Source organism: Pseudomonas protegens (assembly GCF_013407925.2).
Lineage (GTDB): Bacteria > Pseudomonadota > Gammaproteobacteria > Pseudomonadales > Pseudomonadaceae > Aquipseudomonas > Aquipseudomonas fluorescens_AP.
In genome coordinates this window covers 3,443,323-3,498,432 of the sequence record NZ_CP060201.1, presented here as the reverse complement: position 1 = coordinate 3,498,432, position 55,110 = coordinate 3,443,323, and the positions used below count along the sequence as shown (strand labels likewise).

At 63.1% G+C, this 55,110-nt stretch carries 57 protein-coding genes and 1 pseudogene (2 of these 58 cut by a window edge); 29 read left to right on the top strand and 29 right to left on the bottom strand.

Annotated elements, in window-relative coordinates; genetic code table 11:
- The 3 genes from rnk to cyaY all read right to left on the bottom strand — a co-directional run.
- A protein-coding gene (gene rnk, locus GGI48_RS16140; RefSeq protein WP_011064182.1) for a nucleoside diphosphate kinase regulator crosses the window boundary here: on the bottom strand, window positions 1-60 show its start. It extends 354 nt beyond the left edge of the window; only the first 60 of its 414 coding nucleotides appear in the window; its start codon is at window positions 58-60; its stop codon lies off the left edge, out of view.
- Between the two features lie 142 nt (window positions 61-202).
- Entirely contained in the window at window positions 203-436 is a 234-nt protein-coding gene (locus GGI48_RS16135) for a DUF1289 domain-containing protein (protein WP_016966946.1), read from the bottom strand.
- Between the two features lie 4 nt (window positions 437-440).
- Window positions 441-773: an iron donor protein CyaY gene (gene cyaY / locus GGI48_RS16130; protein ID WP_016966947.1), complete on the bottom strand. Its 333-nt coding sequence runs from the start codon at window positions 771-773 to the stop codon at window positions 441-443.
- Window positions 774-1,012: 239 nt separating this feature from the next.
- On the opposite strand from cyaY, the gene lptM reads away from it, so the two are divergent.
- The 6 genes from lptM to GGI48_RS16100 are packed head-to-tail and all read left to right on the top strand — an operon-like array spanning window position 1,013 to window position 5,599.
- Window positions 1,013-1,165: an LPS translocon maturation chaperone LptM gene (gene lptM / locus GGI48_RS16125; RefSeq protein ID WP_016966948.1), complete on the top strand. Its 153-nt coding sequence runs from the start codon at window positions 1,013-1,015 to the stop codon at window positions 1,163-1,165.
- A gap of 9 nt (window positions 1,166-1,174) precedes the next feature.
- On the top strand, window positions 1,175-2,422 hold the full coding sequence (lysA, locus tag GGI48_RS16120; RefSeq protein WP_179599135.1) for a diaminopimelate decarboxylase: 1,248 nt from the start codon (window positions 1,175-1,177) through the stop codon (window positions 2,420-2,422).
- A gap of 4 nt (window positions 2,423-2,426) precedes the next feature.
- Window positions 2,427-3,257 carry a diaminopimelate epimerase gene (dapF, locus tag GGI48_RS16115; protein ID WP_179599133.1) on the top strand — a complete coding sequence of 277 codons (831 nt, stop codon included), beginning with the start codon at window positions 2,427-2,429 and terminating at the stop codon, window positions 3,255-3,257.
- Window positions 3,258-3,270: 13 nt separating this feature from the next.
- The gene (locus GGI48_RS16110; protein WP_016965452.1) at window positions 3,271-3,996 is read left to right on the top strand and encodes a DUF484 family protein; all 726 of its coding nucleotides are present in this window, start codon (window positions 3,271-3,273) and stop codon (window positions 3,994-3,996) included.
- Window positions 3,997-3,998: 2 nt separating this feature from the next.
- Window positions 3,999-4,895 carry a tyrosine recombinase XerC gene (gene xerC / locus GGI48_RS16105; protein WP_060841686.1) on the top strand — a complete coding sequence of 299 codons (897 nt, stop codon included), beginning with the start codon at window positions 3,999-4,001 and terminating at the stop codon, window positions 4,893-4,895.
- Window positions 4,895-5,599: an HAD family hydrolase gene (locus GGI48_RS16100; protein WP_179599131.1), complete on the top strand. Its 705-nt coding sequence runs from the start codon at window positions 4,895-4,897 to the stop codon at window positions 5,597-5,599. The genes xerC and GGI48_RS16100 overlap by 1 nt, the downstream gene beginning before the upstream one ends.
- 127 nt (window positions 5,600-5,726) lie before the next feature.
- Here the strand turns inward: GGI48_RS16100 and sutA are convergent, their stop codons facing one another.
- From sutA to glnK, 4 genes are all read right to left on the bottom strand, one after another.
- Window positions 5,727-6,050: a transcriptional regulator SutA gene (gene sutA / locus GGI48_RS16095; protein ID WP_016965454.1), complete on the bottom strand. Its 324-nt coding sequence runs from the start codon at window positions 6,048-6,050 to the stop codon at window positions 5,727-5,729.
- Window positions 6,051-6,152: 102 nt separating this feature from the next.
- A complete protein-coding gene (locus tag GGI48_RS16090; RefSeq protein WP_047306598.1) occupies window positions 6,153-6,578 on the bottom strand; it encodes a secondary thiamine-phosphate synthase enzyme YjbQ in 426 nt (141 codons plus the stop codon).
- A gap of 209 nt (window positions 6,579-6,787) precedes the next feature.
- Window positions 6,788-8,125: an ammonium transporter gene (locus tag GGI48_RS16085; protein ID WP_047306599.1), complete on the bottom strand. Its 1,338-nt coding sequence runs from the start codon at window positions 8,123-8,125 to the stop codon at window positions 6,788-6,790.
- A gap of 33 nt (window positions 8,126-8,158) precedes the next feature.
- Entirely contained in the window at window positions 8,159-8,497 is a 339-nt protein-coding gene (gene glnK, locus GGI48_RS16080; protein WP_002555808.1) for a P-II family nitrogen regulator, read from the bottom strand.
- 416 nt (window positions 8,498-8,913) lie between these two features.
- Here glnK and GGI48_RS16075 point away from each other — a divergent pair, with 416 nt between their 5' ends.
- Entirely contained in the window at window positions 8,914-9,174 is a 261-nt protein-coding gene (locus GGI48_RS16075; RefSeq protein WP_016965457.1) for an accessory factor UbiK family protein, read from the top strand.
- 189 nt (window positions 9,175-9,363) lie between these two features.
- Complete coding sequence (locus GGI48_RS16070) at window positions 9,364-10,857, top strand: YifB family Mg chelatase-like AAA ATPase (protein ID WP_047306600.1); 1,494 nt, start codon at window positions 9,364-9,366, stop codon at window positions 10,855-10,857.
- Window positions 10,858-10,861: 4 nt separating this feature from the next.
- Here the strand turns inward: GGI48_RS16070 and GGI48_RS16065 are convergent, their stop codons facing one another.
- A complete protein-coding gene (locus tag GGI48_RS16065) occupies window positions 10,862-12,076 on the bottom strand; it encodes an aldose 1-epimerase family protein (RefSeq protein WP_179599129.1) in 1,215 nt (404 codons plus the stop codon).
- A 111-nt stretch (window positions 12,077-12,187) separates the two neighbouring features.
- A complete protein-coding gene (locus GGI48_RS16060) occupies window positions 12,188-12,766 on the bottom strand; it encodes a TetR/AcrR family transcriptional regulator (RefSeq protein ID WP_179599127.1) in 579 nt (192 codons plus the stop codon).
- A gap of 26 nt (window positions 12,767-12,792) precedes the next feature.
- Between GGI48_RS16060 and GGI48_RS16055 the strand changes: the two genes are divergently transcribed.
- Window positions 12,793-13,806 carry an ABC transporter six-transmembrane domain-containing protein gene (locus GGI48_RS16055; protein ID WP_016967110.1) on the top strand — a complete coding sequence of 338 codons (1,014 nt, stop codon included), beginning with the start codon at window positions 12,793-12,795 and terminating at the stop codon, window positions 13,804-13,806.
- 26 nt (window positions 13,807-13,832) lie between these two features.
- Here the strand turns inward: GGI48_RS16055 and GGI48_RS16050 are convergent, their stop codons facing one another.
- Window positions 13,833-15,809 carry a methyl-accepting chemotaxis protein gene (locus GGI48_RS16050; RefSeq protein WP_179599125.1) on the bottom strand — a complete coding sequence of 659 codons (1,977 nt, stop codon included), beginning with the start codon at window positions 15,807-15,809 and terminating at the stop codon, window positions 13,833-13,835.
- 193 nt (window positions 15,810-16,002) lie between these two features.
- Entirely contained in the window at window positions 16,003-16,923 is a 921-nt protein-coding gene (locus GGI48_RS16045; protein WP_179599123.1) for a LysR substrate-binding domain-containing protein, read from the bottom strand.
- Window positions 16,924-17,082: 159 nt separating this feature from the next.
- On the opposite strand from GGI48_RS16045, the gene GGI48_RS16040 reads away from it, so the two are divergent.
- Window positions 17,083-18,483: a NorM family multidrug efflux MATE transporter gene (locus tag GGI48_RS16040; protein ID WP_179599122.1), complete on the top strand. Its 1,401-nt coding sequence runs from the start codon at window positions 17,083-17,085 to the stop codon at window positions 18,481-18,483.
- A gap of 53 nt (window positions 18,484-18,536) precedes the next feature.
- Here the strand turns inward: GGI48_RS16040 and GGI48_RS16035 are convergent, their stop codons facing one another.
- A complete protein-coding gene (locus tag GGI48_RS16035; RefSeq protein WP_179599120.1) occupies window positions 18,537-20,210 on the bottom strand; it encodes a bifunctional diguanylate cyclase/phosphodiesterase in 1,674 nt (557 codons plus the stop codon).
- A 267-nt stretch (window positions 20,211-20,477) separates the two neighbouring features.
- Between GGI48_RS16035 and rep the strand changes: the two genes are divergently transcribed.
- On the top strand, window positions 20,478-22,487 hold the full coding sequence (rep, locus tag GGI48_RS16030; RefSeq protein ID WP_179599118.1) for a DNA helicase Rep: 2,010 nt from the start codon (window positions 20,478-20,480) through the stop codon (window positions 22,485-22,487).
- 55 nt (window positions 22,488-22,542) lie between these two features.
- Window positions 22,543-23,115 (top strand): xanthine phosphoribosyltransferase, encoded by a 573-nt coding sequence (locus tag GGI48_RS16025; RefSeq protein WP_016968070.1) that lies wholly within the window; start codon window positions 22,543-22,545, stop codon window positions 23,113-23,115.
- A gap of 113 nt (window positions 23,116-23,228) precedes the next feature.
- Here the strand turns inward: GGI48_RS16025 and GGI48_RS16020 are convergent, their stop codons facing one another.
- From GGI48_RS16020 to dadA, 6 genes are all read right to left on the bottom strand, one after another.
- On the bottom strand, window positions 23,229-25,160 hold the full coding sequence (locus GGI48_RS16020; protein ID WP_179599116.1) for an acetyl-CoA hydrolase/transferase family protein: 1,932 nt from the start codon (window positions 25,158-25,160) through the stop codon (window positions 23,229-23,231).
- A gap of 136 nt (window positions 25,161-25,296) precedes the next feature.
- Window positions 25,297-25,713 (bottom strand): c-type cytochrome, encoded by a 417-nt coding sequence (locus tag GGI48_RS16015; RefSeq protein ID WP_085057543.1) that lies wholly within the window; start codon window positions 25,711-25,713, stop codon window positions 25,297-25,299.
- A gap of 181 nt (window positions 25,714-25,894) precedes the next feature.
- Complete coding sequence (locus tag GGI48_RS16010; RefSeq protein WP_015637462.1) at window positions 25,895-26,443, bottom strand: cupin domain-containing protein; 549 nt, start codon at window positions 26,441-26,443, stop codon at window positions 25,895-25,897.
- Between the two features lie 132 nt (window positions 26,444-26,575).
- Complete coding sequence (gene alr / locus GGI48_RS16005) at window positions 26,576-27,649, bottom strand: alanine racemase (protein WP_179599114.1); 1,074 nt, start codon at window positions 27,647-27,649, stop codon at window positions 26,576-26,578.
- A 92-nt stretch (window positions 27,650-27,741) separates the two neighbouring features.
- On the bottom strand, window positions 27,742-28,095 hold the full coding sequence (locus GGI48_RS16000) for a RidA family protein (RefSeq protein ID WP_179599112.1): 354 nt from the start codon (window positions 28,093-28,095) through the stop codon (window positions 27,742-27,744).
- Window positions 28,067-29,368: a D-amino acid dehydrogenase gene (gene dadA / locus GGI48_RS15995; RefSeq protein ID WP_016968066.1), complete on the bottom strand. Its 1,302-nt coding sequence runs from the start codon at window positions 29,366-29,368 to the stop codon at window positions 28,067-28,069. Before dadA ends, GGI48_RS16000 begins: the two co-directional genes overlap by 29 nt.
- Before the next feature lie 157 nt (window positions 29,369-29,525).
- Here dadA and GGI48_RS15990 point away from each other — a divergent pair, with 157 nt between their 5' ends.
- Window positions 29,526-30,014 carry an Lrp/AsnC ligand binding domain-containing protein gene (locus tag GGI48_RS15990; protein ID WP_011064210.1) on the top strand — a complete coding sequence of 163 codons (489 nt, stop codon included), beginning with the start codon at window positions 29,526-29,528 and terminating at the stop codon, window positions 30,012-30,014.
- 62 nt (window positions 30,015-30,076) lie between these two features.
- On the opposite strand, the gene GGI48_RS15985 is transcribed toward GGI48_RS15990, so the two are convergent.
- On the bottom strand, window positions 30,077-30,430 hold the full coding sequence (locus GGI48_RS15985; RefSeq protein WP_016968065.1) for a YkgJ family cysteine cluster protein: 354 nt from the start codon (window positions 30,428-30,430) through the stop codon (window positions 30,077-30,079).
- Window positions 30,431-30,578: 148 nt separating this feature from the next.
- On the opposite strand from GGI48_RS15985, the gene GGI48_RS15980 reads away from it, so the two are divergent.
- On the top strand, window positions 30,579-31,871 hold the full coding sequence (locus GGI48_RS15980; protein ID WP_179599110.1) for an FAD-binding oxidoreductase: 1,293 nt from the start codon (window positions 30,579-30,581) through the stop codon (window positions 31,869-31,871).
- Between the two features lie 27 nt (window positions 31,872-31,898).
- On the opposite strand, the gene GGI48_RS15975 is transcribed toward GGI48_RS15980, so the two are convergent.
- Complete coding sequence (locus tag GGI48_RS15975) at window positions 31,899-32,141, bottom strand: DUF1127 domain-containing protein (RefSeq protein ID WP_047306611.1); 243 nt, start codon at window positions 32,139-32,141, stop codon at window positions 31,899-31,901.
- Window positions 32,142-32,321: 180 nt separating this feature from the next.
- On the opposite strand from GGI48_RS15975, the gene GGI48_RS15970 reads away from it, so the two are divergent.
- Together GGI48_RS15970 and GGI48_RS15965 are read left to right on the top strand one after the other, a co-directional pair.
- Window positions 32,322-33,746 carry a PLP-dependent aminotransferase family protein gene (locus GGI48_RS15970; RefSeq protein ID WP_047306612.1) on the top strand — a complete coding sequence of 475 codons (1,425 nt, stop codon included), beginning with the start codon at window positions 32,322-32,324 and terminating at the stop codon, window positions 33,744-33,746.
- A gap of 61 nt (window positions 33,747-33,807) precedes the next feature.
- Window positions 33,808-35,373, top strand: a complete 1,566-nt coding sequence (locus GGI48_RS15965; protein WP_016968062.1) for a phospholipase D family protein — start codon at window positions 33,808-33,810, stop codon at window positions 35,371-35,373.
- Between the two features lie 3 nt (window positions 35,374-35,376).
- Here the strand turns inward: GGI48_RS15965 and GGI48_RS15960 are convergent, their stop codons facing one another.
- On the bottom strand, window positions 35,377-36,525 hold the full coding sequence (locus GGI48_RS15960; RefSeq protein WP_103741871.1) for an MFS transporter: 1,149 nt from the start codon (window positions 36,523-36,525) through the stop codon (window positions 35,377-35,379).
- Window positions 36,526-36,666: 141 nt separating this feature from the next.
- Window positions 36,667-38,160 (bottom strand): aldehyde dehydrogenase, encoded by a 1,494-nt coding sequence (locus tag GGI48_RS15955; protein ID WP_047306615.1) that lies wholly within the window; start codon window positions 38,158-38,160, stop codon window positions 36,667-36,669.
- Between the two features lie 238 nt (window positions 38,161-38,398).
- On the opposite strand from GGI48_RS15955, the gene GGI48_RS15950 reads away from it, so the two are divergent.
- Window positions 38,399-38,761, top strand: a complete 363-nt coding sequence (locus GGI48_RS15950; protein ID WP_016963403.1) for a cupin domain-containing protein — start codon at window positions 38,399-38,401, stop codon at window positions 38,759-38,761.
- A 58-nt stretch (window positions 38,762-38,819) separates the two neighbouring features.
- Here the strand turns inward: GGI48_RS15950 and rpmG are convergent, their stop codons facing one another.
- Both rpmG and rpmB read right to left on the bottom strand, forming a co-directional pair.
- Entirely contained in the window at window positions 38,820-38,975 is a 156-nt protein-coding gene (gene rpmG, locus GGI48_RS15945; protein WP_003177274.1) for a 50S ribosomal protein L33, read from the bottom strand.
- An 11-nt stretch (window positions 38,976-38,986) separates the two neighbouring features.
- Complete coding sequence (rpmB, locus tag GGI48_RS15940) at window positions 38,987-39,223, bottom strand: 50S ribosomal protein L28 (protein WP_011064219.1); 237 nt, start codon at window positions 39,221-39,223, stop codon at window positions 38,987-38,989.
- A gap of 476 nt (window positions 39,224-39,699) precedes the next feature.
- Here rpmB and GGI48_RS15935 point away from each other — a divergent pair, with 476 nt between their 5' ends.
- Window positions 39,700-41,283, top strand: a complete 1,584-nt coding sequence (locus tag GGI48_RS15935; RefSeq protein ID WP_016967152.1) for an ABC transporter substrate-binding protein — start codon at window positions 39,700-39,702, stop codon at window positions 41,281-41,283.
- A gap of 48 nt (window positions 41,284-41,331) precedes the next feature.
- Here GGI48_RS15935 and radC read toward each other — a convergent pair whose 3' ends face one another.
- A complete protein-coding gene (gene radC / locus GGI48_RS15930) occupies window positions 41,332-42,006 on the bottom strand; it encodes a RadC family protein (RefSeq protein WP_016967153.1) in 675 nt (224 codons plus the stop codon).
- A 132-nt stretch (window positions 42,007-42,138) separates the two neighbouring features.
- Here radC and coaBC point away from each other — a divergent pair, with 132 nt between their 5' ends.
- The 4 genes and pseudogenes from coaBC (at window position 42,139) to argB (ending at window position 46,401) form a co-directional block, all read left to right on the top strand.
- Complete coding sequence (gene coaBC, locus GGI48_RS15925) at window positions 42,139-43,347, top strand: bifunctional phosphopantothenoylcysteine decarboxylase/phosphopantothenate--cysteine ligase CoaBC (RefSeq protein WP_016967154.1); 1,209 nt, start codon at window positions 42,139-42,141, stop codon at window positions 43,345-43,347.
- Window positions 43,348-43,352: 5 nt separating this feature from the next.
- The gene (dut, locus tag GGI48_RS15920; RefSeq protein ID WP_179599108.1) at window positions 43,353-43,808 is read left to right on the top strand and encodes a dUTP diphosphatase; all 456 of its coding nucleotides are present in this window, start codon (window positions 43,353-43,355) and stop codon (window positions 43,806-43,808) included.
- Between the two features lie 262 nt (window positions 43,809-44,070).
- A pseudogene (locus tag GGI48_RS15915) lies at window positions 44,071-45,471 on the top strand (phosphomannomutase/phosphoglucomutase); the annotation flags it as partial.
- 24 nt (window positions 45,472-45,495) lie between these two features.
- A complete protein-coding gene (gene argB / locus GGI48_RS15910) occupies window positions 45,496-46,401 on the top strand; it encodes an acetylglutamate kinase (RefSeq protein WP_016967157.1) in 906 nt (301 codons plus the stop codon).
- 168 nt (window positions 46,402-46,569) lie between these two features.
- Here the strand turns inward: argB and pyrE are convergent, their stop codons facing one another.
- Entirely contained in the window at window positions 46,570-47,214 is a 645-nt protein-coding gene (pyrE, locus tag GGI48_RS15905; RefSeq protein ID WP_103741875.1) for an orotate phosphoribosyltransferase, read from the bottom strand.
- An 81-nt stretch (window positions 47,215-47,295) separates the two neighbouring features.
- On the opposite strand from pyrE, the gene GGI48_RS15900 reads away from it, so the two are divergent.
- Complete coding sequence (locus GGI48_RS15900) at window positions 47,296-48,075, top strand: exodeoxyribonuclease III (RefSeq protein ID WP_011064227.1); 780 nt, start codon at window positions 47,296-47,298, stop codon at window positions 48,073-48,075.
- Between the two features lie 61 nt (window positions 48,076-48,136).
- Here GGI48_RS15900 and GGI48_RS15895 read toward each other — a convergent pair whose 3' ends face one another.
- Entirely contained in the window at window positions 48,137-48,505 is a 369-nt protein-coding gene (locus GGI48_RS15895) for a DUF4870 domain-containing protein (RefSeq protein ID WP_016964144.1), read from the bottom strand.
- A 30-nt stretch (window positions 48,506-48,535) separates the two neighbouring features.
- Window positions 48,536-49,258, bottom strand: coding sequence for a ribonuclease PH (gene rph, locus GGI48_RS15890; RefSeq protein ID WP_016964145.1), 723 nt, complete (start codon window positions 49,256-49,258; stop codon window positions 48,536-48,538).
- Window positions 49,259-49,528: 270 nt separating this feature from the next.
- Here rph and GGI48_RS15885 point away from each other — a divergent pair, with 270 nt between their 5' ends.
- The 6 genes from GGI48_RS15885 to GGI48_RS15860 all read left to right on the top strand — a co-directional run bounded on the left by GGI48_RS15885 (window position 49,529) and on the right by GGI48_RS15860 (window position 54,819).
- On the top strand, window positions 49,529-50,392 hold the full coding sequence (locus GGI48_RS15885) for a YicC/YloC family endoribonuclease (protein WP_016964146.1): 864 nt from the start codon (window positions 49,529-49,531) through the stop codon (window positions 50,390-50,392).
- A 10-nt stretch (window positions 50,393-50,402) separates the two neighbouring features.
- A complete protein-coding gene (gmk, locus tag GGI48_RS15880; protein WP_016964147.1) occupies window positions 50,403-51,023 on the top strand; it encodes a guanylate kinase in 621 nt (206 codons plus the stop codon).
- A gap of 168 nt (window positions 51,024-51,191) precedes the next feature.
- Window positions 51,192-51,455 (top strand): DNA-directed RNA polymerase subunit omega, encoded by a 264-nt coding sequence (gene rpoZ / locus GGI48_RS15875; protein ID WP_007921129.1) that lies wholly within the window; start codon window positions 51,192-51,194, stop codon window positions 51,453-51,455.
- A 57-nt stretch (window positions 51,456-51,512) separates the two neighbouring features.
- Complete coding sequence (spoT, locus tag GGI48_RS15870; RefSeq protein WP_047306619.1) at window positions 51,513-53,618, top strand: bifunctional GTP diphosphokinase/guanosine-3',5'-bis pyrophosphate 3'-pyrophosphohydrolase; 2,106 nt, start codon at window positions 51,513-51,515, stop codon at window positions 53,616-53,618.
- A gap of 24 nt (window positions 53,619-53,642) precedes the next feature.
- Window positions 53,643-54,023, top strand: coding sequence for a RidA family protein (locus tag GGI48_RS15865; protein ID WP_047306620.1), 381 nt, complete (start codon window positions 53,643-53,645; stop codon window positions 54,021-54,023).
- 55 nt (window positions 54,024-54,078) lie between these two features.
- Window positions 54,079-54,819: a hypothetical protein gene (locus GGI48_RS15860; RefSeq protein WP_103741877.1), complete on the top strand. Its 741-nt coding sequence runs from the start codon at window positions 54,079-54,081 to the stop codon at window positions 54,817-54,819.
- A 42-nt stretch (window positions 54,820-54,861) separates the two neighbouring features.
- Here GGI48_RS15860 and GGI48_RS15855 read toward each other — a convergent pair whose 3' ends face one another.
- On the bottom strand, window positions 54,862-55,110 hold the 3' end of the coding sequence (locus GGI48_RS15855) for an NAD-dependent epimerase/dehydratase family protein (protein ID WP_047306622.1). The gene runs 609 nt beyond the window's last position; 249 of the gene's 858 nt are visible here — the last part of the coding sequence; its start codon lies off the right edge, out of view — the gene reads right to left on this strand; its stop codon occupies window positions 54,862-54,864.

Below are 55,110 nucleotides of genomic sequence, written 5' to 3'. Positions count from 1 at the left end.
CAGGCGCTCAAGACGTTGCACGTCAAGGCGGGTAAGGATGATGGATGGTGCAGTACTCATGATCCTGGCTGACTCCTATTTTTTCTGCACAAAAAAGCAAAACCCCGCCAAATAAGACGGGGTTCTCACCGGCCTCGATGTAGCGAGGCGAAGCCGGACACTATCACAGCACACTGAATAAACAAACCGTACGAGTACGAACCTAAAGTCCCTCCGCGGCCACGCTCTGCTTGCGCAGCAACGCCTGGGCGCAGATCACTCGCCGGCGCTGATCATCGGCCGAGCGCCACTCGCGAATGTCCTCAACATGACGAAAGCAGCCGCGACAGACCTTCTGCTCATCGAGACGGCACAGGCTGATGCACGGCGAACTCACCGCCGGACTGACGTTGCTGTAGAGGGGCTTGGGCGGGCGCACCGCAGCGGGCTCGGTCACGACCTCAGAGCCCTTCGAACTCAAGCTTGATGTCTGCCTGTTCGAAGACGATGCGTTCCAGCATCTCGCCCAACTGCTCCTCGCTCTTGTCGCACATCCAGCGCTCGCTTTCCTCGTCGTAGTCGAAGTGGAAACCACCGGATCGGGCCGCCAGCCACAGTTGGCGCAGAGGCTCCTGGCGACTGAAGATCACCTGGCTGCCGTTGTCGAACTTGACGGTGAGCACACCGGCCGAGTTTTCCAGGTCGATGTCCAGGTCGCTCTCTTCGAAAATATCCTCCAGCGTCTGCTGGGTAGCGTCCACCAGGTCATGAAAACGGGCTTCGGTCAAACTCATTGCGGGAACCTCGGATAGTGTCTACTCACGCTCAAGCGCCGCAAGATACGGGCGCTCCCCGGCGAATGCAAAGGATACCGAACAGGTGGACAAATGCGATGCCCATTGCGCCGCAAGCCATCCAAAGTCCCTGAACCGGGCCTGGCAAAGGCCCGCTGGACGGGAGTTACGCTGCATAGGCAAGCTGCCGGGTGGCCGGTATACTCGGGCGCAATTTACGCATTCTCAAGGATTTCGCCATGAAGCGCCTGATCTCTTCCCTTGCTGCGCTCGTCGCGGTTGCCTGCCTTGTTACTGCCTGTGGCCAGAAAGGCCCGCTGTATCTGCCTGATGACAGCAAATCCCCTGAAGAGCAGGCCAAGTCGCAGTCGCACAAGCACGACACCTACTAAGGGCTCACCATGGACGCTTTCAACTACCGCGACGGTGAGCTGTTCGCGGAAGGCGTAGCCCTGTCCGCCATTGCCGAGCGTTTCGGCACGCCGACCTACGTCTATTCCCGAGCGCATATCGAGGCCCAGTACCTGGCCTATGCCGAGGCGCTTGCCGGCATGCCGCACCTGGTCTGCTTCGCGGTAAAGGCCAACTCCAACCTGGGTGTGCTGAATGTCCTGGCCCGCTTGGGCGCCGGTTTCGACATCGTCTCCCAGGGCGAGCTGGAGCGGGTCCTGGCCGCCGGCGGCCAGGCCGACAAGATCGTCTTTTCCGGTGTCGGCAAGACCCGTGACGACATGCGTCGCGCCCTGGAAGTGGGCGTCCACTGCTTCAACGTCGAGTCCGCCGAAGAGCTGGAGCGCCTGCAACAGGTGGCCGCCGAGCTGGGGGTTCGCGCACCGATCTCGCTGCGGGTCAACCCCGACGTCGACGCCGGCACCCACCCCTACATCTCCACCGGACTCAAGGAAAACAAGTTCGGCATCGACATTGCCACGGCCGAGGATGTGTACATCCGCGCCGCGCAGCTGCCGAACCTGGAAATCGTCGGGGTCGACTGCCATATCGGCTCGCAACTGACCACCCTGGAGCCCTTCATCGACGCCCTCGACCGGTTGCTGGAACTGGTGGACCGCCTCGGTGAATGCGGTATCTACCTGCGCCACATCGATCTGGGTGGTGGCCTGGGCGTGCGCTATCGCGACGAAGAGCCGCCGCTGGCCGCCGACTACGTCAAGGCCGTGCGTGAACGCCTGGATGGCCGCGACCTGGCCCTGGTGTTCGAACCGGGCCGCTTCATCGTGGCCAACGCTGGTGTACTGCTGACCCGGGTCGAGTACCTCAAGCACACCGAACACAAGGATTTCGCCATCGTCGACGGCGCCATGAACGACCTGATCCGCCCGGCGCTGTACCAGGCCTGGATGGACGTCAGCGCCGTACAGCCGCGAGAGGCCGAACCCCGTACCTACGACATCGTCGGCCCGATCTGTGAAACCGGCGACTTCCTCGCCAAGGAACGCGCCCTGGCCCTGGCCGAGGGCGACCTGCTGGCGGTGCATTCCGCTGGCGCCTATGGTTTCGTCATGAGCTCGAACTACAACACCCGCGGCCGTGCCGCCGAAGTGCTGGTCGATGGCGACCAGGCTGTTGAAGTGCGTCGCCGCGAGACGGTAGCCGAGTTATTCGCTGGCGAAAGCCTGCTGCCGGAGTAAGACCATGCTGCTGCGTTTTACCAAGATGCACGGCCTGGGCAATGACTTCATGGTTCTCGACCTGGTCAGCCAGCACGCGCATATTCTGCCCAAGCACGCCAAACAATGGGGTGATCGCAACACCGGGATCGGCTTCGATCAGTTGCTGATCGTCGAGGCCCCGAGCAACCCGGACGTGGATTTCCGCTATCGGATCTTCAACTCCGATGGCTCCGAAGTGGAACAGTGCGGCAACGGTGCCCGCTGCTTCGCGCGCTTCGTGCTGGACAAGCGCCTGACCACCAAGCGCCAGATCCGCGTCGAAACCAAGAGCGGCGTGATCGAACTGGACGTGCGCAACGACGGTCAGATCAGCGTCAACATGGGGGCGCCACGCCTGGTGCCGGCGGATATCCCGTTCCAGGCCCCGGCCCAGGCCAACAGCTATACACTGGACGTCGATGGCCTCCAGGTCGAGCTGGCCGCCGTGTCCATGGGCAACCCCCACGCCGTGCTGCGGGTGGATGACATCAACAGCGCGCCGGTGCACGAGCTGGGGCCGAAGATCGAGCATCACCCGCGCTTCCCGGCGCGGGTCAATGTCGGTTTTCTCCAGGTGCTGGACCGCCAGCGCGCGCAATTGCGGGTCTGGGAACGCGGCGCCGGGGAAACCCAGGCCTGCGGCACCGGGGCCTGCGCAGCTGCAGTGGCCGCGATCAGCCAGGGGTGGATGGATTCGCCACTATTGATCGACCTGCCAGGCGGGCGCCTGTCCATCGAATGGGCAGGTCCAGGCCAACCGGTGATGATGACCGGCCCGGCAGTACGCGTATACGAAGGACAGGTGCGTCTTTAAGTGAGCGAAACCCATGACTGATCAGCCCCAGGCTCCCGCCGCAAAGCCCGACTCAGCACCTTCTGCCGACCTGGACGCAGCCGCCGTCGCTGCGTACCTGGAGGCCCATCCGGACTTCTTCGTCGACCACGACGAGCTGCTTCCAGCCTTGCGCATTCCCCACCAGCGCGGCGATACCGTGTCGCTGGTGGAGCGACAGATGAAGATCCTGCGCGAGCGCAACATCGAGATGCGCCATCGCCTGTCGCAGTTGATGGACGTGGCTCGGGACAACGACCGCCTGTTCGACAAGACCCGCCGCCTGATTCTGGCGCTGATGGACGCCAGCAGCCTGGAAGAAGTGGTGATGAGTGTCGAGGACAGCCTGCGCCAGGACTTCCAGGTGCCCTTCGTCAGCCTGATCCTGTTCAGCGACAACGCCATGCCGGTGGGTCGCTGGGTCTCGGCGGCCGAAGCCCAGGGCGCCATCGGCGGCCTGCTGTCGGAAGGCAAGAGCGTCAGCGGCAGCCTGCGCGAACATGAGCTGGACTTCCTCTTCGGCGAAGAACAGCGCAAGCAGATCGGCTCCACCGCGGTGGTCGCTCTGGCGCACCAGGGCATGCACGGGGTCCTGGCCATCGCCAGCCGTGACCCGCAGCACTACAAGAGCTCGGTCGGCACCCTGTTCCTCAACTACATCGCCGAAGTCACCGGCCGGGTCCTGCCGCGCTTCACCCACTCGCTGCGCTCGGTACGCTGAGCATGCAGCAGCAACTGGATGCCTACTGCGCGCACCTGCGCAGTGAGCGCCAGGTGTCGCCGCATACCCTGCAGGCCTATCGACGCGATCTCGACAAAGTGCTGGGGTTCTGCGAGAAACAGCAGGTCCGCAGCTGGACCGACCTGGATGTCCAGGGACTGCGCAGCATGATCGCCCGCCTGCACCAGCAGGGTCAGTCGTCCCGCAGCCTGGCACGCCTGCTGTCCGCGGTGCGCGGGCTCTATCACTATCTGAACCGCGAAGGGCTGTGCGATCACGACCCGGCCAACGGCCTGGCGCCGCCCAAGGGCGAACGCCGCCTGCCCAAGACCCTGGACACCGATCGCGCCCTGCAATTGCTCGATGGCGCAGTGGAAGATGACTTCCTGGCCCATCGCGACCAGGCCATCCTGGAGCTGTTCTACTCCTGCGGGCTGCGTCTCTCCGAACTGACCAGCCTGAACCTCGAGCAACTGGATCTGGCGGACGGGCTGGTGCAGGTCCTGGGCAAGGGCAGCAAGACCCGCGTGCTGCCCGTGGGCAAAAAGGCCCGGGAAGCCCTGGCCCTGTGGCTGCCGCTGCGCGCCTTGAGCAACCCGCCGGACGGCGCCCTGTTCGTCAGCCAAAAGGGCCGGCGCCTGGGGCCGCGCGCCATCCAGCTACGGGTCAAGGCCGCCGGCGAGCGCGAGCTGGGGCAAAACCTGCATCCGCACATGCTGCGTCATTCCTTTGCCAGCCACCTGCTGGAATCGTCCCAGGACCTGCGCGCCGTGCAGGAGCTGCTGGGGCACTCGGACATCAAGACCACACAGATCTACACCCACCTGGACTTCCAGCACCTGGCAGCGGTCTACGACAGCGCCCACCCTCGGGCCAAACGCAACAAAGGCGGTGAGTAATGACCATCAAACTGATCACCTTCGACCTTGACGACACCCTCTGGGACACCGCCCCGGTGATCGTCAGCGCCGAGGCCACCCTGCGCCAGTGGCTGACCGAGCATGCACCGAATCTCGGCGGCGTGCCGGTGGAGCATCTGTGGAGCATTCGCGAACGCGTGCTGCTCGAACAACCGCACCTCAAGTACCGAATCAGCGCCCTGCGCCGCCAGGTGCTGTTCCATGCCCTGCAAGAGGCCGGGTACGAGCACAGCCAAGCCAGCCAGCTGGCCGATCAGAGCTTCGAAGTATTCCTCCATGCGCGGCATCAGCTGGAAATCTTTCCCGAGGTACTGCCGACCCTGGAAGCCCTGGCCAATCACTTCGCCCTGGGGGTGGTCACCAACGGCAATGCCGACGTGCGCCGCCTGGGCCTGGCGGACTATTTCAAGTTCGCCCTGTGCGCCGAGGACATCGGGGTGGCCAAGCCGGATGCCAGGCTGTTCCATGAAGCCCTGCAACGCGGTGGCGCAACGGCCGATACCGCCGTGCATATCGGCGATCATCCCGGCGACGACATCGCCGGCGCCCAGCAGGCGGGCCTGCGGGCGATCTGGTTCAATCCCAACGGCAAGACCTGGGAAGCCGAGCGCGCGCCAGACGCCGAGATCCGCAGCCTGATTGAACTGCCCGGGCTGCTTGCCCGCTGGCATCGCGGCGCCTGAACCGGCGCTTTCGCGAGCAAGCTCGCTCCTCCAGCAAGCGCCGGCGCTCGGGGGCCGTTTCCGAGACGAGCGCCCATGAAAAAGCCCGCAGCGACGGCGGGCTTTTTCAGCAAGCAAGTAGCGAGGCTCAGATAGGCCGGCTGCCGTACTTGTTATCAGGCTTCTTGGGCGGATCGGCGACCACATTGGCCTCGACTTCCTGCACTTTACCGCCACGGGCCAGGAACTCTTCCATGGCACGCGCCAGTGCATCACGCTCCTTGTTCTTGGCTTCGACGCTTGGCAGCTCGTCTACCGAGACGGCAGCCTTGGCCTTGCCTTTGGCGGTCGGGGCAGGAACATCACTGCCATCGTCTTCCACCACATCGTCGGCGGCCGCTTCAAGACCTTCTTCGGTATCGTCTTCGTCACCTACTTCGAGGTCGTCGTTTTCCAGATCATCGTCGCTCATGTTCTACCTCATGACTTGCGAAAAGCAGATTAGTTATAGCCCAGCTGCGCCGACTGTCGAAGGCCGCCGGAAAAAAATCAACGTCCACTGATACTCAGCGGCTTATGCCCCATCACCCTGCAGGGTGGCAAGGACTTTGCGAGCACCGCCATGATCGCGATGCTCGCCCAGATAAACACCTTGCCAGGTGCCTAGCGCCAAGCGCCCCGCCGCTACCGGCAAAGTCAGCTGACAGCCTAGCAAACTGGCCTTGAAGTGCGCCGGAAGGTCGTCTTCGCCTTCGTCGTTATGTTCGTACCCGGCCATGCCTTGAGGCACCAGGGTGTTGAAGAAACGCTCGAAGTCACGCCGGACCGCCGGATCGGCGTTCTCGTTGATGGTCAACGAGGCCGAGGTATGTTGCAGCCACAAATGCAGCAGACCAACCCGACACGCCCTCAACTCGGGCAGGCCGGCGAGCAACTCGTCCGTCACCAGGTGAAAGCCCCGGGGCCTGGCCCGCAGGGTAATCAGGGTCTGCTGCCACATACCGATCTCCACGCTTCGGCGCGCATTCTAGCGCGCTCAGTGAAAAAACAAAGCGCCGAATAATCCTGCTTTAGTGTAAGCATTTGTCCTGCTGGAAATCGCCACGGCAAACACGCCAATGCTTGTCAGAAAATCCTTTCAGCCTTTTTCAATGACAAACGTCAGGCAAAAAAATGCCCGGCCGGAGCCGGGCTTTTTTCCCCACGCGATTACAGGTTGTAACCACGCTCGTTGTGTTGTGCCAGGTCGAGGCCGACCGCCTCTTCTTCCTCGGTGACACGCAGCCCCATGACCGCATCCAGGACCTTGAGGATGATGAAGGTCACGATCGCGGTGTAGATCACCGTGAAGCCGACGCCCTTGGCCTGGATCCAGACCTGTGCCGCGATATCGGTGACGGTGCCGAAGCCGCCCAGGGACGGTGCGGCGAACACGCCAGTGAGGATCGCTCCGAGAATACCGCCGATGCCGTGAACGCCGAAGGCATCCAGGGAGTCGTCATAACCCAGCTTGCGCTTGAGGCTGGTGGCGCAGAAGAAGCACACCACACCGGCCGCCAGGCCAATGATCAGGGCGCCCATCGGGCCCACGGTGCCGGCAGCCGGAGTGATGGCGACCAGGCCGGCCACCACGCCCGAAGCGATGCCCAGCGCGCTTGGCTTGCCGTGGGTCATCCACTCGGCAAACATCCAGCCCAGGGCGGCGGCAGCGGTGGCGATCTGCGTGACCAGCATGGCCATGCCGGCGGTGCCGTTGGCGGCAGCCGCGGAACCGGCGTTGAAACCGAACCAACCGACCCACAGCATGGCCGCGCCCATCAGGGTGTAGCCCAGGTTGTGCGGCGCCATCGGCGTGGTGGGGAAGCCTTTACGCTTGCCCAGCACCAGACAGGCCACCAGGCCCGCGATACCGGCGTTGATGTGGACCACGGTGCCGCCGGCGAAGTCCAGCACGCCCCAGTCGCCCAGCAAAGAACCCGGACCGCTCCAGACCATGTGCGCGATTGGTGCGTACACCAGGGTGAACCAGACGCCCATGAAGATCAGCATCGCGGAGAACTTCATCCGCTCGGCGAAGGCACCGACGATCAGCGCCGGCGTGATGATGGCGAAGGTCATCTGGAAGGTGACGAACACCGCCTCAGGGAACAACGCCGTCGGGCCGGTCAGGCTGGCCGGAGTGATACCCGCCAGGAAGGCCTTGGACAAGCCGCCCACGAAGGAATTGAGATTGACGACGCCAGCTTCCATCCCGGTGGTATCGAACGCCATGCTGTAGCCATAGATGAACCACAGGACAGTGACCAGACCGGTGATGGCGAAGCACTGCATCATCACGGAAAGAATGTTTTTCGAACGCACCATGCCGCCGTAGAACAGCGCCAGCCCGGGAATGGTCATGAACAGCACCAGGGCCGTGGAGGTCAGCATCCACGCGGTGTCGCCGGAATTGAGCACTGGAGGGGGCACTGGATCTGCCGCCAAGGCCAGGCCAGGCATTACGAGGGACAACAGGGCTCCTAGCCCCGCGAATTTACGCAGAGTCATATTGTTTTCTCCTGGGGCGTTGGGTTTGGCGGCTTAGATGGCGTCGGTATCGGTTTCGCCGGTACGGATGCGAATAGCCTGTTCCAGATTGACCACGAAGATCTTGCCGTCACCGATCTTGCCGGTGTTGGCGGCCTTGGTTATCGCTTCGATAACCCGGTCAAGATCCTTGTCGTCAATGGCGACATCGATCTTCACCTTGGGCAGAAAATCCACCACGTACTCCGCACCGCGATACAGCTCGGTGTGACCCTTCTGCCGGCCGAAGCCTTTGACCTCAGTAACGGTAATGCCCTGCACGCCGATTTCGGACAGCGACTCGCGCACGTCGTCCAACTTGAACGGCTTGATGATGGCAGTGACTAGCTTCATGAAACTCTCTCCCGAATTGGTGGACTTGCCCCAGGAAAACAAACCCGACTCAAGTCTAAGCGCAGTGCCTGGCTTTGTAACGCACCGTCGGCCTTCCTCAGCCCGACCGACGCCAGCTAACCGCTGTCTGACGAAACACTCCCCGCGCAGGCTGCCGCACTGCATTCGTCACAGCGACTGCTTCAGTGCATGGGTCACTAGGGTCTAAGCAGAAAGCTTGCCAGCTCGGGAAAAATCAGTGATTTCAGTCCTTTGCCCGACGCTGACGGCGAATGGCTGAAAACCAGGCCCGGGATACGCACAAAAACAGTGCGTCGGCGCCCGGCCGGATGCGCAAAAAACGTGCAACCCAGGCTCGCCTGGAGCGTTGCTGCTGCGTGATACACTGCGGGCCGACTGCAATTCAGGACTCTCCCATGCTCGCGCCCAAAGACCTTCTCGATGCCCTGAGCGGCCACGCTTCGCGTTTGCTCAGCGGTGACACGCCCCTGCCCCGCAACGAAATCGAAAGCCAGTTCAAGGCCCTGCTGCAAAGCGGCTTCAGCAAGCTCGACCTGGTCAGCCGGGAAGAATTCGACAGCCAGATGGTGGTCCTGGCCCGCACCCGCGCACGCCTGGAAAGCCTCGAAGCCAAAGTGGCGGAGCTGGAAGCGCGGCTGAATCCGGCGCAAGACTGAGCTGAACAACTGATTCGCCGGCAAGCCGGCTCCTGAAGCCCCGTGCCGCAGGAGCCGACCGGCCAGCCAAGGCCGCAGCTTCGGCGACATATCCTGTGCCCATTGCGGCGCCTCTCCCGTCACCCCCCTCATCTATCCTTGCAGCAGCGCCGCAGGAAGCGGTTGCGCCGTCTCAAGGAAGAACTCCCCATGTCCCTGGCGATCATCCACAGCCGCGCCCAGGTCGGCGTGCAGGCACCGGCGGTCAGTGTTGAAGTGCACCTGGCCAATGGCCTGCCAAGCCTGACCCTGGTGGGCCTGCCGGAAGCCGCGGTCAAGGAAAGCAAGGACCGGGTGCGCAGCGCCATTCTCAATGCAGGGTTCAATTTCCCAGCGCGACGCATCACCCTCAACCTGGCCCCGGCGGACCTGCCCAAGGACGGCGGGCGCTTCGACCTGGCCATCGCCCTGGGCATCCTCGCCGCCAGTGTGCAGGTGCCGGCGCTGGCCCTGGACAACATCGAATGCCTGGGGGAACTGGCGCTGTCCGGGGCTGTACGCGCGGTGCGCGGCGTGCTCCCTGCCGCACTGGCGGCACGCGACGCCGGGCGCACCCTGCTGGTGCCCCGCGCCAATGCCGAAGAAGCCTGCCTGGCCAGCGGCCTGGAGGTGATCGCCATCGAGCATCTGCTGGAAGCCGTGGCCCATTTCAACGGCCACGCGCCGATAGCGCCTTATGTCAGCGACGGCCTGACACAAAGCCACGCCGCCTACCCCGATCTTCGCGAAGTGCAGGGCCAGCTCGCCGCCAAGCGCGCCTTGCTGATTGCCGCGGCCGGCGCCCACAACCTACTGTTCAGCGGCCCGCCAGGCACCGGCAAGACCCTGCTGGCCAGCCGCCTGCCCGGCCTGCTGCCCCCCTTGCAGGAAGACGAGGCCCTGGAAGTGGCGGCGATTCAATCGGTGACCAGCCACACGCCGCTGCGCCACTGGCCGCAACGACCATTTCGCCAGCCTCACCATTCGGCTTCGGGGGCGGCGCTGGTCGGCGGTGGCTCCAAACCCCAACCCGGGGAAATCACCCTGGCCCATCACGGCGTGCTGTTTCTCGATGAGCTGCCGGAATTCGATCGCAAGGTTCTGGAGGTCCTGCGCGAGCCCATGGAATCCGGGCAGATCGTCATCTCCCGGGCCCGCGACCGGGTGCAGTTCCCGGCCCGCTTCCAACTGGTCGCGGCGATGAACCCGTGCCCCTGTGGCTATCTTGGCGACCCCAGCGGACGCTGCCGGTGCACGCCGGAACAGATCCAGCGCTATCGCAACAAGCTGTCCGGCCCGCTGCTCGATCGCATCGACCTGCACCTGACCGTGGCCCGCGAAGCCACCGCCCTCAACCCCGAGCCACAACCAGGCGACAACAGCGCCGCAGCCACCGCCAAAGTCGCTCGGGCGCGCCAGCTGCAAGGCCAGCGCCAGGGCTGCGCCAATGCCTTTCTCGACCTGCCCGGCCTGCGCCGCCATTGCCAGTTATCCACCGCCGATGCGCACTGGCTGGAAGCGGCCTGCGAACGCTTGAACCTGTCGTTGCGCGCCGCTCACCGCCTGCTCAAGGTGGCCAGGACCCTGGCCGATCTGGAGCAGGCCGCGAGCATCAGCCGCGACCACCTGGCCGAGGCGCTGCACTATCGTCCCGGCGCCGATTGAAGGCTTACTCCTTGGACAGATCCACCAGCGGCGTTGGCCGCACTTCGGTCTGACGCCCTTGCTGGATCTGACTGACACGATTCAAGGCGTTGTCCACCGCGACCTTGTCCGCCAACAGGCTGTAGCGGATCTGAAACTCCCGCTGCTCCTTGGGACCAATCGTCGGCACCAGATTCAGCGGACGTTGATAACGACGGTTGTAGGAAAAACTGGTGCCCGGCTCCAAGCCGGTCACATAGCCCTGACCCTGGGTGTCGGTGTTTTTCCACAGCGAGAACACCGGCAACTGCCGGGTGTTGAAGCCCAGGGACACCCCGAGGCTACCCGCCTTGTTGTGCAGCACCGCCAGGGTCTGGCCCTGGGCATCGGCATAAGGCACCACGTTGTACACGGTTTCGTCATAGTCTCGGGTCGGGCCGCGATAGGTCTGCCAATCCCCCAGATCGGCCTTGGCCTTGTCGTTGAACGGCGACACCTGCTTCACTGGCGCGGCAAATTTTGCCCCCTGCTCAAGGAATGGCGTGCTGAAGTTGCTGTGGTACAGCGCCTGGTATTCCTTCGCATAATCGCCGTTGTTGGTCAGGCGATCGTTGAGGGTAAAGCTGGTGCTGCCCGGCTCGGTGACCAGCTCGGTGGCCACGCTGAAGTCGACCTTCTTGAACGCCTGCTCCTTGAGCTCGCCCCGCAGATGAATCGCATAGGGCGGCTGTTCGTCGATGTGCAGGGTGACCTTGCTGGCCGGAATGTTCGCGGCGCGGCCGTGCAGGGTCAGCAACTCGCCGTTGTCCATGCCCGGGTGCCCGACCCACTCGTAACCGCAGCGCGTCACCAGCTCGTTGAAGCCCTCCAGCCAGCCCAGGCCACCGCGGCCGTTGAGTTCGATAAACGCTGGATTGACCACTTCCTTGACCGGCGAATCCCACCCCAGGCGCACGTCGCCCACCGAGGCCTGCAGCACATTCATGCCTCGGGTCGGCACCAGCGAAAGCTTCATCTGGCCATTGTCGATATCGACGATGCTGACCCCTTCCTGACGACCGCCATGCAAGGTGCGCAAGGTCACGGAAAAGGGTTGCGCGGTCTTCAGCCCCAGCTGCTCGCTGGTGATGTGCAGGTTTTCAGCGGCCTTGTCGGTGTCGAGCAGTACATAGTCCCAGGCCATGGCGTGGGAGGCGGCGGTCAGCGCGCCGAGGGTGACCAGCAGTTTGAGGGATGTCATGGAAGGGATGCCTTTATTGGAGTTGTGCGGTTTTTATAGCGCTGAAGAATCGTTTCAGCAAGCTGCAAATACCCGATTGCGCGCACAAATCCATCCCCTCGGTTTTCCCCTTCAGCCCTCGAACCCCAGCAGCAGGCCCGCCACTTCCATGACTTCCTGCAACGCTGCCCGGGCCGACTCGGGGGACGCTCGCAGCAGCAGGTCATCGGCGTAACCCATGGTCTGAGCAAACAACTGCCGGGCCGCGCGCTGGGGGCTGGCGCAGCGAAACACCCCGGCCTCGACGCCATCGGCAATGATGCTTGCCAGCATTGCCTGCCACTGGCCGTTGATCCTCAGGTAGGTTTCGGCCAGTTCGGCGTCGTGCATGGCTTCGTCCCAGGCATCGAGCCATAACGCCCAGCCGTCTTCGGCACAATCGGGCAGGCAGTCACGGATAAAGCCTTGCAAGGCGTCCATCGGCGCGGCACCGCGCAGGGGCCCGCCCACCGCCTCCAATTGCTCATTGGCGAAATGCACGAAGGCTTCGCGGCGCAACTCTTTCCAATCACTGAAGTAGTGATAGACGTGGCTGCGGGACAGGCCGGCATGCTCGGCCAGGTCCCGGGTGGAAACCTCGGCGAAACCCTTGCTGCGAAATAATTCCAGGGCGGCCTGGATGATCTGGTCTTTACGGTCGTTACGCGACATGGGCAATCGGGCCTCTTGGCGCCGGGATGGACGGCGCTTGCATTTTGAGCGATCGCTCAAAGATAATTGAGCAGTCGCTCAATACTAACCCCAATCATTCTTGTGGTGCACTCATGCCCGCCGTCAGCCCACTCACCGTCGTGGATCCAACGCAGAAAATCGGCCAACAGTCCGCCGGCCAGACCCTCAAGGCCATAGCCAGGGCCTACCCGGGCAAGCTGTTCGGCACCTTGTCCCTGGTGGCCCTGGAGAACGCCCTGCTGCTGGCCTATCCGCTGTTCGCCGGCTTCGCCGTGGACTCGATCCTGCGCGGCGACGCCGCCCATGCGCTGATCTACGCCCTGGTGGTGCTGGGTTTCTGGGTGGTAGGGGCGGCACGGCGGGCGGTCGACACCCGCACATTCACCCGCATCTACGCCGACCTTGCGGTGCCGGTGATCCTCAACCAGCGCCTGCAACAACAAGACACGTCCACCGCCGCGGCGCGGGTAGTGCTGGCCCGGGAATTCGTCGATTTCTTCGAAAAGCACGTGCCGACCATCGCCACGGCCCTGGTGTCGATCGTCGGGGCGGCGGTGATGCTGCTGGTGATCGAACCCTGGATCGGCCTCGCCTGCCTCACGGCGCTGTTGCTGTGCGTGACCCTGCTGCCGCGTTTTGCCCGGCGTAACCAGCAACTGCACGAACGCCTGAACGACCGGCTGGAAAAGGAAATCGGCCTGGTGGCCAAGGTCGGCGCCGTCTCGCTACAGCGCCACTATCGCCTGCTGTCGCGGCTGCGCATCGGCCTCTCGGACCGGGAAGCGGCAGCCTATCTGTTCCTTGGCGCGGTGGCGGCGCTGCTGTTCGTCATCGCCATCAGCCAGCTGGCGCTGGCGCCCGAGGTCAAGGCCGGCCACGTGTATGCGGTGATGACTTACCTGTGGACCTTCGTCAGCAGCGTCGATGAGGCGCCCACCATGGTCGACCAGCTGGCGCGCCTGCGGGATATCGGCAAGCGCGTCGATCCGGGCCTGGCTGAGTCGACCGCGCCTCACTGAGCCTCGCGGCCGTCGACTGGGCCGGATCAGCGGAAGCGGTCGACTTCCCGGCGCAAGTCCGCGGCCAGGGTTTCCAGCTCACGGGCGGTGAGTGCCAGGTTGGACACCACTTCACGCTGCTCGCTGTTGGCCTGGGCAATGCTCTGCAGATTGCTGCTGAGCACCGTGGCGGTGCTGCTCTGTTCCTGAGTCGCGGTGGTGATGGCGGCGAACTGCTCGCCGGCGCTGCGGCTCTGCTCGTCGATCAGGGCCAGGGCCGAGGCGACGTTGGCGTTGCGCGACAAGCCTTCCTGCATCAAGCGGTTGCCCTGCTCCATGGTTTCGATGGCGTTGCCGGTTTCCTGCTGGATGCTGTTGATCATCTGCGAGATTTCATCGGTGGCCTCGCGGGTGCGCGACGCCAGGTTGCGCACCTCATCGGCGACCACGGCAAACCCGCGCCCCTGCTCGCCGGCACGCGCGGCCTCGATGGCGGCGTTGAGGGCCAGCAGGTTGGTCTGATCGGCAATCGCGGTGATCACCCCGACAATCCCGCCAATCTCCTGGGAACGCTGGCCCAGGGTATTGATCACCGTGGCCGTGCTGTTGAGGGCCCCGGCAATCTGCTCCAGGGACGCCGATGCCTGTTCCATGGACTCGCGGCCGATGTGGGTCTGCTGGGCGTTGTCCTGGGCCAGACGCTGGGTGCTGCCCATGTTGTCGGCAATATTCAGCGAAGTGGCGCTGAACTCCTCCACCGCCCCGGCCATGCTGGTGATCTCGCCGGACTGTTGCTCCATCCCTTCATAGGCGCCGCTGGACAGGCCTGACAAGGCCTGGGCGCGGCCATTGACCTCGGCGGCGGAACGGCGAATGTGCTCGACCATGGTCGACAGGGCTTCGCCCATCTGGTTGAAACTGCGGGCCAGCTGGCCGATTTCGTCATGGCTGGAGACATTCAGCCGCGCGCTCAGGTCGCCGCCGCCCAGGGCCTGGGCCTGGCGCACCAGATCGCCCAAGGGCGCCAGCTTGCTGCGCAGCAGCCAGACCGTGGCCCCCACCGCCAGCAGCATCGCCAGCAGGCTGCCGATCACCAGGCGAATCCCCACGCTCCAGGTCACCGCGCGGATCTCCGCCTTGGGCATGCTGGCCACCACCGACCAGGGGCCGCCCTCGAACGGCACCGCCAGGCTGTAGAAGTCCTCGCCCTGGTCACTCCAGAAACGCCCCTTGCCCGGTTCCTTGGCGGCCGCCGCCATGATCTGCGCCGCCGGCTCCAGCGCCTGCACGCCGGCCGGTGGCACCAGCCACTTGTTCTGCTCATCAAGCAAGGCCAGGGAGCCGCTCTGGCCAATGCGGAAACGCTTGAGATTGGCGAACTGGGCATTCTGCGCATCGGTGTAGTCGAAACCGACGAACAGCACGGCGATGACCTTGCCGTCGCGAGCCAAGACCGGGGTGTACTGGGTCATGTAGAAGCGTTCGAAGAGCACGGCGCGGCCGACATAACCCTGGCCCGCCATGAGCTTCTGGTAGGCCGGGTGGCCATGGTCGAGCAAGGTGCCGATGGCCCGGCTGCCGTCCTGCTTGCTCAAGGAGGTGCTGACCCGGATGAAATCGTCGCCGCTGCGCACGAACAGGGTCGCCACCCCGGCGGTCATCTGCTTGAACTCGTCCACTTCCTCGAAGTTGTTGTTCAGCACCACGTCCCCCAGGTGCAGGCCCGGGGTCTGCACTCCGGCCACATTCACCGGCTGCTCGGGATGCAGACTCAGGCCGCTGCTGAAACGGTTTTCGAACAGGCCACTGAGGCGCTGGGTGCTCTCGCGCAGGCTGCCGTGGAAGGTGTTGAGCTGGTCCGCCAACAACCGCGCCTCGCTGGCCAGGTGTTCTTCCCGGGTATCGAGGTTCGCCGAGTCCAGGGAGCGCAGGGCAAACAGGGTGCTGCCACTGATGACCAGGGCAAGTATCAGGGCGAGGGCAAGCCCTAGCTGGGAGGCTATGCGGGCACGGGGTTGGGACATGATGGCTCCTTGCCGAGAAGGCGGATCATCCTGATTGGTCAGCACGCTCGGCGGTAATAATTCTAGGATTTTTAGTAATTTAGGACCTTCCTGAACGCTGGTTCCATAACCCATGGATTCGGCGGCGCCCGCAAATACTTGAGCGCCTTGCAAGGATATCCGCGCGCGCCCGCCGGCCGGGCACTGCATCGTTTCAGCCGAAGCGCTCTACCTCGGGCAGTTGCATGGCCTGGACCTCGCCCTGGAGAAAATCGCTGAGGCGCCGCAACCGTTCCCCTCCGGGCCGGGTCTTGGGCCAGACCAGGTAGTAGTTCAGGCCACTGGCCACCGCTGTCGGCCAGGGCAGGCTCAGGCGGCCCTGGGCCACATCTTCGGCCACCATCAGCAAATCGCCCATGGATACGCCATACCCCCGCGCCGCCGCGATCATCCCCAGTTCCAGGGTGTCGAACACCTGCCCGCCCTTGAGCGATACCTGGTCGGTCAGGCCCATATGCTCCAGCCAGCTGCGCCAGTCACGGCGGTCCGGGGTGGGGTGCAAGAGTTCGGTGGCGGCCAGCCGCGCCACGTCCCAGGGCTGGTCGTTGAGCAGGTTCGGCGCCCCCACCGGGATCAGCAGCTCGGGGAACAGGTAGCTGGCTTCCCAGTCCGGAGGAAAGTGGCCATTGCTCAGCAGCACCGCGCAGTCGAAGGGCTCCTGGTTGAAATCCACCGAATCCACGTCCATCCAGGCACTGGTGAGCTGTACCTCATTGCCCGGCTGCAGGTGGCGAAAGCGGCTGAGGCGCGCCAGCAACCAGCGCATGGTCAGGGTCGAGGGCGCCTTCATGCGCAGGATGCCGTCTTCGGCCCGCAGGGTATTGCAGGCCCGCTCCAGCGCGCCGAAACCTTCGCGAATGCCCGGCAACAGCAGGCGCGCCGCCTCGGTCAGTTGCAGGTTGCGCCCGCTGCGCTGGAACAGTCGGCAGGCGAAGTGTTCCTCCAGGGTGCGGATATGCCGGCTGACGGCGCTCTGGGTAATCGACAGTTCTTCGGCGGCACGGGTGAACGAGCTGTGGCGGGCCGCCGCTTCAAAGGCGCGCAGGGCATACAGGGGAGGCAGACGACGAGACATGGATGGACTCCGGACAACACCAGGGCGCCACGCGGGCAGGAAAGGGCTTCGCATGAGTTTTTATCATGCCAGCGAGTATTTTTATCCTTTTGTGCTATGCGCTGCGAGCGCCGAGAATCAGCGCTCTTACCGACTTTTGAAGAATCGAGCCTGATGACCATGCAGCATCCAGCACGCACCGAACTCTGGGCCATCCTGCGGCTAGCGGGGCCGCTGATCGCCTCCCAGCTGGCACACATGCTGATGGTCCTCACCGACACCCTGATGATGGCCCGCCTCAGCCCGCAAGCCCTGGCTGGCGGTGGCCTGGGAGCGGCCAGCTATTCCTTCGTCTCGATTTTCTGCATCGGCGTGATTGCCGCGGTAGGCACCCTGGTGGCGATTCGTCAGGGCGCCGGCGACATCGAAGGTGCTGCGCGTCTGACCCAGGCCGGGCTGTGGCTGGCCTGGATCATGGCCCTGGTCGCCGGCCTGCTGCTGTGGAACCTCAAACCGCTGTTGTTGCTGTTCGGCCAGACCCCCAGCAACGTCGAGGCGGCCGGCCAGTTCCTGCTGATCCTGCCATTCGCCCTGCCCGGCTACCTGAGCTTCATGGCCCTGCGCGGCTTTACCAGCGCCATCGGCCGGGCGACGCCGGTGATGGTCATCAGCCTGGCGGGGACGGTGGCCAACTTCCTGCTCAACTATGCATTGATCACCGGCATGTTCGGCCTGCCGAAACTCGGCCTGATGGGCATCGGCCTGGTGACCGCCATCGTCGCCAACTGCATGGCCCTGGCCCTGGCCTGGCACATCAAGCGCCATCCAGCCTACGCCGCGTACCCGTTGCGCCAGGGCCTGGCCCGGCTGAACACCCACTATCTGCGGGAACTGTGGCGCCTGGGCCTGCCCATCGGCGGCACCTATGCGGTGGAAGTCGGGTTGTTCGCCTTCGCCGCGCTGTGCATGGGCACCATGGGCAGCACCCAGTTGGCGGCGCACCAGATCGCCCTGCAGATCGTCTCGGTGGCGTTCATGGTGCCGGCGGGCATCTCCTACGCCATCACCATGCGCATCGGCCAGCACTACGGTGCCGGACAACTGCTGGATGCAAGGCTGGCCGGACGGGTCGGCATCGCCTTCGGCGCGGTGGCGATGCTGGGGTTCGCGATGATTTTCTGGCTGCTGCCCAACCAGCTGATCGGGCTGTTCCTCGATCACAACGACCCGGCCTTCGCCGAGGTGATTCAACTGGCGGTGAGCTTGTTGGCGGTGGCGGCCTGGTTCGAGCTGTTCGATGGCACCCAGACCATCGCCATGGGCGCGATCCGCGGCCTCAAGGATGCCAAGACCACCTTCCTGGTGGGCCTGGGCTGCTATTGGCTGATCGGCGCGCCTGCGGCCTGGCTGATGGCCTTTACCCTGGGCTGGGGACCGACCGGCGTGTGGTGGGGACTGGCCCTGGGCCTGGCCTGCGCGGCCATCAGCCTGACCCTGGCGTTCGAGTGGCGGATGCGTCGCATGATCAAGCGCGAGCCCGTGGCAGCGGCGATGAACGTTCAAGCCAGCGGCGCCGATTGACGGGGAGCTGATCCCGCCGCCCATGGCGGCGGAACAGCACCGCTAGCAGTCGCTTACAGCAAGCCTTCCTGCAGCGACTGCTGGCTGCTACCGAAGGTCAGGTACTCCATCAGTTGCGCCAGGGGCAACGGCTTGCTGATCAGGTAGCCCTGGACCTGGTCGCAGCCAAAGCCCCGCAGCAGCGCCAGTTGCTCCGCGGTTTCCACGCCTTCGGCGACCACGTCCAGGTTGAGGTTGTGGGCCAGGTTGATCATCGCGTGCACCAGCTTGCGGTTCTCTTCTCGCTGCTCCATGCCGCCGACAAAGCTCCGGTCGACCTTGAGCAGGGTGATCGGCAGGCTGTTGAGGTGGACAAAGGAAGAGAAACCGGTGCCGAAGTCGTCCAGGGAAAAACGCACCCCCAGGCGCCCGAGGGCATCCATGGTCTGCTTCACCAGGTCGCTGCGGCGCATCACGGCGGTTTCCGTCAGTTCGAACTCCAGCCACTGCGCCTCGACGCCGCGTTCGGCAATCAGCCGGCTCAGGGTCGAGAGCAACTGACTGTCCTGGAACTGGCGGAACGACAGGTTGACCGCCATGTGCAGCGGCGGCAGCCCGCGCTCGCGCAGCGCCTGCATGTCCCGCAGCGCGCGGGAAATCACCCAGTAACCCAGGGGCACGATCAGCCCGCTCTGCTCGGCCAGAGGCACGAACTCGCTGGGGGGCAGCAAGCCGCGCTCGCCGTGGCGCCAGCGCACCAGGGCCTCGAGGCCGACGATCTTGCCGTCGTGCAGGTTCAGCCGCGGCTGGTAGTGCAGCTCCAGCTCGTCACGGCGCAAGGCCCGGCGCAGTTCGCTTTCCAGGTCGGCGAGGCTGCGGGCATTGCGGTTGATCCGCTCGTTGAAGATATGAAAGGTGCAGCCCTGGGTGCTCTTGGCCTGTTGCATGGCGATGTGCGCATGCCACATCAAGGGGTCGGCGCCGGCATTGGCCCGGGCATGGGCAATCCCCAGGCTGCAGCCGATCAACAGGCTTTCGCCGTCGACCCAGTAGGGTTCGGCCATGGCTTCGATGATGCGCTCGGCCATCCACTCGGCGCGCTGCGGTGCGCGGCGGGTGTCGATGAGCAAGGCGAATTCGTCGCTGCCCAGGCGGGCCAGTTGATCTCCGGCCTCCAATTGGCTCTTGAGCCGCGAGACCACCTGCAGGATCAGCCGGTCGCCGGCCTGATGACCGAGGGCGTCATTGGCGTGGCGGAAGTTGTCCAGGTCCAGATGCCCCAGGGCCAGGCCGCGACCGTCGTTTTCCGCCAGACGCGCAGCCAGCAGGGTCTGGAAGCCCTGGCGGTTGGCGATGCCGGTCAGGGGGTCCTGCTCGGCCAGGCGCTGCAGGGTCGTTTCCAGCACACCGCGTTCGCGCACGTGGCGCAGGCAGCGGCGCAAGGCATCGGTGCTCAGGCAGGAACCCACCAGCCAGTCGCTGACGCCCACCGGGGCCACTTCGGGCTCCTGGTCCAGCAACAGAATGGTGGGCAGGCTGCAACGCCCGGGGCCGGGCTGCAGTTGCGCAGGGGTCAACAGGACCGCATTGCGGTCGTCTTCAAACAAACGGCTGACCGACTCCCAGCTGGGAGCGCTGATCAATACCACCGAGTCTCCCAACGGAGCGACACACTCGCGCAACAACGCTGTCCATACTGGCTCTTCAGCCAGTAGCAGCAAACGCAAGGGTTCGACAGGCTTAGACAAGCTAGCTCCCTAGACTCTGCAAAATAAGTTGGCGGCGGGCATTATGGGGCACGAATAAGCAATAACAATTGATATTGATTATCATACGCAATTTCTTGTACCGCTCTAACTCGAACATTAGGCGCATATTCGGCAAGCATCCTGAGGGAAAGTATCAAAACCGGCAAATTTAGATCGCGTTGTACGTCACAAGTCGGAGACAGCAGCAGAATCCGTCCAGCCTGTTAAAATGCCCGCCCTTTTCGCAACCGACCTCCTTCTACCGTCATGTCCCGACTCAATCCCCGGCAGCAAGAAGCCGTGAACTATGTCGGCGGCCCTCTTTTGGTGCTCGCCGGTGCAGGCTCCGGCAAGACCAGCGTGATCACCCGCAAGATCGCGCACCTGATCCAGAACTGCGGTATCCGCGCCCAATACATTGTCGCCATGACCTTTACCAACAAGGCCGCGCGAGAAATGAAGGAACGGGTCGGCACCCTGCTGCGCGCCGGCGAAGGCCGCGGCCTGACCGTGTCGACCTTCCACAACCTGGGCCTGAACATCATCCGCAAGGAGCATGCGCGGCTGGGCTACAAGCCGGGCTTCTCGATCTTCGACGAAGCCGACGTCAAGGCGCTGATGACCGACATCATGCAAAAGGAGTATTCCGGGGACGACGGCGTCGACGAGATCAAGAACATGATCGGCTCGTGGAAGAACGACCTGATCCTGCCGGCCCAAGCCCTGGAAAACGCGCGCAACCCCAAGGAACAGACCGCAGCCATCGTCTACACCCACTACCAGCGCACGCTCAAGGCGTTCAACGCGGTGGACTTCGACGACCTGATCCTGCTGCCGGTGAAGCTGTTCGAAGAACACGCCGACATCCTGGAAAAATGGCAGAACAAGGTCCGCTACCTGCTGGTGGACGAATACCAGGACACCAACGCCAGCCAGTACCTGCTGGTGAAAATGCTCATCGGCAAGCGCAACCAGTTCACCGTGGTGGGCGACGACGACCAGTCGATCTACGCCTGGCGCGGCGCGCGCCCGGAAAACCTGATGCTGCTCAAGGACGACTACCCGTCCCTGAAAGTGGTGATGCTGGAGCAGAACTACCGCTCCACCAGCCGCATCCTGCGCTGCGCCAACGTGCTGATCTCCAACAACCCTCACGAGTTCGAAAAGCAGCTGTGGAGCGAGATGGGCCACGGCGACGAGATCCGCGTGATCCGCTGCCGCAACGAAGAGGCCGAGGCCGAGCGAGTGGCCATGGAAATCCTCAGCCTGCACCTGCGCACCGACCGGCCCTACAGCGATTTCGCCATTCTTTACCGGGGCAACTACCAGGCCAAGCTGATCGAACTGAAGCTGCAGCACCACCAGGTGCCCTATCGCCTGTCCGGCGGTAACAGCTTCTTCGGACGCCAGGAAGTCAAGGATCTGATGGCCTACTTCCGCCTGATCGTGAACCCGGACGACGACAACGCCTTCCTCCGGGTGATCAACGTGCCGCGCCGGGAAATCGGCTCCACGACCCTGGAAAAACTCGGCAACTACGCCACCGAACGCAAGATCTCGATGTACGCCGCCACCGATGAAATCGGCCTGGGCGAGCACCTGGACAGCCGCTTCACCGATCGCCTGGCGCGCTTCAAGCGCTTCATGGACCGGGTCCGTGAACAATGCGCCGGCGAAGACCCGATCTCCGCCCTGCGCAGCATGGTCATGGACATCGACTACGAGAACTGGCTGCGCACCAACAGCTCCAGCGACAAGGCCGCGGACTACCGGATGGGTAACGTCTGGTTCCTGATCGAGGCCTTGAAGAACACCCTGGAAAAAGACGAAGACGGCGAAATGACCGTCGAGGATGCCATCGGCAAGCTGGTCCTGCGCGACATGCTGGAACGTCAGCAGGAAGAGGAAGAAGGCGCCGAGGGCGTCCAGATGATGACCTTGCATGCGTCCAAGGGCCTGGAATTTCCCTACGTGTTCATCATGGGCATGGAAGAGGAAATCCTCCCGCACCGCTCCAGTATCGAAGCCGACACCATCGAGGAAGAACGGCGCCTGGCCTACGTGGGCATTACCCGCGCCCGCCAGACCCTGGCCTTCACCTTCGCCGCCAAGCGCAAGCAATACGGTGAAATCATCGACTGCGCGCCCAGCCGCTTCCTCGATGAACTGCCCCCGGACGATCTGGCCTGGGAAGGCAACGACGACACGCCGACCGAAGTCAAAGCCGTTCGCGGCAATAGCGCTTTGGCGGATATACGCGCGATGTTAAAGCGCTAAAATCGACTATTTTTAACTGACCTTTGGCGCAACTGGCGCTATTTGAGGAAGCTCCGTGGAAGCACTGCACAAGAAAATTCGCGAAGAAGGCATCGTGCTTTCCGATCAAGTACTGAAAGTCGACGCCTTTCTGAACCATCAGATCGACCCGCAGTTGATGAAGCTGATCGGCGACGAATTCGCCACGCTGTTCAAGGATTCGGGCATCACCAAGATCGTCACCATCGAAGCCTCGGGGATTGCCCCAGCCATCATGACCGGCCTGAACCTGGGCGTGCCGGTGATCTTCGCCCGCAAGCACCAGTCCCTGACCCTGACCGAGAACCTGCTGTCGGCCACCGTGTACTCCTTCACCAAACAGGTGGAAAGCACCGTGGCCATCTCGCCACGGCATCTGACCAGCAGCGACCGCGTGCTGATCATCGACGACTTCCTGGCCAACGGTAAGGCGTCCCAGGCGCTGATCTCGATCATCAAGCAGGCCGGTGCCACCGTGGCCGGCCTGGGCATCGTGATCGAAAAATCGTTCCAGGGCGGCCGCGCCGAACTGGACGCCCAGGGCTACCGCGTGGAATCCCTGGCCCGGGTCAAATCCCTGGCCGGCGGCGTGGTCACCTTCATCGAGTAATCCCGCCCGCCAGCCCTGCGTAGAAGCTGGCTTGTGTAGGAGCTGACTTGCCAGCGAAGGCGCCCTTCAGAGCAATGCAAGACTTGATGGCCCATTCGCCGGCAAGCCGGCTCCTACGACAGTGTTGGCGAAGTGGCCTGCAGCCCGGCCAGCAGGAATCGCTGGTACAGCTCCTCGCGCAGGCCATCGGGCTGCTCCAGCCCCATGCGTTCAAGGTGCGCCGCAAATGCCTCAGGCTCCGGCGCATCGAGTGCCGCCTTGCCCAGCTCAAGGATCTCGCTGAGCTTGAACTTGCTCTTGAGCCAGTTCAGCGCCCGCAGCAGATCACGCTCCTCGGCGCTGAAGTCGCTGCCCAGCGGATACTCCGGAAACAGCTGGCTGTGACGCGCCTGAATCCTCTGTAAACGCTGTGGGCTGTTGTCGGTGAAACGCGGATCCAGACGAAAGTCCTTCGGCAGCTTTCCGGCTTTCTGCGCCTGCTCAATCAACCCCGGCTGAAAGCGTGAATCGCTGATATTGAGCAGCGCCTCGATCACTTTCGCATCCGTTTTACCCCGCAGATCAGCAATGCCGTACTCGGTGATCACGATGTCCCGCAGGTGGCGCGGGATGGTGCAATGGCTGTACTCCCAGACAATATTGGAACTGACCTCGCCCGCGGATTCGCGCCAGCTGCGCAGGATCAGCACCGAGCGGGCATCCGCCAAAGCATGGCCCTGGGCAACGAAGTTGTACTGCCCGCCGACACCGCTGAGCACCTTCCCGCCCTGCAACTGATCGGACACGGCGGCGCCCATCAGGGTCATGGTGAAGGCGCTGTTGATAAATCGCGCATCCCGGCGTTGCAGGCGCTTGAGCTCTTCATGGCCATACAGCTCGTTGATGAAGCTGATGGCGGTCATGTTGAACTCCGCCAGTTTGGGCTTGGGCAGCTCCCGCAGACGCTGATAGAAACTGCGCGGCCCAAGGAAGAATCCACCGTGGATCGACACCCCGCCAGACGCTGTCGTCGGGTCCAGGGTGCCGGCATTGGCTTGCCGTTGCAGCTCCAGCGTCGGGTAGACCTTGCGCCGCACAATCCCGGCATCCGCCAGGGCCAGCAGGCCGTTGACGAACATTTCGCTGCAACCATAGAGCCCCTGGGCAAAGGGCTCGACGCCGCCCTCGCGGTCGATCAGCGCCTGCCAGTGGTCCACCTGCAGATCCGCCAGCAGCGCGCGATACCCTTGGTTGTCGGCCTGCCGCGCCAGCAAGGCTGCGGTCAGCGCGTCGCCCATGGAGCCGATGCCGATCTGCAAGGTGCCGCCGTCGCGCACCAGGGTGCTGGCATGCAGGCCGATGCAATGATCCTGAATGCCCACCGGCATGTTCGGCGTGGAGAACAGGGTGCTGCGTTCTTCGGCGTCGATCAGCAGGTCCAGATCCGCGGCGTCGATTTCGCTGTCCCCCGGCATGTACGGCAGGTCGCTGTGGACCTGGCCGAGGATCAGGATGGTCTCCCCCGCCGCACGGCGCTTGGCGATCATCGGCAGCAGGTCGAGGGTGATGTCCGGGTTACAGCTCAGGCTCAGGCGTTCGGGGTGGTGCGGGTCGCGGGCCAGCAGTTGCGCCACCAGGTTCAGGCCGGCGGCGTTGATGTCCCGGGCGGCGTGGCTGTAGTTGCTACTGACGTAGTCCTGCTGCGCCAGGTCGCTGTGCAACAGGCTGCCGGGCTGCATGAAGAACTGCTGGACACGAATGTTCGCCGGCAGGCTGTCGCGATGCAGATCGGCGAGAAAGTCCAGTTCCGGGTAATCGCCGAATACCCGCTCGACAAAGGGCTCGAGAAAACGCTTCTGCAAACCGTCGCCCAGGGCCGGACGGCCCAGGCTCAAGGCGGTGTAGATGGTCAGCTGGCGCTCCGGCAACTGGGCAATGCGCCGGTACAGGGCGTTGGCGAAACGGTTGGGTTTGCCCAGACCCAGGGGCATGCCCATATGAATGTGTTGCGGCAAACGGGCAAGCACTTCATCTACCGCATGCTCGATAGAACAGGATTGCAGCATCTGACCCTCCGGGGACCGTCCATGAATTGAGGTTGGACCGAGCTTGCCGGGAGTTTGCTGCATTGAACAGTGCGCAAGGCGAATTGCGCCCACAAAAAAGCCGCTCTTAAGCGGCTTTTTCGCTGCAGATGGCGGCTTATTTCAAACCGGACATCTTCTGGATCGCGCCTTTGAGCTCGTCATCGGTGCAGTCGGCGCAGGTGCCCTTAGGCGGCATGGCGTTGATCCCGGTGATGGCCTTGGCCAGGATGCCGTCGAGGCCGCCCTGGTGATCGGCGCGCTCTTTCCAGGCCGCGGTGTCACCGATTTTCGGTGCGCCCAACAGGCCAGTGCCGTGGCAAGCGTTGCAGTGCTTGGCAATCACGTCATCCGGGGACTTCGCGCCACCACCACCGCCGGCAGCGGTGGCCACTTCCATACCCTTGCATTCCTGCCCCTGGACGCAGACCTGGCCGACAGGCTCAAGGCGCTTGGCAATGTCGTCATTAGTCGCAGCTTGAGCGCTGACTGCCCAAAGGGCCAATACGGTTGCTGGTGCGGCCAGCATTTTCATAATTAGGTTCACGCGTACACCCTCAATGGTGGCTAGTCACGCCTGCGGCCACGGTTTCGCAGGCGGGCGAAAGTATAACGGTTAGCCCGCCACACTGAAACAACCCCAAAGTCGAAGGGGTCTTATTCGCGGCAAAATGTCGCTGGAGCTGCACTGCAAGCCTTGCAGGACGCCTCTTGAGCTAGAAGTTCGCCGGAGTGGCTGCGCTGATTAGTCGCGCCGGAACATCGAACGGATTACGGAAACGATGCGGCTTCGTACTCTCAAAGTAGTAGCTGTCACCGGCTTCGAGGACAAAGGTTTCCAGCCCCACCACCAGCTCCAGGCGGCCTTCGAGAAGAATCCCGGTTTCTTCGCCGTCATGGGTGAGCATCTCTTCGCCCGTGTCGGCTCCCGGCGGATAGATCTCGTTGAGGAAGGCAATGGCGCGGCTCGGATGAGCGCGGCCCACCAGCTTCATGGTGACCGCGCCATCGGAGATGTCGATCAGTTCATGAGCCTTGTAGACGATCTGAGAAGGCGTTTCCTGGAGGATTTCCTCGGAAAAGAACTCGACCATGGACATGGGAATGCCACCCAGCACCTTTCGCAGCGAGCTGATCGAAGGACTGACGCTGTTCTTTTCGATCATTGAAATGGTGCTGTTGGTGACGCCCGCACGCTTGGCGAGCTCACGCTGGGAAAGACCTTTCAGTTTACGGATGGATTGCAGTCGTTCACCGACGTCCAATGCGGCAGCCTCCTAGGCGGGAATCAGGCGTTGTTGTAATTGAGCGTTATCATGGCGACAGCGTTCAGTATTTACAACACTTGGTCCCGATTCCCCCAAAGGCAGGCGACTTTCGGTACAGGCCGCGTAATCTCAGCCTTCGCGGTACACCAGGGGCACCCGGCGCAGGTTGCAGAACAGCTGATAAGGGATGGTCCCGGCGGCCAGGGCAACCTCGCTGGCGAGGATGTTCTTGCCCCACAATTCCACGCTGGAACCCAGCCCGGCCTGCGGTACATCCGTCAGGTCGACACACAGCATATCCATGGATACGCGGCCCAGCAGGCGGCTGCGCTGGCCGTCCACCAGCACCGGCGTGCCGGTCGGCGCATGACGCGGATAGCCGTCGGCATAACCCATGGCGACCACGCCGATGCGCATCGGCTTGTCGGTGATGAACTTGGCGCCGTAGCCCACCGGCTCGCCGGCGGGCAGCTCACGCACGCAGATCACCTTGGATTCCAGGGTCATGACCGGCTGCAACCGCTCGGCCACGGAGTTGTTTTCTTCGAACGGCGTGGCGCCATAAAGCATGATGCCGGGACGCACCCAGTCACTGGGCACGCTCGGCCAGCCCATGACCGCCGGCGAGTTGCGCAAGCTGATTTCAGCCCCCAGCCCCTGACGCGCCGCCTCGAATACCGCGACCTGCTCGCTGCTGCGCGGGCAGTCCAGCTCGTCAGCGCGGGCGAAGTGGCTCATCAGCACAATCTTCTCGACCTTGCCGCTGGCCTGCAGGCGCTGGTAGGCCGCCTGATAGTCCTTGGGATGCAGGCCAACCCGGTGCATGCCCGAATCCAGCTTGAGCCAGACCGTCAGCGGCTTGGCCACGGCGGTCTGCTCGATCGCTTCCAGCTGCCACAGGGAATGCACCACGCACCAGAAATCATGCTCGACGATCAGCGCCAGCTCCGAGGCTTCAAAGAAACCTTCCAGCAGCAGGATCGGCGCACGAATACCGGCGGCGCGCAGCTCCAGGGCCTCTTCGATGCAGGCCACGGCAAAACCGTCGGCCTCGGCCTCCAGCGCCTGGGCGCAACGCACGGCGCCATGACCGTAGGCATCGGCCTTGATCACCGCAAGGGCGCGGACACCCGAAACTTCACGGGCCAGTTGGTAGTTGTGACGCAGGGCTTGGAGATCGATCAGGGCACGGGCAGGACGCATGGCGGCAGACTTCTAGGCGGTCATGGGGGAATAAAAAACCGGTGCTGGATGACGGCTGGCCGCCACCGGCACCGGGAGAGGGATCTTGTCGCTTAAGGCAGAGCAGCCACCACGGAAAGCTCAATGAGGATTTCCGGCTCGCAGAGCTTGGCTTCTACGGTGGCCCGGGCCGGTGCCACGCCTTTTGGCAGCCACTGGTCCCAGACACTGTTCATGCCTTCGAAATGAGCATCGATGTCCTTGAGGTAGATGGTCACCGACAGCAGCTTGCTTTTGTCGGTGCCAGCCAGGTCCAGCAGACGTTCGATGTTGGCCAGGGTCTCCCGGGTTTGCTGTTCGATCCCGGCACTCATGTCATCGCCGACCTGCCCGGACAGATACACCGTACCGCTGTGAACGACGACCTGACTCATGCGCTCATTGGTGAGCTGGCGCTGGATTGACATGTTTAGCTGACTCCTGAGGGTTGCCATAACGGGAAATATCGAGGCCTTCGGCGCTGATCTGCGGCTTTTTCTTGGCCATCAGATCCGCCAGCAAACGACCGGAACCGCAAGCCATGGTCCAGCCAAGGGTGCCGTGACCGGTGTTGAGGAACAGGTTCTTGAACGGCGTCGAGCCAACAATCGGTGTGCCGTCCGGGGTGGTTGGACGCAGGCCGGTCCAGAAACTGGCCTGGGACAGATCGCCGCCCTGAGGATAGAGATCGTTGACGATCATCTCCAGCGTTTCACGCCGGCGCGGGTTCAGCGACAGGTCAAAACCGGCGATCTCAGCCATGCCGCCAACCCGGATGCGATTGTCGAAACGGGTGATCGCGACCTTGTAGGTTTCGTCGAGGATGGTCGAAGTCGGGGCCATGGCCGGGTTGGTGATCGGCACGGTCAGCGAGTAACCCTTGAGCGGGTACACCGGGGCCTTGATGCCCAGCGGCTTGAGCAGTTGTGGCGAATAGCTGCCCAGGGCCAGCACGTAGCGGTCGGCGGTTTCCAGCTTGCCGTCGATCCACACGCCATTGATCCGGTCACCGGCGAAGTCGATGCGCTGAATGTCCTGGCCAAAACGGAATTCCACACCCAGCTTGGCGGCCATTTCCGCCAGGCGCGTGGTGAAGATCTGGCAGTCGCCAGTCTGGTCGTTGGGCAGGCGCAGGGCACCGGCGAGGATATCGGTGACGCTGGCCAGGGCCGGCTCGACCCGGGCGATGCCTTCGCGGTCCAGCAGTTCAAACGGCACGCCGGACTCCTTGAGCACGGCGATGTCCTTGGCTGCGCCATCCAGTTGCGCCTGGGTGCGGAACAGCTGGGTGGTACCCAGGCTGCGGCCTTCGTAGGCGATGCCGGTTTCCGCCCGCAGCTCGTCGAGGCAGTCACGGCTGTATTCGGACAGGCGCACCATGCGCTCTTTGTTTACTGCATAGCGGCTGGCAGTGCAGTTGCGCAGCATCTGCGCCATCCACAGGTATTGATCGATATCGGCGGTGGCCTTGATCGCCAGCGGCGCGTGGCGTTGCAGCAGCCACTTGATGGCCTTGAGCGGCACGCCCGGGGCTGCCCAGGGCGAGGCATAGCCCGGCGATACCTGACCGGCGTTGGCGAAGCTGGTTTCCATGGCTGCAGCCGGCTGGCGGTCCACCACTGTCACTTCAAACCCGGCCCGGGCCAGGTAATAGGCACTGGTAGTTCCGATAACACCACTGCCCAAGACCAGAACGCGCATTTTCATTTCCCTCATCGCGGCATGACCGCTGACGTTTGTTATTCAGAGCAAAGATGGGCGCAGTGTAAGAAACATTGAGCAGTGATTTTCACTATATAACCGCCTATATTTGGCGAGAATTCTCGGCAATATCGCTTTTCACGGAGGGGCATCCCCTATGCGCACCAATCATCAGACTCGTCGTGCCCTGGACAAGATAGATCGCAATATCCTGCGGATTCTCCAGGCCGATGGACGCATTTCCTTCACCGAGCTGGGGGAGCGGGTCGGACTGTCCACCACCCCCTGCACCGAGCGAGTGCGCCGCCTGGAGCGCGAGGGAATCATCATGGGCTACAACGCCCGGCTCAACCCGCAGCACTTGAAGGGCAGCCTGCTGGTGTTTGTCGAGATCAGCCTGGACTACAAGTCCGGCGATACCTTCGAGGAATTTCGCCGGGCGGTGCTGAAGCTGCCCCACGTGCTGGAGTGCCATCTGGTGTCCGGCGACTTCGACTATCTGGTCAAGGCGCGGATCTCGGAGATGGCGTCGTACCGCAAGCTGCTGGGGGACATCCTGCTCAAGCTGCCCCATGTGCGGGAATCCAAGAGCTACATCGTCATGGAAGAGGTGAAGGAGAGCCTGAGCCTGCCGATTCCGGATTGAGATAAGGGGCGCCGGTCCAGGACGCTTTCGCCGGCAAGCCGGCGCCTACCAGCTGTGGCGGGCTAGACCAGGACCTGGCGATTGCTGGCCATGTAATCGTGAATCTGTTTTTCGACCCGGGGATGGATCATCTCCACCGGGCGCCGACCATTGGGGCACGGCAGGCTCGGCGTGGTGCCGAACAGACGACAGATCAGCGGACGCTCGTCATACACCGTGCAGCCGTTGGGTCCCAGGTGCACACAGTTGAGCTCGTCCATGGCGGCCTCCTGCTCGGCAGCAGTCTTGCGTGGCAGGCGGGACATTTCCTCCGGCGAGGTGGTCACCGGGCCGCAGCAGTCGTGGCAACCAGGAACGCACTCGAAAGACGGAATCTGCTGACGCAGGCTGCGGACGATTTGACGGTTACAGCTCATGAAAAAGGCTACCGGGACGGGAACAGCCGTGGATTCTGCCTCAAATGCCCCGCAGCAGACAGGGCCGGGCGTCCCGCGGTTGCCGCGACGGAAAGCCCCGGCTTATGCTCCGTGCATTTTTCCAGACGCCACAATCAGGACGCTTTCCATGCCCGCCAGCCCTCAGCACGCCGCCTCCTATTACGCCGCCAGCAGCCTGCCGCAGCCCGACTATCCGGCCCTGGCGGGCGAGCTGACGGCCGATGTCTGCGTGGTCGGCGGCGGGTTCTCCGGGCTCAATACCGCGCTGGAACTGGCCGAGCGCGGGTTCAACGTGGTCCTGCTGGAAGCCCGCAAGATCGGCTGGGGCGCCAGTGGGCGCAACGGCGGACAACTGATTCGCGGGGTCGGCCACGGCCTGGAGCAGTTCACCAAGGTGATCGGCAGCGACGGTGTGCGACAGATGAAACTCATGGGCCTGGAAGCCGTGGACATCGTCCGCCAGCGCATCGAGCGCCTGCAGATCCCCTGTGACCTGACCTGGGGCTACTGCGACCTGGCCAACAAGCCGGCGGACCTTGAAGGCTTCGCCGCAGACGCCGAGGAACTGCGCAGCCTGGGCTATCGCCATCAAACCCGCCTGTTGCAGGCCGATGAGATGCACAGCGTGGTGGGTTCCAAGCGCTACGTTGGCGGCCTGATCGACATGGGCTCGGGCCATCTGCACCCGCTCAACCTGGCCCTGGGCGAAGCCCGGGCGGCGCAGCAGATGGGCGTGCGCCTGTTCGAGCACTCGGCCGTCACCCGCATCGACTACGGTTCCGAGGTCAAGGTGCACAGCGCCCGGGGCACGGTTCGCGCCAAGACCCTGGTCCTGGGCTGCAACGCCTACCTCAACGACCTCAATCCGCAACTGGGGGGCAAAGTGCTCCCGGCCGGCAGCTACATCATTGCCACCGAGCCCTTGAGCCCGGCCCAGGCCCGGGAACTGCTGCCACAGAACATGGCCGTCTGCGACCAGCGCGTGGCCCTGGACTACTACCGACTCTCGGCCGACCGGCGCCTGCTGTTCGGCGGTGCCTGCCACTACTCGGGACGCGACCCCAAGGACATCGCCGCCTACATGCGGCCAAAGATGCTGGCGGTGTTCCCGCAACTGGCCGCAGTGAAGATCGACTATCAATGGGGCGGCATGATCGGCATCGGTGCCAACCGCCTGCCGCAGATCGGCCGCCTCAAGGACCAGCCCAATGTGTATTACGCCCAGGCCTATTCCGGCCACGGCCTGAATGCCACCCACCTGGCGGGCAAACTGCTGGGCGAGGCCATCAGCGGTCAGCACGGCGGCGGCTTCGACCTGTTCGCCAAGGTGCCACACATCACCTTCCCCGGCGGCAAGCACCTGCGCTCGCCGCTGCTGGCCCTGGGCATGCTCTGGCATCGCCTGAAGGAGCTGGTCTGACGGCCAGCGTCAGCCAAGCGCCGCCGGTCACAGACGCCAGAATGGCTTGAGGCCCTCGGCCCGCGCTTGCTCAGGGTTCAATCCGACATCGCGCAGCTGCTCGGCGGTCAGCTCCAGCAATGCCTTGCGGGTGCGCAGCCGATGCCAGTACAGACCCCAGGTGCTCAAGCCCGATGGCGTGCTGCGCGGCAGAGCCGCCGCCGATCCTTCATGCTCCGCCTCCAGCTCCTGACCGCGTAACGACAGCCGCACATCGCTCAAGCCGTTCATCTGCATCGCTCCTGTTTGCTCAAATTGCCATGAGCAGACATGATGCGTGGCGCCACAAAACCATTACAGACTCAAAACAGCGCTATTAACTCCATACAGTTTTGCCGGAAATAGCGCTGAATCCTGTATTTTTGCCCCATCTGTACTGGTTCTTAGCCACCGTCACTTCGAGCCCACGCCATGACCCTCTATGTGAACCTCGCCGAACTCCTGGGCACCCGCATCGAACAGGGCTTCTACCGCCCGGGAGATCGACTGCCCTCGGTACGCGCCCTGAGCGTCGAGCACGGGGTCAGCCTGAGCACCGTGCAGCAGGCCTATCGCTTGCTGGAAGACAACGGCCTGGCGATGCCCAAGCCCAAGTCCGGGTATTTCGTGCCGCCCAGTCGCGAGCTGCCCGCCTTGCCGGCAGTCGGGCGTCCGGCGCAAAGGCCGGTGGAAATCTCGCAATGGGACCAGGTCCTGGAGCTGATCCGCGCCGTGCCGCGCAAGGACGTGGTGCAACTGGGCCGCGGCATGCCGGACATCACCACGCCGACCATGAAGCCCCTGCTGCGGGCCCTGGCCCGGCTCAGTCGGCGCCAGGACATGCCCGGCCTGCACTACGACAACATCTACGGCGTGCTGGAGTTGCGCGAGCAGGTGGCGCGGCTGATGCTGGATTCCGGCTGCCAGTTGGGGCCCAACGACCTGGTGATCACCACCGGCTGCCACGAAGCCCTGTCTTCCAGCATTCGCGCCATCTGTGAGCCGGGGGATATCGTCGCCGTTGACTCGCCGAGCTTTCACGGTGCCATGCAGACCCTCAAGGGCCTGGGCATGAAGGCCCTGGAAATCCCCACCGACCCGATTACCGGGATCAGCCTGGAAGCCCTGGAGCTGGCCCTGGAACAGTGGCCGATCAAGGCCATACAGTTGACCCCCAACTGCAACAACCCGCTGGGCTACATCATGCCGGAGTCGCGCAAGCGGGCTCTCTTGACCCTGGCCCAACGCTTCGACGTGGCGATCATCGAGGACGATGTGTATGGCGAGCTGGCCTACACCTACCCGCGCCCACGCACCATCAAGTCCTTCGACGACGACGGCCGGGTGCTGTTGTGCAGCTCCTTCTCCAAGACCCTGGCCCCCGGCCTGCGCATCGGCTGGGTCGCGCCCGGGCGCTATCTGGAGCGGGTGCTGCACATGAAGTACATCAGCACCGGCTCCACGGCGCCGCAGCCGCAGGTGGCCATCGCCGACTTTCTGAAAAACGGCCATTTCGAGCCCCACTTGCGCAAGATGCGCACTCAATACCAGCGCAATCGCGACCTGATGCTCGACTGGGTCAGCCGCTACTTTCCGGCGGGCACCCGGGCCAGCCGGCCCCAGGGCAGTTTCATGCTGTGGATCGAACTCCCCGAGGGTTTCGACGCTCTGAAGCTCAACCGCATGCTGCTGGATCAGGGGGTGCAGATCGCCGTGGGCAGCATCTTTTCCGCGTCGGGCAAGTACCGCAATTGCCTGCGGATGAACTACGCTGCCAAGCCAACCGCGCAGATCGAAGACGCGGTACGCAAAGTCGGCGCCACAGCCATCGAGCTGCTCAGCGAAACCCAGGACTGAAGCCCGGCCCCGACGCCAGCCACACCCTGCCAACCCGTGCCGTGATGCGAGATGACCTGACTTGAGCCGTATACAGGCGTTTTTCCTGCCGCTGATCCTGAGCCTCGGGCTGGGCGGCTGCAGCACCCTTGACGTGCCCTACGAGCCGAGCCAGGCACTGGCCGCCAACGACTCCAGCTTCGCCCAGTCCATCCGCGCCCAGGCCGCCCCCTACCAGGGTCGCTCGGGCTTTCGCTTGCTGCCCAACAGCACCGAAGCCTTCATGGCCCGCGCCGAGCTGATCCGCAACGCCCAGAGCAGCCTCGACCTGCAGTACTACATCGTCCACGACGGCATCAGCACCCGGATGCTGGTGCATGAACTGCTCAAGGCCGCCGACCGTGGCGTGCGGGTACGCATCCTGCTGGACGACACCACCAGCGACGGCCTGGACCAGATCATCGCCACCCTGGCCGCCCACCCGCAGATCCAGATCCGCCTGTTCAACCCGCTGCACCTGGGCCGCAGCACCGGGCTGACGCGGGCCATGGGGCGCCTGTTCAACCTGTCGCAACAACACCGGCGCATGCACAACAAGCTGTGGCTGGCGGACAACAGCGTGGCCATCGTCGGCGGACGCAACCTGGGGGACGAGTACTTCGATGCCGAGCCGAACCTGAACTTCACCGATATCGACATGTTCAGCGTCGGCCCCGTGGCCGAGCAGCTGGGGCACAGTTTCGACCAGTACTGGAACAGTGCCCTGAGCCGGCCCATCGGCGAGTTCCTCCGCCACGCCCCCTCGACCAAGGCCCTGGACAACACGCGCCAGCGCCTGGAGGAATCGCTGCAGGACAACCGTCGACAAAACCAGGCGCTGTACCGGCAACTGAAGACCTACCAGACCCAGCCGCGCATGGAGATCTGGCGCAAGGAACTGATCTGGGCCTGGAACCAGGCCCTGTGGGACGCACCGACCAAGGTCCTGGCCAAGGGCGATCCCGACCCGCACCTGCTGCTGACCACCCAGCTGGCGCCGGAGCTGCAAGGGGTCAACAAGGAACTGATCATGATTTCGGCCTACTTCGTGCCCGGCCAGCCAGGCCTGGTGTACCTCACCGGGCGCGCCGACGCCGGAGTGCACGTGAGCCTCCTGACCAACTCCCTGGAGGCCACCGATGTGCCCGTGGTGCACGGTGGCTACGCGCCTTACCGCAAGGCCCTGCTGGAGCACGGGGTGAGACTGTTCGAATTGCGCCGCCAGCCCGGCGACCACCGCGGCAGCGGCCCGCACCTGTTGCGCGGCACCTGGCGCGGTTCGGATTCGAGCCTGCACAGCAAGGCGATGATTTTCGACCGGCAGAAATCCTTTATCGGCTCGTTCAACTTCGACCCGCGCTCGGTGCTGTGGAACACCGAAGTCGGGGTCCTGGTGGACAGCCCGGAACTGGCCGAACACCTGCGCGCGCTGGCCGAGCAAGGGATGGCACCGGCCCTGAGCTATCAAGTCAAGCTGGAGGACGGCCGACTGGTCTGGGTCACCGAAGACCAGGGCCGACTGCACAGCCTGAGCCACGAGCCTGGCAACTGGTGGCGGCGCATCAACGCCTGGCTGAGCACCCGCGTCGGCCTGGAGCGCATGCTCTGAACGCTACTGGGGCTGCGCCTGGGCAGTGCCGAAGGCGCCCTGGCGCAGCAGCAGGAGCAACAGGCCCAAGGCGCCCGCCGCCACCAGCAGCAACATGGCGTGACCACTGACCCACTGACTTCCCGCCCCGGCCACCAAGGGGCCGATCAGGCAGCCGATGCCCCAGAGTTGCGCCACATGGGCATTGGCCCGCACCAGCGCATCATCGCGATAACGCTCCCCGATCAGAATCAGCGACAAGGTGAACAAGCCGCCGGCGCTGGCGCCGAACAGCACCCACAACGGCCAGATCAGCACGCTGTCCAGCAACAGCGGAATGGCCAGGCTGGAGCCCAGCAGGATCGCCGCGCAACCGGTGAACAAACCGCGCCGGGAAATGCGATCGGCCAAGGCTCCAATTGGCAACTGCAACAACGCATCCCCCACCACCACGGTGCTGACCATGGCTAGCGCCACGTCCTCGGTGAAGCCCTGGCTCAGGCAATAAACCGGAAGCAGGGTCAGGATCAGCGCCTCGAAAGTCGCGAACAAGGCCACCGCCCAACCAATGGCCGGCAGCGTCTGACAGAAACGCCAGAGATCGATCAGGGTGACATTGCACGACTCGGTGCTCGGCGCGCCATTGCGCCCCAACAGCAGCAGAGGCGCCGCCACTAACAGCCCCACAGAAACCCAGAAACCGTAGTCCTGCTGGGTTCCCAGCACCCCCAGCAGCAGCGGACCGGCCAGCTGGCTCAGGGCATAGCCGCTGCCATAAAGCGCTACCAGCCGCCCCCGCCACTGCTCCACCACCAGCTGGTTGATCCAGCTCTCCCCCAGAATAAAGATGATGGTCAGCACCACACCGAGGAGCAGGCGCAGCGCCAGCCACACCGGATAACTGGGCAACAGCGCCAGTAAACCGATGGAAATCGCCCCCGCCCACAGACACAGACGCATCAGGTTGGCGGTGCCGAAACGGGCCGCCAGGCGACTGGAAATCTTCGCGCCGAGTAACACGCCAATCGCCGGCATCGCCGCCACCACGCCAATCGCAAAGGGCCCGTAGCCCCAGCTTTCCAGGCGAAAGGACACCAGGGGCATGGTCATGCCCAGGGCCAGGCCGACACTCAAGACAGCGGATAAAACGGCGAAATAGGTCGCCCAAGGCATTCCCACGCTCCTGTGGATGATTGTTCTGCAAGGCACAGACAACACAGCCGGACTCCCCTGGCGGAAAGTCCGGCTGCGCTGTGGATCGAGGGCTGTCGGCGAAAGCGCCCCTAGGGGGCGCCTGGCCTCAAACCCGAAGGCTCAGAGCTTGATCCAGGTCGCTTTCAGCTCGGTGTACTTGTCGAACGCGTGCAGCGACTTGTCGCGACCGTTGCCCGACTGCTTGAAGCCGCCGAAAGGCGCGGTCATGTCGCCACCGTCGTACTGGTTGACCCAGACGCTACCGGCCCGCAGGGCCTTGGCGGTCTGGTGGGCCTTGGAGATGTTCGCGGTCCACACGGCGGCCGCCAGCCCGTAAGGGGTGTCGTTGGCAATCTGGATCGCCTCTTCCACGCTGTCGAAGGCAATCACCGACAGCACCGGGCCAAAGATCTCTTCCTGGGCGATCTTCATGGCGTTGCTGACGCCATCGAAAATCGTCGGCTCCACGTAGGTGCCGCCGGTTTCCTGAAGGGTGCGCTTGCCACCGGCCACCAGCTTGGCGCCATCGGCATGACCGGCCTCGATGTAGGACAGCACGGTGTTCATCTGCTGGGTGTCCACCAGGGCGCCGACGTTGGTGGCCGGGTCCAGCGGGTTGCCCGGCTTCCAGCCCTTGAGGGCCTCGATCACCAGAGGCAGGAATTTGTCCTTGATCGAGCGTTCCACCAGCAGGCGGGAACCGGCGGTGCAAACCTCACCCTGGTTGAAGGCAATGGCGCTGGCGGCGGATTCGGCGGCGGCCTGCAGGTCCGGGGCATCGGCGAACACGATGTTCGGGCTCTTGCCGCCGGCTTCCAGCCAGACACGCTTCATGTTGGACTCACCGGAGTACACCAAGAGTTGCTTGGCGATCTTGGTGGAACCGGTGAACACCAGGGTGTCCACGTCCATGTGCAGGGCCAGGGCCTTGCCCACGGTGTGGCCGTAGCCCGGCAGCACGTTGAACACGCCGGCCGGAATCCCGGCCTCGACGGCCAGGGCAGCAATGCGGATGGCGGTCAGCGGGGATTTTTCCGAAGGCTTGAGGATCACCGAGTTGCCGGTGGACAGCGCCGGGCCCAGTTTCCAGCAGGCCATCATCAGCGGGAAGTTCCACGGCACGATGGCCGCGACCACGCCCACGGGCTCGCGGGTGACAAGACCCAGCTGGTCATGGGGGGTGGCGGCGACTTCGTCGTAGATCTTGTCGATGGCCTCGCCGCTCCAGCTCAGGGCTTGCGCCGCGCCGGGAACGTCGATCTGCAGGGAGTCGCTGATGGGCTTGCCCATGTCCAGGGTTTCCAGGAGCGCCAGCTCCTCGGCGTGCTGCTTGAGCAGGCCGGCAAAACGGATCATCACGGACTTGCGCTTGGCCGGCGCCAGGCGCGACCAGACGCCGGAATTGAAGGTGGCGCGAGCATTGTCCACGGCGCGCTGGGCATCGACGGCGTCACAGCTGGCAATGCTCGCCAGTACACGGCCGTCGACCGGGCTGATGCACTCGAAAGTGTCGTTGGAAACGGCTGCGGTGTATTCACCGTTGATGTAGGCGCGGCCTTCGATTTTCAGGTCGCGGGCACGTTGTTCCCAGTCGGCACGAGTCAGGGTGGTCATACGAGTGTCCTCCTCTTATTTGAATACAAGCGCCACGCGAACTACGCCGGCACTCATGAAGAATTCTGCCCGGCCAGCCTGTTTTCGGCCAAAGGCACCCGCCACCCTAAACCAGCGACACCTGTACTTTCAATATATTTGACAAAGCCCGGGCAAACGCCATTGCTATGTGCATTTTAATAAACATAGACTTTGGCCTTCATAGCCACTCGCGCCGCAATCACGGGGGATTACAAGAATGAGCATCCACAACGTCGTCGACTTCAGCCAGGCCAACACCGAGGGCGAGCGCTACCGCCCGGCTCCAGAGAAAGTCCTCAAGGGCGATCCCGAGCAAGCGGTGTTCAACCATTACGCCAGCCCCTGCGGGCAACTCAATGCCGGGATCTGGGAAGGCGCCGTGGGCCAATGGACGGTGAACTTCACCGAGCACGAATACTGCGAGATTCTTCAGGGTGTGTCGGTGCTGCGGGACCACGATGGCAACACCAAGACCCTGCGTGTCGGCGATCGCTTCGTGATTCCGGCCGGCTTCAAGGGCACCTGGGAAGTGCTGGAGCCCTGCCGCAAGGTCTACGTGGCCTTCGAACAGAAAGCCTGAATCGCAGGCACAAAAAAACCCGCTTGAAGGCGGGTTTTTTTGTCAGAAGAAAAATCAATTACTTGATTTTGCCTTCCTTGTAGATCACGTGCTTACGAACAACCGGATCATATTTCTTGATCTCGATTTTGTCCGGAGTAGTACGCTTGTTCTTGTCGGTAGTGTAGAAGTGACCAGTACCGGCGCTCGAGATCAAACGAATCAATTCACGCATGATTAGCTCCCTTAAACCTTGCCGCCATCGCGACGGATTTCGGCCAGCACGACATCAATGCCGCGCTTGTCGATGATACGCATGCCTTTGGCAGATACGCGCAGACGCACAAAGCGTTTCTCGGACTCAACCCAGAAGCGGTGATGCTGCAGGTTCGGCAGGAAACGACGACGGGTTTTGTTGTTTGCGTGGGAAATGTTATTCCCAGTCACCGGACCCTTACCGGTAACTTGACAGACTCTAGACATGCCTCAGCCCTCTAAAACCACATGCCCAACCCGGCATGGGTTGGCCGCTTAATCTCTCAGTCATTTGGCGCCAGGCGCCGCGTTTCTTTAGGGTCTTACCGGCTACACCTACAAGCGAAGGAACCGGGCCCCTAGAAAAGAGCGCTGCTTTATACCAGAAAGACCCCATAGCAACAACAGCCGCTGTGCGCAGGATGATGAAAAGTCCTGATTTTCTCGCGCCGGACGCCTGCGGCAAAGGCTACCGCAGAAATCTACCGCTCGTCGCAGAATATATTGGCGACCTTCGCCAACAGAGAATTCGCCACACCCAAGGCGCCGAATCGGCCAGGAATTGCCTGCGGGGCGCAGGCGCCACTCCAGGTTTTGGCCCCGGATACAAAAGGGGATAGTCATTTGATAAAGAGGCCACTAGGGTAGGGCATTTCCAGACTGCACTCGCAGATGGGCCTTCGATCTGCACAAGGAACCCGACCATGCGTCTCGCCGCCCTCCCGCTCCTGCTAGCCCCTCTTCTGAGCCCATTGGCCCAGGCCGCCGCATTGAGCGTCTGCACCGAAGCCAGCCCGGAAGGCTTCGACGTGGTGCAATACAACTCGCTGACCACCACCAACGCGTCCGCCGACGTGCTGATGAATCGCCTGGTGGAGTTCGATGCCGCCAGCGGCAAGGTGGTCCCCAGCCTGGCCGACAGCTGGGAGGTGTCCGCCGATGGCCTGAGCTATGTCTTCAAGCTGCACCCCAAGGTCAAGTTCCACCGCACCGACTACTTCAGCCCCAGCCGCGAGTTGAGCGCCGAAGACGTCAAGTTCAGCTTCGAGCGCATGCTCGATCCGGCCCACCCGTGGCACAAGGTCACCCAGAGCGGCTTCCCGCACGCCCAGTCCCTGCAACTGCCCAGCCTGATCAAGAGAATCGACGCCCTGGATCCGCTGACCGTGCGCTTCACCCTGGATCACGCCGACTCGACCTTCCTCGCCACCCTGAGCATGGGCTTTGCCTCGATCTACTCTGCGGAATACGCCGACCAACTGCTCAAGGCCGGCACCCCGGAGAAGCTCAACAGCCAGCCGATCGGCAGCGGCCCCTTTATTTTCGGACGCTTCCAGAAAGACGCGTCGATCCGCTACAAGGCCAACCGCGACTACTTTGCCGGCAAACCGGCAGTGGACTCGCTGATCTTCGCCATCACTCCGGACGCCAACGTGCGCCTGCAGAAGCTGCGACGCAACGAGTGCCAGATCGCCCTGTCCCCCAAGCCCCTGGACGTCCAGGCTGCCAGTCAAGACCCCACACTGAAGGTCGAGAAAACCGCGGCCTTCATGACTGCCTTCGTCGCGATCAACAGCGAGCATCCGCCCCTGGACAAGCCCGAAGTGCGCCAGGCAATCAACCTGGCCTTCGACAAGCCCCATTACCTCAAGGCCGTGTTCGAAGACACCGCCGAGGCCGCCAACGGTCCGTATCCGCCCAATACCTGGAGCTACGCCAAGGAACTGCCCGGCTATGCCCACGACCCGGAAAAAGCGCGCCAGCTCCTGGCCAAGGCCGGCCTGAAAAACGGTTTCGAGACCACCATCTGGACCCGCCCCTCCGGCAGCCTGCTCAACCCCAACCCCAGCCTGGGCGCCCAACTGCTGCAAGCGGACCTGGCCCAGGTGGGGATCCAGGCCGAGATCCGGGTAATCGAATGGGGCGAGCTGATCCGTCGGGCCAAAGCTGGCGAGCATGACCTGCTGTTCATGGGTTGGTCCGGCGACAACGGCGACCCGGATAACTTCCTCACACCCCAGTTCACCTGCGCCGCCGTCAAATCCGGCACCAACTTCGCCCGCTATTGCGACCAGAACCTGGACAAGCTGATCACCGCCGGCAAGACCACCAGCGAACAGGGTGTGCGCAGCAAGCTGTACCAGCAGGCCCAGACCCAGATCCAGCAGCAGGCGCTGTGGCTGCCCCTGGCCCATCCGACCGCTTTCGCCCTGACCCGCCAGCAGGTCGAGGGCTATCAAGTGAGCCCCTTCGGCCGCCAGGACTACTCGAAGGTCAGCGTGAAATGAACCGCAGGCGCGCCTCAAGACCAGCACCGGCGTTGCGGCGCGCCACGTTCAGATCCAGCCGTACTCGGCCATGGACAACGGATCACCCTCGCCAACGATGAAGTGGTCCAGCACCCGTACATCGATCAACTCCAGCGCCTCCTGCAAGCGCCGGGTGACGATCCGGTCCGCCGGGCTGGGCTCACAGATGCCCGACGGATGGTTATGGCAGAGAATCACCGCCGCCGCGTTATGCGCCAGGGTGCGCTTGAGCACCTGTCGCGGGTAAACCGTGGTGCTGTCGATCGATCCCTGAAACAACACCTCAAAGGCCAGGACCCGATGCTTGGTGTCGAGAAACAGACAGCCAAACACCTCGTGCGGCTGGTGCCGCAGCATCGACTTCAGGTAATCGCGCACCACCAGCGGGCTCTCCAGCGCGGACTGCCGGTGGAGCCTTTCCGCCAGATGCCGGCGCGCCATCTCCAACACGGCCTGCAGCAAGGCGTACTTGGCCGGGCCTAGCCCCAGTTGCCGGGTGAAGGTCAGCTGATCGGCCTCCAGCAGGCGCCGCAGGCTGCCGAAACGCTGCAACAAGTGTCGCGCCAGATCCACCGCGCTTTTTCCGGCCACCCCGGTACGCAGGAAAATAGCCAGCAGCTCGGCGTCGGAAAGACTGACGGCGCCCTGCTCCAGAAGCCGCTCCCGCGGGCGCTCCGCCGCGGGCCAATCACGAATGCTCATCACACCTCCCTGTGCATGGCGCCGCTGTTCCACAGCGGGCGCTGTGCTATCTTAGCCACCCTCTTTTTGCGTGGTATTTCACCTGGGGAGGGGGCATGCCACGCAGCAATCACTGAACGGAAAGACAGGCCTATGCAGCGGCTGTATCGGAAACGCATCGTGCTCGGCGTCGGCGGCGGCATTGCCGCCTATAAGAGCGCGGAGCTGGTTCGCCGACTCCTCGACCAGGGCGCCGAAGTGCGCGTGGTCATGACCCGGGGCGGCAGTGAATTCATCACCCCGCTGACCATGCAGGCCCTCTCCGGGCACCCTGTTCACCTCGACCTGCTGGATCCGGCCGCCGAAGCCGCCATGGGCCATATCGAGCTGGCCAAATGGGCCGACCTGGTGCTGATCGCCCCCGCCACCGCCGACCTGATCGCCCGCCTGGCCCAGGGCATTGCCGACGACCTGCTGACGACCCTGGTCCTGGCCACCGATGCTACCGTCGCCATCGCTCCGGCCATGAACCAGGCCATGTGGCGCGATCCGGCCACCCAGGCCAACACCCAACTGCTGCAAAGTCGCGGCCTGAAAGTCTTCGGCCCGGCCTCCGGAAGCCAGGCCTGTGGCGACGTCGGCCTGGGCCGCATGCTGGAAGCCAACGATCTGGCGCTGTGCGCCGCCGACTGCTTCCAGCACCAGGCACTGACCGGCAAACACCTGCTGATCACCGCCGGACCGACCCAGGAAAACATCGATCCGGTGCGCTACATCACCAACCATAGCTCAGGAAAAATGGGCTTCGCCCTGGCCGAGGCTGCTGTCGAGGCCGGTGCCCGGGTCACCCTGATCACCGGACCGGTGCACCTGCCGACCCCCGACAGAGTCACGCGGATCGACGTGGTCAGCGCTCGCGACATGCTCGCGGCCTGTGAGGCAGCCATCCCGTGCGACGTTTTCATCGCCTCTGCGGCGGTCGCGGACTACCGCCCGGAAGTCGTCGCCCCACAGAAATTAAAGAAAGACCCTACGAAAGGTGATGGCCTGCTACTACAGATGGTGCGTAACCCAGACATCCTGGCCACCATCGCCAGCCGGCCGGATCGCCCTTTCAGTGTCGGTTTCGCCGCCGAGACCGAGAATCTGCTCGACTACGCTGCACGCAAATTGAAGGACAAGAACCTCGACCTGATCGTCGCCAACGACGTGGCCAACCCGAGCATTGGCTTCAACAGCGAGGAAAACGCCTGCAGCGTGATTGACCGGGAGTTGCACGCCACTCTCTTCGCCCAGACCAGCAAGGGCAAGATTGCCCGCCAACTGATCTCTTTTATCGCCGAACGGCTGAACCAGGTTTAACTCGCATGCACGCTTTACAAGCCAAGATCCTCGACCCACGCATCGGCAACGAATTCCCTCTGCCGCAGTACGCCACGCCGGGCTCCGCCGGCCTCGACCTGCGGGCCATGCTCAAGCAAGACACGGTCCTGGAACCGGGCCAGACCCTACTGATTCCAACCGGCCTGTCGGTCTACATCGGCGATCCGGGCCTGGCGGCGCTGATCCTGCCGCGTTCGGGCCTGGGCCATAAGCACGGCATCGTGCTGGGCAATCTGGTGGGGTTGATCGATTCGGACTACCAGGGCGAACTGATGGTGTCCTGCTGGAACCGTGGCCAGACCGCCTTCAACATCGCCGTCGGCGAGCGCATCGCCCAACTGGTGCTGGTGCCCGTGGTCCAGGCGCATTTCGAGGTGGTTGAAGCCTTTGACGAAAGCCAGCGCGGTGTAGGCGGCTTCGGTCACTCCGGCAGCCACTGATGACCCGGCCTCGGGTCGGGCCTCTCGCCCGGCCCGAGGATGACTGCCAGGGCATTACAGGGCCAACGAGCGCCGCTATCGACATCACGCTTCGGGCCCGCCAGGCCGGGCCCTTGAGCCGTCAAGGCCAGACCGCCCCGGGGCAGGTGGCACTTTCATAGTACGAACTCTATGCCGAAACCGCCGTCATACCCTTGAGTTTGAGCCTGCCGGCCCGCCATTTACCGGCCGTACTGCCCCCCCTTCAGATGGAGCACCCTCAGTGATGAGCAACGCAGCTAAAGTCGCCCCGACCTTTCCTGACAGCATCTTCCGCGCCTACGACATCCGCGGCGTTGTACCGCAAACCCTGACCGCCGAAACCGCGTACTGGATCGGCCGCGCCATCGGCTCCCAGAGCCTGGCCCAGGACGAGCCCAACGTCTGCGTAGGCCGGGACGGCCGCCTGTCCGGTCCGGAGCTGGTGGAGCAACTGATTCAGGGCCTGCAAGACAGCGGCTGCCACGTTTGCGATGTTGGCCTGGTGCCGACTCCAGCCCTGTACTACGCCGCCAATGTCCTGGCCGGCAAATCCGGGGTGATGCTCACCGGCAGCCACAACCCGTCGAACTACAACGGCTTCAAGATCGTCATCGCCGGCGACACCCTGGCCAACGAACAGATCCAGACCCTGCACCAGCGCCTCAAGAGCAACAACCTGAGCAGTGCCCAGGGCAGCGTCACCCGGGTCGACATCCTGCCGCGCTACGCCGAGGAGATCACCCGCGACATCAAGCTGGCCCGCCGCCTGAAGGTCGTGGTGGACTGCGGCAACGGTGCCGCCGGGGTCATCGCTCCGCAGTTGATCGAAGCCCTGAACTGCGAAGTCATCCCGCTGTTCTGCGAGGTGGACGGCAACTTCCCCAACCACCACCCGGACCCGGGCAAGCCCGAAAACCTCGAAGACCTGATCGCCAAGGTCAAGGAAACCGGGGCCGACCTGGGCCTGGCCTTCGACGGCGACGGCGACCGCGTCGGCGTGGTGACCAACACCGGCAGCATCGTCTACCCCGATCGCCTGCTGATGCTGTTCGCCAAGGACGTGGTGGCGCGTAACCCGGACGCGGAGATCATCTTCGACGTCAAATGCACCCGCCGGCTGATTCCGCTGATCAAGGAATACGGCGGTCGCCCGCTCATGTGGAAGACCGGTCACTCGTTGATCAAAAAGAAAATGAAACAGACCGGCGCCCTGCTCGCCGGCGAGATGAGCGGCCATGTGTTCTTCAAGGAGCGCTGGTTCGGTTTCGACGACGGCATTTATAGTGCCGCGCGGTTGCTGGAGATCCTCAGCCAGGAAACATCCACCGCGGAAGAGCTGTTCGCCACCTTCCCGAACGATATTTCTACGCCGGAAATCAATATCCATGTGACCGAAGAGAGCAAATTCAGCATCATTGATGCCTTGCACGACGCGCAGTGGGGCGCAGGCGCCGACCTGACCACCATTGACGGCGTGCGAGTCGACTATGCCAAGGGCTGGGGCCTGGTTCGCGCCTCCAATACCACCCCTGTGCTGGTGCTGCGCTTCGAGGCTGATGACGAAGCCGAGCTGCAGCGGATTAAGGACGTGTTCCACGTCCAGCTGAAACGTGTTGCACCTGATCTCCAACTACCGTTTTGACTGTTTGAAGCACCGGAGCCCTGAATGACCATCGAACGCGATGCCGCCGCCAATACCGCCAAGGTCCTATCCGAAGCGCTGCCTTACATCCGCCGCTATGTCGGCAAGACCCTGGTGATCAAGTACGGCGGCAACGCTATGGAGAGCGAGGAGCTGAAAACCGGCTTCGCCCGCGACATCGTGCTGATGAAGGCTGTCGGGATCAACCCGGTGGTGGTGCACGGCGGCGGCCCGCAGATCGGCGACCTGCTCAAGCGCCTGTCGATTGAAAGCCACTTCGTCGACGGCATGCGCGTGACCGACGCGCAGACCATGGACGTGGTGGAGATGGTCCTCGGCGGTCAGGTCAACAAGGACATCGTCAACCTGATCAACCGGCATGGCGGCAGCGCCATCGGTCTGACCGGTAAAGATGCCGAGCTGATCCGTGCGAAAAAGCTCACCGTGACCCGCAAGACACCGGAAATGACCACGCCGGAAATCATCGATATCGGCCATGTGGGCGAAGTGGTCGGGATCAATACCGATCTTCTGAATCTGCTGGTCAAGGGCGATTTCATCCCGGTGATTGCGCCGATTGGCGTTGGCGCCAATGGTGAGTCCTACAACATCAACGCCGACCTGGTTGCCGGCAAGGTGGCCGAAGCGCTGAAAGCCGAGAAGCTGATGCTGCTGACCAACATTGCCGGCCTGATGGACAAGTCGGGCAAGGTATTGACGGGCCTGAGCACCCAGCAGGTCGACGAACTGATCGCCGACGGCACCATCTACGGCGGCATGCTGCCGAAAATCCGCTGCGCCCTGGAAGCGGTGCAAGGCGGCGTCGGCAGCTCGCTGATCATCGACGGTCGCGTGCCCAACGCGATTCTGCTGGAGATCTTCACCGATACCGGTGTTGGCACCCTGATCAGCAATCGCAAGCGCCCTTAAGCGCCAGCGACAAAAAAGCCCCCGTCCGGGATGCCGGGCGGGGGCTTTTTTATCGACGCAATCTTTGTGGGAGCCGGCTTGCGTAAGAGCTGGCTTGCCAGCGAAGGCGCTTACGCGGGCAACTCAAGACGCAAAGGCCTCTTCGCCGGCAAGCCGGCTCCTACGGTGTCAGATACCGTATTGCGCGCGGTAGGCTTCCACTGCGGGCAGATGCTGCTTGAGCGCCGGGTCGTCTGCCAGGAACTGCAGGACCTGGGTCAGGGAAACGATGCTCACTACGGGAATACCGAAGTCACGCTCGACTTCCTGGATCGCCGACAGCTCGCCGTTGCCGCGCTCCTGACGGTTCAGGGCGATCAACACCCCGGCCGCCTTGGCGCCGTCCTGGGACTCGATGATCTGCATCACCTCGCGAATGGCGGTGCCTGCGGTGATCACGTCATCAATGATCAGCACGTCGCCGGTCAATGGCGCGCCCACCAGGCTGCCGCCCTCGCCGTGCGCCTTGGCTTCCTTGCGGTTGAAGCACCAAGGCAGATCGCGCTGATGATGCTCAGCCAGAGCAACGGCTGTAGCCGCTGCCAGAGGAATGCCTTTATAAGCCGGGCCAAACAGCACATCGAAGGCAATGCCGCTTTCGACGATCGCCGCGGCATAGAAACGCCCCAGCTGGGCCAGGGCCGAACCGCTGTTGAACAGGCCGGCATTGAAGAAGTAAGGACTGGTGCGCCCGGACTTCAGGGTGAACTCACCGAAGCGCAAAACCCCGCGATCGATGGCAAAACGAATGAAATCGCGCTGATACGCCTGCATGAAAAAACCCCAGATACCACGGATTTAGCTAATTAGGTAGAGCTCGGGTATCATACACGCACGTGATTTTTGGGGCCATTTATGCGGATCATCAGTGTGAACGTCAATGGTATTCAGGCTGCAGTGGAGCGTGGTTTGCTCAGTTGGCTGCAGGCACAGAATGCCGACGTCATCTGCCTGCAGGACACCCGCGCCTCTGCCTTTGAACTGGATGACCCAGCCTTCCAACTGGATGGCTACTTCCTTTATGCCTGCGATGCTGAAGTCCCTGCCCAAGGCGGCGTGGCTTTGTATTCGCGGTTGCAGCCGAAGGCGGTCATCAGCGGCCTCGGCTTCGAGACAGCCGATCGTTACGGGCGCTACCTGCAAGCCGATTTCGACAAGGTCAGCATCGCGACCTTGCTGCTTCCATCAGGGCAGAACGGCGATGAAGACTTGAACCAGAAGTTCAAGCTAATGGACGACTTCGCCCGTTATCTGGATAAACAGCGGCGCAAACGTCGCGAGTACATCTATTGTGGCTCGCTGTACGTGGCGCAACAGAAGCTGGATATCAAGAACTGGCGTGACAGCCAGCAATCTCCGGGCTTCCTGGCACCCGAGCGTGCCTGGATGGACGAGATCATTGGCAACATGGGCTATGTCGACGCACTGCGCGAAGTCAGCCGCGAAGGCGATCAGTACAGCTGGTGGCCGGACAACGAACAGGCCGAGATGCTCAACCTGGGCTGGCGCTTTGACTACCAGCTGCTGACTCCTGGCCTGCGCCGCTTTGTCCGTAGCGCTCGCCTGCCGCGTCAGCCGCGCTTCTCGCAGCACGCACCACTGATCGTGGACTATGACTGGACGCTGACCATCTAAGCGTCTTTTCAGAGCCACAAAAAAGCCGACATCGCTGTCGGCTTTTTTGTGCGTGCTCGATCTACTTGATCAGGCGCCAGGTGAAAGGATACCGATACGGCACGCCCTCACCCGCCTTGACCCCACCGATGATGGTCAGCACCAAGGCGCCAATCGCCAGCAGGCCGAACATAAAGAAACCGATCACCACGATCATCAACAGGAAGCAGACTGCCGACGCAATGGCGACCGTCAGCTGGAAGTTCAGCGCTTCCTTGCCCTGGGCATCGATAAAGGGATCCGTCTCGCGCTTCATCTGCCAGAGAATCAGCGGCCCGATCAGCGTACCGAAGGGAACCCAGATCCCCAGCAAGGCGGACAGGTGACAAAACATCGCCCATTGCCGGACTTCATGGCTCGGCGCAGGTTGTGGCAGTTGCTCATCACTCATGGTGCTCTCCTTGCTGAAGACCGGCGCCGATCAATCGGCGAGCGCCGCCTGCTGCAGTTGGAAAATCTCGTTCATGCCTTGCTGGGCCAGGGCCAGCATCGCGTTCAGTTCGGCCGGCTGGAACGGCGCGCCTTCGGCGGTGCCCTGCACTTCGATGAAACCACCGGTGCTGGTCATGACGACATTGAGGTCGGTTTCAGCGGCCGAGTCTTCCAGGTAGTCCAGGTCCAGGACCGGCTCACCCTGATACATACCCACCGATACTGCGGCAATCATCTGCTTCAACGGATCACCGCCTTTCAGGCCGCCACGCTTCTTGATCACTTTCAAGGCGTCGACCAGAGCCACCATCGCGCCAGTGATCGATGCGGTACGGGTGCCGCCATCAGCCTGGATCACATCGCAATCGACATACAGGGTGATGTCGCCCAGTTTGGACATGTCCAGCGCAGCGCGCAGGGAACGACCGATCAGGCGCTGGATCTCCAGGGTGCGGCCGCCCTGCTTGCCACGGCTGGCTTCACGCTGGTTACGCTCGCCGGTGGACCGCGGCAGCATGCCGTATTCGGCCGTCAACCAGCCTTGACCCTGGCCCTTGAGGAAGCGCGGCACACCATTCTCGACACTGACCGTGCAGATCACTTTGGTATCACCGAACTCGACCAGTACAGATCCCTCGGCGTGTTTGGTGTAGTTGCGGGTAATGCGGATCGAGCGGAGCTGATCGGCAGCGCGACCACTTGGACGTTTCATAGGGGAATACCTGTACGAGGACGGAAAACTGCCGGGCATTATAAAGCCCGCAACCGCGCCAGGGCACGCCTAAAAAGGCCAAAGGCGCATTTGTGCCTCAGATTGATCCTGTTGCGACGACCTGCGACCCATTGTCTGCAGCAGGGTTTGGGGACGCCTGTCGCACTGCGCTACAATCCTGCGCCTTCGCCGCCTACCGGCTTTAATTCATCTATCAGGCCTGCTCAGCCCGCTTGCGGTTGGCGTCGGCACTGAATCGGAGGTACCTCCATGGTGCATAGCATGACCGCCTTCGCACGGGTCGAACGGGCTGGAACTCGGGGCACCCTGAGCTGGGAGTTGCGCTCGGTCAACAGCCGCTACCTGGAGCCGCACCTGCGCTTGCCGGAAGCCTTCCGCGATCTCGAAGGCGCAGTCCGCGAAGCACTGCGCCAGGGCTTGTCCCGGGGCAAAGTCGAATGCACCCTGCGCTTCGCCGAGGAAACCACCGGCAAGCCATTGCAGGTCGATCGTGAGCGGGCAGCACAGCTGGTCGCAGCGGCCGAGACGGTTGCCGGCCTGATCAAGCAGCCGGCGGCCCTGAACCCGCTGGAAGTGCTGGCCTGGCCAGGCGTGCTGGTGGCCGACGCCAGCGATCCGCAAGCCTTGAACAGCGATGCCTTGGCCCTGTTCAACCAGGGCCTGAAAGAATTGAAGAGCGGTCGCGAACGCGAGGGCGCCGAGCTGGCCCGACTGATCAACGAGCGCCTGTCATCCATGGAGGAAGACGTCGCGACACTGCGCGAGCTGGTTCCGCAGATGCTCGCGACCCAGCGCCAGAAAGTCCTCGACCGTTTCGCCGACATGCAGGTCGAGCTGGACCCGACCCGCCTCGAGCAAGAGATGGTCCTGCTGGCGCAGAAAAGCGACGTCGCCGAAGAACTGGATCGCCTGAGCACCCACATCACCGAAGTACGCCGGGTGCTCAAGTCCGGCGGCGCTGCCGGTCGGCGCCTGGACTTCCTGATGCAGGAGCTCAACCGCGAAGCCAACACCCTGGGCTCCAAGGCCTTCGACCCGCGCAGCACCCAGGCTGCGGTCAACCTCAAGGTGTTGATCGAGCAGATGCGCGAACAAGTGCAGAACATTGAGTAAGGCAACTGACATGACCCACAGCACCGGCACCCTGTACATCATTTCCGCCCCATCGGGCGCAGGCAAAAGCAGCCTGGTCAAGGCTCTGACCGACGCCAACCCGGAGATCCGCGTCTCGATCTCCCACACCACCCGCGCCATGCGCCCGGGTGAAGTGAATGGCGTGAACTATCACTTCGTCGAACGCAGTGAATTCGTGAAGATGATCGAGCACGGCGACTTTCTGGAGCGCGCCGAAGTCTTCGGCAACCTCTATGGCACCTCGCAAAGCCACCTGCAACAGACCCTGGACGAAGGCCACGACCTGATCCTGGAAATCGACTGGCAAGGCGCGGAGCAGGTACGCAAGCTGATGCCCCAGGCGCGCTCGATCTTCATCCTGCCGCCATCCTTGCAGGCCTTGCACCAGCGCCTGACCAATCGCGGGCAAGACAGCGACGAGATCATCGAAGGGCGGATGCGTGAAGCCGTCAGCGAAATGAGCCATTACGTCGACTACGACTACCTGATCATCAACGACGATTTCGCCCACGCGCTGGACGATCTGAAGGCCATTTTCCGCTCCAATCAACTGCAACAGAAACGTCAGCAGCAGCGTTTCGGCAAGTTGCTGGCCGAACTGCTGGGCTAAAACAGCACTTCCCAAAACCGCTGCAAGCGCTTTACATTGGCGCTTGCAGCGCGTTGAAGAGCTTGGTCAAAAAAACAGCGCTTCCCTAAACGCTGGTGATTTTTTAAACTGTTGAGTCCGCTCGCCCATCCGGGCAGCGCGCATATTGCATTTGCTACGAGGAAGACCATGGCCCGCGTAACCGTTGAAGACTGTCTAGAACACGTGGATAACCGCTTTGAGCTGGTCATGCTCTCTACCAAGCGTGCCCGTCAACTGGCAACCGGCGGCAAAGAGCCGAAAGTAGCATGGGAAAACGACAAGCCTACCGTTGTCGCTCTGCGCGAAATCGCTGAAGGCCTGATCGACTATGCAGCTATCGCCGAAGCCGAAATCGTTGAAGACGAGCCGCTTTTTGCTGCTTTCGAGGACGAGTCCAACGAGGCAGTCTGAGCCTATGCCTGGTCGACGTAGCACGGCGCGGGATCACAGCTTACGGCAGGAGACATCATGCCGAGCATAGACGCCCTCGCCGATCGCTTATCGACCTATCTCGGCACGGACCAGGTCAATCTGGTCCGCCGAGCGTATTTCTACGCCGAACAAGCCCATGACGGTCAGCGCCGTCGCAGCGGCGAGGCGTACGTCACGCACCCACTCGCGGTAGCGAACATTCTTGCCGACATGCACATGGACCATCAGAGCCTGATGGCCGCGATGCTGCATGACGTGATCGAAGACACCGGCATCGCCAAGGAAGCGCTCAGCGCGCAGTTTGGCGAAACCGTGGCCGAACTGGTCGACGGGGTCAGCAAACTGACCCAGATGAACTTCGAGACCAAGGCCGAAGCCCAAGCGGAAAACTTCCAGAAGATGGCCATGGCCATGGCTCGCGATATTCGCGTGATCCTGGTCAAGCTGGCTGACCGCCTGCACAACATGCGCACCCTGGAAGTGCTCTCCGGCGAGAAGCGCCGGCGGATCGCCAAGGAAACCCTGGAGATCTACGCCCCCATCGCCAATCGCCTGGGCATGCACAGCATCCGCATCGAATTCGAAGACCTGGGCTTCAAGGCGATGCACCCGATGCGTTCCGCGCGGATCTACCAGGCGGTCAAGCGCGCCCGGGGCAATCGCAAGGAAATCGTCAACAAGATCGAAGAATCCCTCAGCCACTGCCTGGCCATCGACGGCATCCAGGGCGAGGTCAGCGGTCGCCAGAAGCACCTGTACGGTATCTACAAGAAGATGCGCGGCAAGCGTCGCGCCTTCAACGAGATCATGGACGTCTATGCGTTCCGCATCATCGTCGACAAGGTAGACACCTGCTATCGCGTGCTCGGCGCTGTACATAATTTGTACAAACCACTGCCGGGACGCTTCAAGGACTACATCGCCATTCCCAAGGCCAACGGCTATCAGTCGCTGCACACCACGCTGTTCGGCATGCACGGCGTACCGATCGAGATCCAGATCCGTACCCGGGAAATGGAAGAAATGGCCAACAACGGCATCGCCGCCCACTGGCTGTACAAATCCAGTGGCGACGAACAGCCCAAAGGCACCCATGCCCGCGCCCGCCAATGGGTCAAGGGCGTCCTGGAGATGCAGCAGCGCGCCGGCAACTCCCTGGAGTTCATCGAAAGCGTAAAGATCGACCTGTTCCCGGACGAGGTCTACGTGTTCACGCCCAAAGGCCGGATCATGGAGCTGCCCAAAGGCTCCACAGCGGTGGACTTCGCCTACGCGGTACACACCGACGTGGGCAACAGCTGCATCGCCTGCCGGATCAACCGCCGCCTGGCCCCGCTGTCGGAACCCCTGCAAAGCGGCTCCACCGTGGAAATCGTCAGCGCCCCAGGGGCACGCCCAAATCCGGCCTGGCTCAACTTCGTGGTCACCGGCAAGGCCCGCACCCATATTCGTCACGCCCTCAAGCTGCAGCGCCGCTCCGAGTCCATCAGCCTCGGCGAACGCCTGCTGAACAAGGTGCTCAACGGTTTCGACAGCTCGCTGGAAAAAATCCCGGCGGAACGTGTCCAGGCGATTCTCCAGGAATACCGCCTGGAACTGATCGAAGACCTGCTGGAAGACATCGGCCTGGGCAACCGCATGGCCTACGTCGTGGCCCGCCGCCTGCTGGGCGAAGGCGAACAGTTGCCAAGCCCGGAAGGCCCGCTGGCGATCCGCGGCACCGAAGGCCTGGTGCTGAGCTACGCCAAGTGCTGCACGCCGATCCCGGGCGATCCGATCGTCGGCCACCTGTCCGCTGGCAAAGGGATGGTGGTGCACCTGGACAACTGCCGCAATATCAGCGAAATCCGCCACAACCCGGAAAAATGCATCCAGCTGTCCTGGGCCAAGGATGTCACCGGCGAATTCAACGTCGAACTGCGCGTCGAGCTGGAACACCAGCGCGGCCTGATCGCGCTGCTGGCCAGCAGCGTCAACGCCGCCGACGGCAACATCGAGAAAATCAGCATGGACGAACGCGATGGTCGCATCAGCGTGGTCCAACTGGTGGTCAGCGTGCACGACCGCGTGCACCTGGCCCGCGTGATCAAGAAACTGCGCGCCCTGACCGGGGTCATCCGCATCACCCGCATGCGCGCGTAGCCCGTCCATTACAAGGAGTCATTCATGACCAAGACCGTTATCACCAGCGAAAAGGCCCCGGCCGCCATCGGCACCTACTCCCAGGCCATCAAGGCGGGCAACACCGTCTACATGTCGGGCCAGATTCCCCTCGATCCAAAAACCATGGAACTGGTGGAAGGCTTCGAAGCCCAGACCGTCCAGGTCTTCGAGAACCTCAAGTCGGTAGCCGAGGCCGCTGGCGGTTCGTTCAAGGACATCGTCAAGCTGAACATCTTCCTCACCGACCTGAGCCACTTCGCCAAGGTCAACGAGATCATGGGCAAGTACTTCCAGCAGCCTTACCCAGCCCGCGCCGCCATTGGCGTGGCCGCCCTGCCCAAGGGCGCACAGGTTGAAATGGATGCCATTCTGGTCATCGAGTAACACCCGCGGCGCAGCACTTCAGGCTGCGCCGTTTTCGTTCTGAAAGGATTTCGTCATGCGCCAAGCGCTAGCTGTTTCGCTGCTCGCCGTATTGCTCGGCGGTTGTGCCAGCGACCCCGCCAAAAACGATGTCGGCGGCATCTGGATCAATCAGGTAGCGATCGACGCAGCCTCCAAGGGCGGCCCTTTGCGTGAAGCCCTCCAGGCTTACGGCCCGAACCTGGAATGGGAACTCAACACCAAGGCAGGCCAGGCCCGTTACACCAATGGCTTCGAGACCATCGAAGGCAAGATCGTCAGCGACGGCTCGAATACTGCAAAAGTCGAGTTCTATGGCAGCGCCGCCACGGAGCTGAAACGCAACGGCAAGCAATTGCTGCAAGTGGCCAACGACAACGAACCCGAACAGGTGTTCGTCCCGCCCAAGGACCCGGCACCTGAAGGCGCGCCACTGGGCGCCAACTTCGAGCGCGCGCTGTACTCGGCCTACCTGGGCGGCACGTGGAAAATCGTCAGCGGCCCGGGACTGGGCAACGAAGTCCAGTTCCAGGCCAACGGCGCCGTGCAAGGTTTGCCGGGGGCCGATCGCTATGCCCTGTGCCTGGCGGGCGACTGCGCCTCCATGAGCGGCGGCAACGACAGCATCTGGTTGCAGCTCAACGGCCAGGGCAATTCCTGGATCTTCGTGCGCAAGGACCAGCAACTGGAGATTTTCCAGGCAGTGAACAGCGCATTGGCGGATGAAGTGCCGTCGCTGGTGCCGGGCAACCAGCAATGGCTGCTGCAAAAGCAGTGACCCGGAGGTAGCCGCTGCCAACCGCAGCGGCTACGACCCGACTCAGCCTTGCCCCTCAAGAATCGCCGCATACCCCTGGCGATAACTCAGGTAACGCGGCACCCAGCCCAACGCCCGGGCGCGGGCATTGCTGCAGCGCTTGCTGCCGGTGCGACGCACGCTGGCATCGTCCGCCCACTCGGTCACCCCCAGGTATTCACGCAGCCAGTCGACCACCTCCGCCAGGGGCGCAGGCGCGTCATCGACCCCTATATAGCAATCCTCCAACGCCTCGCCGCGACGATCCGCCTC

Coding starts and splice junctions, on each gene's coding strand:
- dapF (WP_179599133.1), top strand. CDS start 2,427: ATGCTGCTGCGTTTTACCAAGATGCACGGCCTGGGCAATGACTTCATG.
- rpmB (WP_011064219.1), bottom strand. CDS start 39,223: ATGTCTAGAGTCTGTCAAGTTACCGGTAAGGGTCCGGTGACTGGGAAT.
- GGI48_RS15900 (WP_011064227.1), top strand. CDS start 47,296: ATGCGGATCATCAGTGTGAACGTCAATGGTATTCAGGCTGCAGTGGAG.
- GGI48_RS16045 (WP_179599123.1), bottom strand. CDS start 16,923: ATGTCTCGTCGTCTGCCTCCCCTGTATGCCCTGCGCGCCTTTGAAGCG.
- GGI48_RS15895 (WP_016964144.1), bottom strand. CDS start 48,505: ATGAGTGATGAGCAACTGCCACAACCTGCGCCGAGCCATGAAGTCCGG.
- GGI48_RS16055 (WP_016967110.1), top strand. CDS start 12,793: ATGGACGGCGCTTGCATTTTGAGCGATCGCTCAAAGATAATTGAGCAG.
- GGI48_RS16070 (WP_047306600.1), top strand. CDS start 9,364: ATGTCCCTGGCGATCATCCACAGCCGCGCCCAGGTCGGCGTGCAGGCA.
- GGI48_RS16110 (WP_016965452.1), top strand. CDS start 3,271: ATGACTGATCAGCCCCAGGCTCCCGCCGCAAAGCCCGACTCAGCACCT.
- xerC (WP_060841686.1), top strand. CDS start 3,999: ATGCAGCAGCAACTGGATGCCTACTGCGCGCACCTGCGCAGTGAGCGC.
- coaBC (WP_016967154.1), top strand. CDS start 42,139: ATGCAGCGGCTGTATCGGAAACGCATCGTGCTCGGCGTCGGCGGCGGC.
- radC (WP_016967153.1), bottom strand. CDS start 42,006: ATGAGCATTCGTGATTGGCCCGCGGCGGAGCGCCCGCGGGAGCGGCTT.
- GGI48_RS16060 (WP_179599127.1), bottom strand. CDS start 12,766: ATGTCGCGTAACGACCGTAAAGACCAGATCATCCAGGCCGCCCTGGAA.
- argB (WP_016967157.1), top strand. CDS start 45,496: ATGACCATCGAACGCGATGCCGCCGCCAATACCGCCAAGGTCCTATCC.
- lptM (WP_016966948.1), top strand. CDS start 1,013: ATGAAGCGCCTGATCTCTTCCCTTGCTGCGCTCGTCGCGGTTGCCTGC.
- glnK (WP_002555808.1), bottom strand. CDS start 8,497: ATGAAGCTAGTCACTGCCATCATCAAGCCGTTCAAGTTGGACGACGTG.
- GGI48_RS16075 (WP_016965457.1), top strand. CDS start 8,914: ATGCTCGCGCCCAAAGACCTTCTCGATGCCCTGAGCGGCCACGCTTCG.
- GGI48_RS15990 (WP_011064210.1), top strand. CDS start 29,526: ATGCGCACCAATCATCAGACTCGTCGTGCCCTGGACAAGATAGATCGC.
- gmk (WP_016964147.1), top strand. CDS start 50,403: ATGACCCACAGCACCGGCACCCTGTACATCATTTCCGCCCCATCGGGC.
- rpmG (WP_003177274.1), bottom strand. CDS start 38,975: ATGCGTGAATTGATTCGTTTGATCTCGAGCGCCGGTACTGGTCACTTC.
- GGI48_RS16085 (WP_047306599.1), bottom strand. CDS start 8,125: ATGACTCTGCGTAAATTCGCGGGGCTAGGAGCCCTGTTGTCCCTCGTA.
- pyrE (WP_103741875.1), bottom strand. CDS start 47,214: ATGCAGGCGTATCAGCGCGATTTCATTCGTTTTGCCATCGATCGCGGG.
- GGI48_RS15865 (WP_047306620.1), top strand. CDS start 53,643: ATGACCAAGACCGTTATCACCAGCGAAAAGGCCCCGGCCGCCATCGGC.
- GGI48_RS15985 (WP_016968065.1), bottom strand. CDS start 30,430: ATGAGCTGTAACCGTCAAATCGTCCGCAGCCTGCGTCAGCAGATTCCG.
- rph (WP_016964145.1), bottom strand. CDS start 49,258: ATGAAACGTCCAAGTGGTCGCGCTGCCGATCAGCTCCGCTCGATCCGC.
- GGI48_RS16100 (WP_179599131.1), top strand. CDS start 4,895: ATGACCATCAAACTGATCACCTTCGACCTTGACGACACCCTCTGGGAC.
- GGI48_RS15935 (WP_016967152.1), top strand. CDS start 39,700: ATGCGTCTCGCCGCCCTCCCGCTCCTGCTAGCCCCTCTTCTGAGCCCA.
- GGI48_RS15970 (WP_047306612.1), top strand. CDS start 32,322: ATGACCCTCTATGTGAACCTCGCCGAACTCCTGGGCACCCGCATCGAA.
- dadA (WP_016968066.1), bottom strand. CDS start 29,368: ATGCGCGTTCTGGTCTTGGGCAGTGGTGTTATCGGAACTACCAGTGCC.
- GGI48_RS15885 (WP_016964146.1), top strand. CDS start 49,529: ATGGTGCATAGCATGACCGCCTTCGCACGGGTCGAACGGGCTGGAACT.
- sutA (WP_016965454.1), bottom strand. CDS start 6,050: ATGAGCGACGATGATCTGGAAAACGACGACCTCGAAGTAGGTGACGAA.
- GGI48_RS15860 (WP_103741877.1), top strand. CDS start 54,079: ATGCGCCAAGCGCTAGCTGTTTCGCTGCTCGCCGTATTGCTCGGCGGT.
- GGI48_RS16000 (WP_179599112.1), bottom strand. CDS start 28,095: ATGTCAATCCAGCGCCAGCTCACCAATGAGCGCATGAGTCAGGTCGTC.
- GGI48_RS16015 (WP_085057543.1), bottom strand. CDS start 25,713: ATGAAAATGCTGGCCGCACCAGCAACCGTATTGGCCCTTTGGGCAGTC.
- GGI48_RS15980 (WP_179599110.1), top strand. CDS start 30,579: ATGCCCGCCAGCCCTCAGCACGCCGCCTCCTATTACGCCGCCAGCAGC.
- GGI48_RS15960 (WP_103741871.1), bottom strand. CDS start 36,525: ATGCCTTGGGCGACCTATTTCGCCGTTTTATCCGCTGTCTTGAGTGTC.
- cyaY (WP_016966947.1), bottom strand. CDS start 773: ATGAGTTTGACCGAAGCCCGTTTTCATGACCTGGTGGACGCTACCCAG.
- GGI48_RS16065 (WP_179599129.1), bottom strand. CDS start 12,076: ATGACATCCCTCAAACTGCTGGTCACCCTCGGCGCGCTGACCGCCGCC.
- alr (WP_179599114.1), bottom strand. CDS start 27,649: ATGCGTCCTGCCCGTGCCCTGATCGATCTCCAAGCCCTGCGTCACAAC.
- GGI48_RS16020 (WP_179599116.1), bottom strand. CDS start 25,160: ATGCTGCAATCCTGTTCTATCGAGCATGCGGTAGATGAAGTGCTTGCC.
- rep (WP_179599118.1), top strand. CDS start 20,478: ATGTCCCGACTCAATCCCCGGCAGCAAGAAGCCGTGAACTATGTCGGC.
- rpoZ (WP_007921129.1), top strand. CDS start 51,192: ATGGCCCGCGTAACCGTTGAAGACTGTCTAGAACACGTGGATAACCGC.
- GGI48_RS15975 (WP_047306611.1), bottom strand. CDS start 32,141: ATGAACGGCTTGAGCGATGTGCGGCTGTCGTTACGCGGTCAGGAGCTG.
- GGI48_RS15955 (WP_047306615.1), bottom strand. CDS start 38,160: ATGACCACCCTGACTCGTGCCGACTGGGAACAACGTGCCCGCGACCTG.
- GGI48_RS16040 (WP_179599122.1), top strand. CDS start 17,083: ATGCAGCATCCAGCACGCACCGAACTCTGGGCCATCCTGCGGCTAGCG.
- lysA (WP_179599135.1), top strand. CDS start 1,175: ATGGACGCTTTCAACTACCGCGACGGTGAGCTGTTCGCGGAAGGCGTA.
- GGI48_RS16090 (WP_047306598.1), bottom strand. CDS start 6,578: ATGTGGCAGCAGACCCTGATTACCCTGCGGGCCAGGCCCCGGGGCTTT.
- GGI48_RS16050 (WP_179599125.1), bottom strand. CDS start 15,809: ATGTCCCAACCCCGTGCCCGCATAGCCTCCCAGCTAGGGCTTGCCCTC.
- dut (WP_179599108.1), top strand. CDS start 43,353: ATGCACGCTTTACAAGCCAAGATCCTCGACCCACGCATCGGCAACGAA.
- spoT (WP_047306619.1), top strand. CDS start 51,513: ATGCCGAGCATAGACGCCCTCGCCGATCGCTTATCGACCTATCTCGGC.
- GGI48_RS15950 (WP_016963403.1), top strand. CDS start 38,399: ATGAGCATCCACAACGTCGTCGACTTCAGCCAGGCCAACACCGAGGGC.